General features: G+C 38.7%; 60 protein-coding genes, 1 tRNA gene, 1 pseudogene and 2 riboswitches. Of the genes and pseudogenes, 45 read left to right on the plus strand and 17 right to left on the minus strand.

All coding sequences use genetic code 11. The annotated features are described in order from the left end of the window. Window positions 1-105 precede the first annotated feature (105 nt). The gene (locus tag ABID56_RS11775) at window positions 106-1,197 is read right to left on the minus strand and encodes an SDR family oxidoreductase (protein ID WP_354221456.1); all 1,092 of its coding nucleotides are present in this window, start codon (window positions 1,195-1,197) and stop codon (window positions 106-108) included. 214 nt (window positions 1,198-1,411) lie between these two features. Here ABID56_RS11775 and ABID56_RS11780 point away from each other — a divergent pair, with 214 nt between their 5' ends. From ABID56_RS11780 to ABID56_RS11790, 3 genes are all read left to right on the plus strand, one after another. Then, entirely contained in the window at window positions 1,412-2,023 is a 612-nt protein-coding gene (locus ABID56_RS11780) for a superoxide dismutase (RefSeq protein ID WP_354221458.1), read from the plus strand. A 113-nt stretch (window positions 2,024-2,136) separates the two neighbouring features. Further along, window positions 2,137-3,354, plus strand: a complete 1,218-nt coding sequence (locus ABID56_RS11785) for an MFS transporter (RefSeq protein ID WP_354221460.1) — start codon at window positions 2,137-2,139, stop codon at window positions 3,352-3,354. 90 nt (window positions 3,355-3,444) lie between these two features. Then, complete coding sequence (locus tag ABID56_RS11790; protein ID WP_354221462.1) at window positions 3,445-5,571, plus strand: peptidoglycan D,D-transpeptidase FtsI family protein; 2,127 nt, start codon at window positions 3,445-3,447, stop codon at window positions 5,569-5,571. Between the two features lie 20 nt (window positions 5,572-5,591). Here ABID56_RS11790 and ABID56_RS11795 read toward each other — a convergent pair whose 3' ends face one another. Next, window positions 5,592-6,185: a 5-formyltetrahydrofolate cyclo-ligase gene (locus tag ABID56_RS11795; protein WP_354221464.1), complete on the minus strand. Its 594-nt coding sequence runs from the start codon at window positions 6,183-6,185 to the stop codon at window positions 5,592-5,594. 49 nt (window positions 6,186-6,234) lie between these two features. Further along, a complete protein-coding gene (gene rpmG, locus ABID56_RS11800; RefSeq protein ID WP_017185831.1) occupies window positions 6,235-6,384 on the minus strand; it encodes a 50S ribosomal protein L33 in 150 nt (49 codons plus the stop codon). A gap of 169 nt (window positions 6,385-6,553) precedes the next feature. Here rpmG and ABID56_RS11805 point away from each other — a divergent pair, with 169 nt between their 5' ends. From ABID56_RS11805 to ABID56_RS11835, 7 genes are all read left to right on the plus strand, one after another. Continuing rightward, complete coding sequence (locus tag ABID56_RS11805; RefSeq protein ID WP_354221467.1) at window positions 6,554-6,955, plus strand: hypothetical protein; 402 nt, start codon at window positions 6,554-6,556, stop codon at window positions 6,953-6,955. 27 nt (window positions 6,956-6,982) lie between these two features. Then, window positions 6,983-7,495, plus strand: a complete 513-nt coding sequence (locus ABID56_RS11810; protein WP_354221469.1) for a hypothetical protein — start codon at window positions 6,983-6,985, stop codon at window positions 7,493-7,495. A gap of 50 nt (window positions 7,496-7,545) precedes the next feature. Further along, the gene (locus ABID56_RS11815; protein ID WP_354221471.1) at window positions 7,546-9,060 is read left to right on the plus strand and encodes a rhomboid family intramembrane serine protease; all 1,515 of its coding nucleotides are present in this window, start codon (window positions 7,546-7,548) and stop codon (window positions 9,058-9,060) included. A 12-nt stretch (window positions 9,061-9,072) separates the two neighbouring features. Beyond that, window positions 9,073-9,261: a YqgQ family protein gene (locus ABID56_RS11820; protein ID WP_354221473.1), complete on the plus strand. Its 189-nt coding sequence runs from the start codon at window positions 9,073-9,075 to the stop codon at window positions 9,259-9,261. Between the two features lie 119 nt (window positions 9,262-9,380). After that, the gene (locus ABID56_RS11825) at window positions 9,381-11,276 is read left to right on the plus strand and encodes an LTA synthase family protein (RefSeq protein ID WP_354221475.1); all 1,896 of its coding nucleotides are present in this window, start codon (window positions 9,381-9,383) and stop codon (window positions 11,274-11,276) included. 210 nt (window positions 11,277-11,486) lie between these two features. Beyond that, window positions 11,487-12,188: an ABC transporter ATP-binding protein gene (locus tag ABID56_RS11830; protein WP_354221477.1), complete on the plus strand. Its 702-nt coding sequence runs from the start codon at window positions 11,487-11,489 to the stop codon at window positions 12,186-12,188. Between the two features lie 13 nt (window positions 12,189-12,201). Further along, window positions 12,202-12,993, plus strand: coding sequence for an ABC transporter permease (locus tag ABID56_RS11835; protein WP_354221479.1), 792 nt, complete (start codon window positions 12,202-12,204; stop codon window positions 12,991-12,993). Between the two features lie 24 nt (window positions 12,994-13,017). On the opposite strand, the gene ABID56_RS11840 is transcribed toward ABID56_RS11835, so the two are convergent. Continuing rightward, window positions 13,018-13,200, minus strand: coding sequence for a DUF2759 domain-containing protein (locus tag ABID56_RS11840; RefSeq protein WP_354221481.1), 183 nt, complete (start codon window positions 13,198-13,200; stop codon window positions 13,018-13,020). Window positions 13,201-13,352: 152 nt separating this feature from the next. Here ABID56_RS11840 and ABID56_RS11845 point away from each other — a divergent pair, with 152 nt between their 5' ends. Then, window positions 13,353-13,976, plus strand: coding sequence for an MBL fold metallo-hydrolase (locus ABID56_RS11845; RefSeq protein WP_354221483.1), 624 nt, complete (start codon window positions 13,353-13,355; stop codon window positions 13,974-13,976). Window positions 13,977-14,017: 41 nt separating this feature from the next. On the opposite strand, the gene ABID56_RS11850 is transcribed toward ABID56_RS11845, so the two are convergent. From ABID56_RS11850 to comGA, 9 genes are all read right to left on the minus strand, one after another. After that, on the minus strand, window positions 14,018-14,260 hold the full coding sequence (locus ABID56_RS11850) for a DUF2626 domain-containing protein (protein WP_354221485.1): 243 nt from the start codon (window positions 14,258-14,260) through the stop codon (window positions 14,018-14,020). An 86-nt stretch (window positions 14,261-14,346) separates the two neighbouring features. After that, window positions 14,347-14,418: transfer RNA gene (locus ABID56_RS11855), tRNA-Gln, on the minus strand. Between the two features lie 14 nt (window positions 14,419-14,432). After that, a complete protein-coding gene (locus ABID56_RS11860) occupies window positions 14,433-14,834 on the minus strand; it encodes a hypothetical protein (protein WP_354221487.1) in 402 nt (133 codons plus the stop codon). Continuing rightward, complete coding sequence (locus tag ABID56_RS11865; protein WP_354221489.1) at window positions 14,788-15,258, minus strand: competence type IV pilus minor pilin ComGF; 471 nt, start codon at window positions 15,256-15,258, stop codon at window positions 14,788-14,790. Before ABID56_RS11865 ends, ABID56_RS11860 begins: the two co-directional genes overlap by 47 nt. Then, a complete protein-coding gene (locus ABID56_RS11870) occupies window positions 15,209-15,553 on the minus strand; it encodes a hypothetical protein (RefSeq protein ID WP_354221491.1) in 345 nt (114 codons plus the stop codon). The genes ABID56_RS11865 and ABID56_RS11870 overlap by 50 nt, the downstream gene beginning before the upstream one ends. Further along, a complete protein-coding gene (comGD, locus tag ABID56_RS11875; protein WP_354221493.1) occupies window positions 15,537-15,989 on the minus strand; it encodes a competence type IV pilus minor pilin ComGD in 453 nt (150 codons plus the stop codon). Before comGD ends, ABID56_RS11870 begins: the two co-directional genes overlap by 17 nt. Continuing rightward, window positions 15,979-16,281 (minus strand): competence type IV pilus major pilin ComGC, encoded by a 303-nt coding sequence (gene comGC / locus ABID56_RS11880; RefSeq protein ID WP_377946613.1) that lies wholly within the window; start codon window positions 16,279-16,281, stop codon window positions 15,979-15,981. The genes comGD and comGC overlap by 11 nt, the downstream gene beginning before the upstream one ends. 11 nt (window positions 16,282-16,292) lie before the next feature. Beyond that, the gene (gene comGB / locus ABID56_RS11885; RefSeq protein ID WP_354221495.1) at window positions 16,293-17,336 is read right to left on the minus strand and encodes a competence type IV pilus assembly protein ComGB; all 1,044 of its coding nucleotides are present in this window, start codon (window positions 17,334-17,336) and stop codon (window positions 16,293-16,295) included. Further along, window positions 17,266-18,318, minus strand: a complete 1,053-nt coding sequence (comGA, locus tag ABID56_RS11890) for a competence type IV pilus ATPase ComGA (RefSeq protein WP_354221497.1) — start codon at window positions 18,316-18,318, stop codon at window positions 17,266-17,268. The genes comGB and comGA overlap by 71 nt, the downstream gene beginning before the upstream one ends. 35 nt (window positions 18,319-18,353) lie before the next feature. On the opposite strand from comGA, the gene ABID56_RS11895 reads away from it, so the two are divergent. Continuing rightward, window positions 18,354-18,854: a shikimate kinase gene (locus tag ABID56_RS11895; protein WP_354221499.1), complete on the plus strand. Its 501-nt coding sequence runs from the start codon at window positions 18,354-18,356 to the stop codon at window positions 18,852-18,854. A 143-nt stretch (window positions 18,855-18,997) separates the two neighbouring features. Here the strand turns inward: ABID56_RS11895 and ABID56_RS11900 are convergent, their stop codons facing one another. Both ABID56_RS11900 and ABID56_RS11905 read right to left on the minus strand, forming a co-directional pair. Continuing rightward, entirely contained in the window at window positions 18,998-19,804 is an 807-nt protein-coding gene (locus ABID56_RS11900) for a YqhG family protein (protein WP_354221501.1), read from the minus strand. Then, window positions 19,791-21,386 (minus strand): DEAD/DEAH box helicase, encoded by a 1,596-nt coding sequence (locus tag ABID56_RS11905; RefSeq protein WP_354221503.1) that lies wholly within the window; start codon window positions 21,384-21,386, stop codon window positions 19,791-19,793. Before ABID56_RS11905 ends, ABID56_RS11900 begins: the two co-directional genes overlap by 14 nt. A 147-nt stretch (window positions 21,387-21,533) precedes the next feature. Continuing rightward, window positions 21,534-21,627, plus strand: a riboswitch (glycine riboswitch). 3 nt (window positions 21,628-21,630) lie between these two features. Further along, window positions 21,631-21,716, plus strand: a riboswitch (glycine riboswitch). Between the two features lie 66 nt (window positions 21,717-21,782). On the opposite strand from ABID56_RS11905, the gene gcvT reads away from it, so the two are divergent. The 3 genes from gcvT to gcvPB are packed head-to-tail and all read left to right on the plus strand — an operon-like array spanning window position 21,783 to window position 25,710. Further along, window positions 21,783-22,886: a glycine cleavage system aminomethyltransferase GcvT gene (gene gcvT / locus ABID56_RS11910; RefSeq protein ID WP_354221505.1), complete on the plus strand. Its 1,104-nt coding sequence runs from the start codon at window positions 21,783-21,785 to the stop codon at window positions 22,884-22,886. A 12-nt stretch (window positions 22,887-22,898) separates the two neighbouring features. After that, window positions 22,899-24,248, plus strand: coding sequence for an aminomethyl-transferring glycine dehydrogenase subunit GcvPA (gene gcvPA, locus ABID56_RS11915; protein ID WP_354221507.1), 1,350 nt, complete (start codon window positions 22,899-22,901; stop codon window positions 24,246-24,248). Next, a complete protein-coding gene (gene gcvPB, locus ABID56_RS11920) occupies window positions 24,241-25,710 on the plus strand; it encodes an aminomethyl-transferring glycine dehydrogenase subunit GcvPB (RefSeq protein ID WP_354221509.1) in 1,470 nt (489 codons plus the stop codon). Before gcvPA ends, gcvPB begins: the two co-directional genes overlap by 8 nt. A gap of 47 nt (window positions 25,711-25,757) precedes the next feature. Here gcvPB and ABID56_RS11925 read toward each other — a convergent pair whose 3' ends face one another. Beyond that, window positions 25,758-26,150: a rhodanese-like domain-containing protein gene (locus ABID56_RS11925; RefSeq protein ID WP_354221573.1), complete on the minus strand. Its 393-nt coding sequence runs from the start codon at window positions 26,148-26,150 to the stop codon at window positions 25,758-25,760. 303 nt (window positions 26,151-26,453) lie between these two features. On the opposite strand from ABID56_RS11925, the pseudogene ABID56_RS11930 reads away from it, so the two are divergent. Together ABID56_RS11930 and ABID56_RS11935 are read left to right on the plus strand one after the other, a co-directional pair. Next, window positions 26,454-27,260 (plus strand): annotated as a pseudogene (locus ABID56_RS11930) (ribonucleotide reductase barrel domain-containing protein); the annotation flags it as partial. A gap of 404 nt (window positions 27,261-27,664) precedes the next feature. After that, the gene (locus ABID56_RS11935; protein WP_354221511.1) at window positions 27,665-30,562 is read left to right on the plus strand and encodes a ribonucleotide reductase barrel domain-containing protein; all 2,898 of its coding nucleotides are present in this window, start codon (window positions 27,665-27,667) and stop codon (window positions 30,560-30,562) included. 34 nt (window positions 30,563-30,596) lie between these two features. On the opposite strand, the gene ABID56_RS11940 is transcribed toward ABID56_RS11935, so the two are convergent. Further along, window positions 30,597-30,938 (minus strand): SA1362 family protein, encoded by a 342-nt coding sequence (locus ABID56_RS11940; protein ID WP_354221513.1) that lies wholly within the window; start codon window positions 30,936-30,938, stop codon window positions 30,597-30,599. A gap of 153 nt (window positions 30,939-31,091) precedes the next feature. Between ABID56_RS11940 and ABID56_RS11945 the strand changes: the two genes are divergently transcribed. The 28 genes from ABID56_RS11945 to ABID56_RS12080 all read left to right on the plus strand — a co-directional run bounded on the left by ABID56_RS11945 (window position 31,092) and on the right by ABID56_RS12080 (window position 54,342). Next, entirely contained in the window at window positions 31,092-31,556 is a 465-nt protein-coding gene (locus ABID56_RS11945; RefSeq protein ID WP_354221515.1) for a YqhR family membrane protein, read from the plus strand. Window positions 31,557-31,617: 61 nt separating this feature from the next. Continuing rightward, window positions 31,618-32,046: a type II 3-dehydroquinate dehydratase gene (gene aroQ / locus ABID56_RS11950; RefSeq protein ID WP_354221517.1), complete on the plus strand. Its 429-nt coding sequence runs from the start codon at window positions 31,618-31,620 to the stop codon at window positions 32,044-32,046. Window positions 32,047-32,063: 17 nt separating this feature from the next. Then, window positions 32,064-33,125, plus strand: coding sequence for a M24 family metallopeptidase (locus ABID56_RS11955; RefSeq protein ID WP_354221519.1), 1,062 nt, complete (start codon window positions 32,064-32,066; stop codon window positions 33,123-33,125). A gap of 22 nt (window positions 33,126-33,147) precedes the next feature. Next, window positions 33,148-33,705 (plus strand): elongation factor P, encoded by a 558-nt coding sequence (gene efp, locus ABID56_RS11960; protein WP_354221521.1) that lies wholly within the window; start codon window positions 33,148-33,150, stop codon window positions 33,703-33,705. A 147-nt stretch (window positions 33,706-33,852) separates the two neighbouring features. Beyond that, window positions 33,853-34,836 carry a stage III sporulation protein AA gene (gene spoIIIAA / locus ABID56_RS11965; protein WP_354221523.1) on the plus strand — a complete coding sequence of 328 codons (984 nt, stop codon included), beginning with the start codon at window positions 33,853-33,855 and terminating at the stop codon, window positions 34,834-34,836. Further along, window positions 34,781-35,293 (plus strand): stage III sporulation protein SpoIIIAB, encoded by a 513-nt coding sequence (gene spoIIIAB, locus ABID56_RS11970; protein ID WP_354221525.1) that lies wholly within the window; start codon window positions 34,781-34,783, stop codon window positions 35,291-35,293. The genes spoIIIAA and spoIIIAB overlap by 56 nt, the downstream gene beginning before the upstream one ends. A 10-nt stretch (window positions 35,294-35,303) precedes the next feature. Continuing rightward, complete coding sequence (gene spoIIIAC, locus ABID56_RS11975) at window positions 35,304-35,516, plus strand: stage III sporulation protein AC (RefSeq protein WP_354221527.1); 213 nt, start codon at window positions 35,304-35,306, stop codon at window positions 35,514-35,516. Window positions 35,517-35,525: 9 nt separating this feature from the next. Beyond that, on the plus strand, window positions 35,526-35,912 hold the full coding sequence (gene spoIIIAD, locus ABID56_RS11980; protein WP_354221529.1) for a stage III sporulation protein AD: 387 nt from the start codon (window positions 35,526-35,528) through the stop codon (window positions 35,910-35,912). A 19-nt stretch (window positions 35,913-35,931) separates the two neighbouring features. Further along, entirely contained in the window at window positions 35,932-37,116 is a 1,185-nt protein-coding gene (gene spoIIIAE, locus ABID56_RS11985) for a stage III sporulation protein AE (protein ID WP_354221531.1), read from the plus strand. Window positions 37,117-37,129: 13 nt separating this feature from the next. Next, window positions 37,130-37,735 carry a stage III sporulation protein AF gene (spoIIIAF, locus tag ABID56_RS11990; protein WP_354221533.1) on the plus strand — a complete coding sequence of 202 codons (606 nt, stop codon included), beginning with the start codon at window positions 37,130-37,132 and terminating at the stop codon, window positions 37,733-37,735. After that, a complete protein-coding gene (spoIIIAG, locus tag ABID56_RS11995) occupies window positions 37,732-38,352 on the plus strand; it encodes a stage III sporulation protein AG (protein WP_354221535.1) in 621 nt (206 codons plus the stop codon). The genes spoIIIAF and spoIIIAG overlap by 4 nt, the downstream gene beginning before the upstream one ends. 2 nt (window positions 38,353-38,354) lie before the next feature. Further along, window positions 38,355-38,957, plus strand: coding sequence for a SpoIIIAH-like family protein (locus ABID56_RS12000; protein WP_354221537.1), 603 nt, complete (start codon window positions 38,355-38,357; stop codon window positions 38,955-38,957). 161 nt (window positions 38,958-39,118) lie between these two features. Beyond that, entirely contained in the window at window positions 39,119-39,625 is a 507-nt protein-coding gene (gene accB, locus ABID56_RS12005) for an acetyl-CoA carboxylase biotin carboxyl carrier protein (protein WP_354221539.1), read from the plus strand. Between the two features lie 14 nt (window positions 39,626-39,639). Next, entirely contained in the window at window positions 39,640-40,998 is a 1,359-nt protein-coding gene (gene accC / locus ABID56_RS12010) for an acetyl-CoA carboxylase biotin carboxylase subunit (RefSeq protein ID WP_354221541.1), read from the plus strand. Between the two features lie 11 nt (window positions 40,999-41,009). Continuing rightward, the gene (locus ABID56_RS12015) at window positions 41,010-41,417 is read left to right on the plus strand and encodes an Asp23/Gls24 family envelope stress response protein (RefSeq protein ID WP_354221543.1); all 408 of its coding nucleotides are present in this window, start codon (window positions 41,010-41,012) and stop codon (window positions 41,415-41,417) included. Window positions 41,418-41,606: 189 nt separating this feature from the next. Next, on the plus strand, window positions 41,607-41,987 hold the full coding sequence (gene nusB, locus ABID56_RS12020; protein ID WP_354221545.1) for a transcription antitermination factor NusB: 381 nt from the start codon (window positions 41,607-41,609) through the stop codon (window positions 41,985-41,987). Between the two features lie 12 nt (window positions 41,988-41,999). Continuing rightward, window positions 42,000-42,860 (plus strand): bifunctional 5,10-methylenetetrahydrofolate dehydrogenase/5,10-methenyltetrahydrofolate cyclohydrolase, encoded by an 861-nt coding sequence (locus tag ABID56_RS12025; RefSeq protein WP_354221547.1) that lies wholly within the window; start codon window positions 42,000-42,002, stop codon window positions 42,858-42,860. 5 nt (window positions 42,861-42,865) lie between these two features. Continuing rightward, complete coding sequence (gene xseA / locus ABID56_RS12030) at window positions 42,866-44,245, plus strand: exodeoxyribonuclease VII large subunit (RefSeq protein WP_354221549.1); 1,380 nt, start codon at window positions 42,866-42,868, stop codon at window positions 44,243-44,245. Then, entirely contained in the window at window positions 44,217-44,453 is a 237-nt protein-coding gene (gene xseB, locus ABID56_RS12035) for an exodeoxyribonuclease VII small subunit (RefSeq protein WP_354221551.1), read from the plus strand. Before xseA ends, xseB begins: the two co-directional genes overlap by 29 nt. After that, window positions 44,450-45,322 (plus strand): polyprenyl synthetase family protein, encoded by an 873-nt coding sequence (locus tag ABID56_RS12040; RefSeq protein WP_354221553.1) that lies wholly within the window; start codon window positions 44,450-44,452, stop codon window positions 45,320-45,322. The genes xseB and ABID56_RS12040 overlap by 4 nt, the downstream gene beginning before the upstream one ends. Window positions 45,323-46,031: 709 nt before the next feature. Then, window positions 46,032-46,628: a hypothetical protein gene (locus ABID56_RS12045; protein WP_354221555.1), complete on the plus strand. Its 597-nt coding sequence runs from the start codon at window positions 46,032-46,034 to the stop codon at window positions 46,626-46,628. Window positions 46,629-46,696: 68 nt separating this feature from the next. After that, on the plus strand, window positions 46,697-48,589 hold the full coding sequence (gene dxs / locus ABID56_RS12050) for a 1-deoxy-D-xylulose-5-phosphate synthase (protein WP_354221557.1): 1,893 nt from the start codon (window positions 46,697-46,699) through the stop codon (window positions 48,587-48,589). 5 nt (window positions 48,590-48,594) lie between these two features. Further along, window positions 48,595-49,416: a TlyA family RNA methyltransferase gene (locus ABID56_RS12055; RefSeq protein ID WP_354221559.1), complete on the plus strand. Its 822-nt coding sequence runs from the start codon at window positions 48,595-48,597 to the stop codon at window positions 49,414-49,416. 22 nt (window positions 49,417-49,438) lie between these two features. Continuing rightward, window positions 49,439-49,888, plus strand: coding sequence for a transcriptional regulator AhrC/ArgR (gene ahrC / locus ABID56_RS12060; RefSeq protein ID WP_354221561.1), 450 nt, complete (start codon window positions 49,439-49,441; stop codon window positions 49,886-49,888). 17 nt (window positions 49,889-49,905) lie between these two features. Beyond that, window positions 49,906-51,627 (plus strand): DNA repair protein RecN, encoded by a 1,722-nt coding sequence (gene recN / locus ABID56_RS12065; RefSeq protein ID WP_354221563.1) that lies wholly within the window; start codon window positions 49,906-49,908, stop codon window positions 51,625-51,627. A gap of 168 nt (window positions 51,628-51,795) precedes the next feature. Then, entirely contained in the window at window positions 51,796-52,875 is a 1,080-nt protein-coding gene (gene spoIVB, locus ABID56_RS12070; RefSeq protein WP_354221565.1) for a SpoIVB peptidase, read from the plus strand. Between the two features lie 215 nt (window positions 52,876-53,090). After that, window positions 53,091-53,870, plus strand: a complete 780-nt coding sequence (gene spo0A, locus ABID56_RS12075; protein WP_354221567.1) for a sporulation transcription factor Spo0A — start codon at window positions 53,091-53,093, stop codon at window positions 53,868-53,870. 172 nt (window positions 53,871-54,042) lie between these two features. Then, window positions 54,043-54,342 (plus strand): site-specific integrase, encoded by a 300-nt coding sequence (locus ABID56_RS12080; protein ID WP_354221569.1) that lies wholly within the window; start codon window positions 54,043-54,045, stop codon window positions 54,340-54,342. Window positions 54,343-54,528 lie beyond the last annotated feature (186 nt).

A 54,528-nucleotide genomic window follows, 5' to 3' on the forward strand; every position in this document is an offset into this window, starting at 1 on the left:
CTTAATCAATCATAGACCAAGAAAATGTTTGAATTGGAAATCGACACACGAAGCTTTTCAAGAAGAACTGTTGCACTTAAATTGACAAACTGTCATGTCAATAAATTATTGGATTTGAACATGTTTTGTTGGGTCGTGTTGATGTCTCATATAATAATCAATCATATGAGGGAGGTACGTGCGAAAATCAGGGCACTGAATGTTGGTGTGTTTGAGTTCTTGTAAGGTATTTTGACAATCGAAATAGACATCATAGTTAAAATAATCAAGGGCTTCGCGTTCAATGCTTAACCACTGTCTTATAGGTTTAAGGCGTAAAGCGGTATAAGCGAGCGTAATTGGTAATCTTCCGCGTGGCTTTTTACCTAAAAATGCTTGGGCGAACATTGTATAAACCTCTTGAGCATGATAGGGTCTTGGATCCGTTAAGTGAAAAGTTTGACCAATAGCTCGGTTGCTATGAAGCAGGTGAAGGGATGCATTCACGATATAGTCAATCGGAACAAAGTTAGCCCTTGCATTACCATTACCGATGAATGGCAGGATTGGAGCATACTTAAATTTAGCTAAGCTATTGAGTAAAAAATATGGACCGTCGAATTTATCTGTTTCTCCTGTTAATGAATCGCCAACAACAATACCAGGACGCACAATGGTGGTTGGCACTCGTGATTTTAACTCCTCAACAAATACTTCAGCTTCGTACTTTGTTTGTTCATAATGATTTTTAAACATTGCATCATGATTTAATTCAGTTTCTTTTATAACGCCTTGTTGTTTCCCGGCCACAAAGGCTGTACTAAAATATAAATAGTGCGTAAGCTGGTCGCAATGTTCTGCTAATGTATTAACGTGTTTTGTGCCAAGAACATTCACTTGGAAAGCGAGGTCGTGAGGCACGGCTAAATCGTATATCGCAGCCAAATGGATTAAATGGGTCGTATCATGACATACTCGGTCATACGTTTCATGATCCCATGTTAGGTTTGGATCCGTTATATCCGTGTTTATGATGGTGATGCGAGGTGTGACAGCTAAATCGTCAGTGATCGACTTCAGTGTATGTTCTGCTTTATGTTTGGTATCTGGTAGGACACATAAGTAAATCTGTTCTACAGACGGCATTTGGCACAGTTCACGGACTAAAAAATTAGCTAAAAATCCTGGAAAACCTGTGATAGTGTATGTATTTCCCATATAAAACCCTCCCTATTGAATTCTATATTAGCATACTTTTCTGATTATTAAATTTAAATTCTGAATGTTTAAGACAAAATGTGATGTGGTATAAGATATGTGAAAGTTGATTAAAGCAAAAGGCTTGCAATATTTTATTGCGGTTGATAGTCTTTTACTTGAGTGGAAATTCTGAAAAAATATCCACCGTATTATGTTGAAGGAGGAATTAATGATGGCTAAATTTGAACTACCAGAGTTACCTTATGCATATGATGCATTGGAACCACACATTGACAAAGAAACGATGAACATTCACCACACGAAGCACCATAATACGTATGTTACGAAGTTGAATGCCGCACTTGAAGGGCATAGCGATCTTCAGGACAAATCACTTGAAGAACTTTTACAAAACTTAGATTCACTACCAAGTGACATTCAAACAGCTGTACGCAATAATGGTGGTGGGCATGCAAACCACTCACTATTTTGGACTGTTTTATCACCGAACGGCGGTGGGCAGCCAACTGGCGAATTAGCTGAGAAAATTAACGAAGCATTCGGTAGTTTCGATGATTTCAAAGACCAATTTAAAGCAGCGGCAACAGGTCGCTTTGGTTCAGGTTGGGCTTGGTTAGTCGTTAAAAATGGCAACCTTGAAATCACGTCTACTCCAAACCAAGATACACCAGTGATGGATGGTGTTACACCTATTTTAGGTATCGACGTTTGGGAACATGCTTATTATCTTAAATACCAAAACCGTCGTCCGGATTACATTGAAGCATTCTGGAACGTCGTGAACTGGGATGAAGTTAGTAAGCGTTACGAAGACGCTAAATAATAACTTTTTGAAGCTTGCATTCGATTTATAATCGAATGCAAGCTTTTTTATTGTTGAATTTGTATAAGCATCTGTTAGCTGTCAAAAATAAGTGACAGAAAAGAGGGAGTTAGATGCTTTTTTTTAATCAGTTGGATGAACGCGTAACTGAACATGAACGCCACAATTTACAGTTGTTATTATTGATTGGGTTTCTTTATACATTAGGGATCTTCTTGTCGAATATTTTCGTAAACATTTTTTTATGGAAACAGTCAGAAGATATCGAAGTTGTGGCTGTTTACAATTTATTAATTGCCATCACACAAACGGCTACATATTTATTATTTGGTAAATGGGCTAAACAAATTGATCGAGTACTCATTTTGCGAATAGGAATAGCGCTAATTAGTTTGTTCTTCATCTCAGTATTAGCATTTGGAGATCATGCGGCAACGTATAATTATGTGTTAGGGTTTTTGCTTGGCGCAGGGTATGGGTTCTTTTGGTTAGCTTACAATGTGTTAACGTTTGAAGTAACAGAACCTTACACTCGCGATTTTTTTAATAGCACATTAGGGATGTTGCAATCATTTAGCGGGATGATTGGTCCAATTACAGCTGGTGCTATTATTACGTTATTAGATGGATATAGTGGTTATTTAACGATTTTTTTCATTTCACTCTTATTGTTTGTATTAGCGATTGTCTTTAGCTTTTTTATGGAGAGGAGAGAAGTCAATGAACGGTATCGTTTACGCGTAGCGTTAGAGGAACGTCAACAAAATGACTCTTGGAGACAATTGTTATACGCTCATTTTTTCCAAGGTACGCGTGAAGGCGTCTTTTTATTTTTAGTCGGATTGATTGTCTTTATTGGAACAACAAGTGAGCTAACAGTCGGTATTTACAATTTTATTTATGCTTTAACGTCGCTAATTGCTTATCGTATTGTGGCAAAATATGTGACACCCTATAATCGTTTGCGTTTTATTACTGTTGGGGCTGTGACATTGTATTTGTCTGTTTTTTGGTTACTTCAATCCGATTTGCCATATGAATTTTATGTTTATGGCGCGATCATCGGGATTATGTTTCCGTTGTTTTACGCCCCGTTTATGTCGATTTCATATGATGTCATTGGTGAAGCTTATGATGTTAAAGAATACCGTATCGAGTACATTATTTTGCGGGAGATGTCTTTAAATCTTGGTCGGGCGATATCGCTTGTTATATTTCTTATCGGGCTTATGTTTTTACCGCAAACGACCTGGATGACGTATGCGATCGTATTATTTGGGACAGGGTATTTACTCGTTAATATGTTAGTGGTTCGAAGCTATTCGTCTTAATTGACAAAAATCTGTTGTATCTTTCTTCTTATCGGATGTATTAAATGATGCTATAATACAATTAACGACTAGAAGGGAGAGGAGTATAACGTGAAACAGAAACAAGGCAAATCACATTTACCCCTTCGACTTAATTTATTGTTTTTCTTCATCTTTTTGTTATTTTCGCTCCTAATTTTACAGTTAGGTGTTATTCAAATATTGTATGGACAAGACGCACAAGAAGAAATTAATCGAACGAATCAAGATATATCAGAAACCCCAGTGCCGCGTGGGCGAATGTTCGATCGGAATGGTGAACTTGTCGTCGATAATGAACCCGTATTAGCGATTACGTATACACCGCCGAAAAATGTGCAACCAGACGATAATTTAGAGCTGGCTCAGAACTTAATTGATTATATTTCGATGCCAGAAGAGGATATTGAATCCGTGACAGAACGTGATTTGAAAGATTACTTATTACTTGATGACCGTCAAACGTATTATGACCGATTGACTGAAGCAGAAAAGGATCTAGATGATGACGAGAAATATCAAGCTGTTTTGGATCATATTAATGAGAGTGACTTAGATAAGATCGGTGAAGAAGAGCTTGAAATAGTTGCGTTGTTTCGGAAATTAAATCGTGCAAGTGCCTTAACGCCGTATATTATTCAACGTGGTGAAGCTGTTACAAATGAAGAATATGCGATCATCGCCGAGCATGTCAATCAGTTCCCAGGTGTCAACGTCGCAACCGATTGGGAACGTCAGTATTTATATGATAACACGTTTAAAAGCTTTCTCGGCAGTATTGAAAAAGGCTTACCGAACGATCGGTTAGACTATTTCTTATCACATAATTATAAACGAAATGACCGAGTCGGTCGTAACGGTTTAGAAGAATACTATGAACTGCAATTGTCAGGGAAAAAAGAAATCCGAGAACACATCACGGATTCTAGTGGGAACGTCATCACGAGTGAAGTCGTCCGCGAAGGTGAACGCGGTAAAGATTTAGTATTATCTGTTGATATGGAATTACAACAACGACTTGATACGATTGTAGCTGAGGAATTACAAGAGGCAATTGAAGAAAACCCGTATGAAAATCGTTATATGGAGTCAGCCATGGCTGTTATGATGGACCCGAATACAGGGGAAGTCTTGGCTATGTCTGGTCAAGCATACGACCGAGAAGCAGAAGGTGATGAACCAAAGGTAAACGACGAGTCATTCCGAGCGATTTATAATGCGTACGTGCCCGGTTCTGTTGTTAAGGGAGCCACTGTATTAGCTGGCTTAGATTCAGGTGTTATTTCTCCAGGTGAAGTCATTAGAGACCGTACGATTCAATTGCCACCAGGAACTGCTAATGGTGATTTGTCCTTTAGTTCATGGTCAACGACGTTAGGTTCTTTAAATGATATTGGTGCTTTAAGAGAATCATCAAACGTTTATATGGGATTCATTGCGTTACGCATGAATGGTGAAATGCGGCACCGATATGATTTTAGAAATTCAGGTTTAGATGAAAGTCAGCAAGCCTACGCGGATCTTGAAAATTATTACAGTCAATTTGGTTTAGGTGTTGAAACAGGCGTTGATTTACCGTATGAATCGAGTGGTTATGAAGGTGTTAACGATTCACCAGGTACAGGTTTGCAGATGCAATATGCGATTGGGCAGTACCATTCGTACACGACATTGCAATTAGGGCAGTATGTATCGACGATTGCTAACGATGGTTACCGCCTAGCACCGTCGTTAGTAAAGCGACTGCATAGTGCTGGTGATACAGCTGGATTAGGCCCACTTTATGATGCGAAAGAACCTGAAGTATTGAACCGTATTGATATGAACAGTGAGTATATCGACCGTGTTCAAGAAGGTTTTCGCCAAGCATTTCAAGAGCCAGGTGGTACTGGTAGAAGTTACTTTGCCGATAAAGCGTATAACCCTGCAGGTAAGACAGGGACTGCAGAAACAAAGCTCTATGAAGATGGAAAAGAAATAGCTGATGTAAATAATTTAAATTTAGTTGGTTATGCTCCATATGACAATCCGGAAGTTGCGTTTGCAGTTATGGTGCCACATACTGGTCCAGATGCTGATCATTCGACGAACTTAGAGATTGGTGAGCGAGCGATGGATGCTTATTTTGAATTGAAAGAAGAAAGACAGTCGAGTGATGACGAATTAGAAGAGCAAATGGAATCACCATCGACTAACTAAAAAAGACTGCAGTCGACTTATTATTCATCGGTCGTCTGCAGCCTTTTTTTATAAGGTGTGAGTAAATCGCGATTTGTTATAATGTAATCGACTGGCTGGTCGTAGTCATCAGTCGGTAATGATGTGACCATTTGTTCTTTCATAGCAATACTGACAGTTGGGTTATCGACATGTTGTAAATAACGATCGTAATAGCCCCCACCATAGCCGATTCGATACCCTTGCTCATCATATAATAATCCTGGAACAAACAATAAATCAATTTGAGACGGAGCTATGTAGCGTACGTCTTCGGTTTTCGGTTCATACAAATCTAAATAGACATTTTCTAACTCTAATTTGTTTGTATACTCATAAAATTTCATGTCGTTGTTTTGATCGGGATAACATTTGGGAATAGCGACTTTCTTGCCTTCTTTCCATGCTTGCTCAATAATTTGGTGGGTATCTAATTCAATGCTTCGAGGAATGGTAATAGCGATTGTTTCAGCTTGTTTCCATAAATCAGTTGTATATAATATATCACAAATAGTGGTCAGCGCCTCTTGCTTGTCTTCTTGTGGAATATAGTTCAACAGCCGTTTGGCGAGTTGGCGAAAGGTTTGTTTGTACATCGGCTAAAACCCCTTTATATAAAGAAAAACAGCAGGTAACCCTACTGTTTTACTTCGTTTCACGGTGTAACGTATGACGTCCTAAACGTGGAGAGTATTTTTTCAACTCAAGACGATCTGGGTTCGTACGTTTATTTTTTGTAGAAATATAATTACGGTCACCTGTTTCCGTGCAAGCTAAAGTGATTTGTACACGCATGGTCTTTCCCTCCGTTTCTCATTCATTTTGACTTAATTATCATAACAAAATTGCATACAAGATTCAAGACAATATTCACGATAATATGGTCAATGAAAGCATTTCTCTTATCACAAAGAACATGATAAACTAATACCATGAAGCTATAAAAGTAAGGGTGACAAATCATATGGTTTATGTCTTAATCACATTATTAACTATTGGTATTAGCTTGTTCATTATGTCATTTTTTATGACCAATCGTTTTCGCGAATTAGAACAAGAGTTAGAACAACTATCGATGACGCATATTCAAGAACAGTACGTCATGAAAAATAAAATTAAAGTACTTGAAGAGGAATTGTTAACAGATACGTTAGATTTAAATGATGTAACATATTTATCAAAACAAACTACTGATTCATCACAGACACAAACCAAGTCAAAACGTGAACCTGCTATTGTATCTAATGTGAAACAATTGTATGAACAAGGGTATAGTTATGAAGAGATTGAAGCAAAAACAGGTTTAGCTCAAGATGATATCAAAATCATTATTCAACAAAAAGCGAATAATCAAGCTTTCGCTTAATGAACGAAGAAAGGACGCCAGAACGATATGAAACCAATCTTGATGTCATTTTCATTAGGTATATTGTTAGCGACTATTTTAATTGGCGCTGTTTATTGGATAGAAGCGGACCAAGTCGTCGAACAACCATCGGAAACAGATCAAACGGATGCAGTAAATGATGACGAGACGGACGATTCGATGACTGAAGAAGGTGCTCGTTCATTTTTGGAAGACAATGGATATGCCGTTATAACAGAAGATGATTATAACGATATATCTGAATTAGAAGCAGAAAATAGTGACTTGAAAGATCAAATCAATGAATTAGAAGAATCGGAACCAACTAGTCATGTGGAAGCGTTTGAATTAACAATTGAGTCTGGAATGGGGTTAGAGTCGGTAGCGTCACAACTGGCCTCAGAAAACATTATCGATAATGATACGCGTTTTAGAGAATACTTAATCGAAAACGGTTATAGTCGTTCGATTCAAATTGGCTCATACGTTTTAACATCAAACATGAGTTTACAGCAAATCGCAGATACGATTACAGATTAATTTGGCGATGAACGGGGAAAAGCACTATGTATATTCGAGAACGATATCGCATGCTAAAGTTAATTGACAGTTTATTAAATCATGATTATACGATCCGTTTCATTTCAGATGCACGCGACTTCATCGTGTTGGAGAAATATCACAAGAACATGAGTCATATAGTAGCTGTGTCTCATCAAATGTTTGACTGGAGCAATCATTTAGAACGCGATTATAATCATAAGCTGCAGTTTTTAAACCAAAATGCGCGATTGTTTCGTGGTAAGCAGAAAAGATATCACGTTGTTTATGTGTCAGATTTGGCTCCTGTTGATGATTGGGAACGATTGAAGTCTCATTCATCTGATGATGCAAAACCCAAGCTGTATTATTGGAATGAACATGATTTAACCGAGGAAATTGAACGACTAAAAGAACAATTAAGCTTGCCGACTTATCAATTAAATGAGTTATTAGACCATCAATTGAGCGAAGAAGAACTTGACCGACAAGTTGTCTATTTGGAACAAAAAATTATTAGTTATCATCAGGCTAAACAACGCGAATTTAATCGTGTTTTCTTTTTTGGTAAGACACGATTAACTTATATCTTAGTGCTTGTGAACGTGTTTGTTTTCGGATTACTTGAAATGAATGGTAGTAGTACAGATACGATGCACTTAATTGATTGGGGAGCAAAATACAATCCGGCTATTGCAAATGGTGAATGGTGGCGTATTGGTTCATCAATGTTTTTGCATATTGGGGCATTACATTTAATGATGAACATGTTAGCCCTTTATTTCTTAGGTGATGTCACCGAAAAAATATATGGCACGTACCGTTTTTTTATTATTTATAGTTTAGCTGGCTTATTTGGCGGTATTGCGAGTTTTGCTATGAATGATGCAGTAGCAGCCGGTGCATCTGGAGCGATTTTTGGATTATTTGGTGCTTTGCTCTTCTTCGGTATGAATTATCGGGAGTTATTTTTCAAAACGATAGGCACGAATTTATTGTTCATTGTCGGTTTAAATATTATGTTAGGGTTTACGGTGCCACAAATTGATAATGGTGCCCATTTAGGGGGGCTATTAGGAGGCTTTTTAGCTGCTCAAATCATACAACTTCCGTATAAACGTCAATGGTTCCGTGCGGCTTTAGCTAGTGTGTTGATGCTACTTTTAATAGTCAGTATGGCTTACTATGGGTATCAAGATGCTGATCAGCCAGAAAACCCACAAGCTTTGGCGTTATTGGCTCAAGATTATCTTGAACAAGAGAATTATGAGGATATGATCGACATGTTATCGACGAGCCTTGAGGATGATATTCAACATGAGTATATTTATTTTTACCGAGCCATTGGTTTTTTAGAAACCGAGCAGTTTCATGAAGCAGAAACGGATTTACAACAAGCCATTGATCTGAATCCACGATTAGCCGAAGCCCATTATAATTTAGGTGTACTGTATGCCGAAACTGATCGACAAGAAGAAGCGATTCAATCGATTGAACGTGCCTTGGATTTAAATCCAGATGAAGAACAGTTTCAGTCCTTTTATGACCAACTAAAAAACGAATGAAAGGTGAATAATTTGGAAAGTTTTATTGATGTGCAACAACTCTTGAAACAATTTGGTATTTTTGTCTATATTGGTCATCGAGAATCTGATATACTATTAATGGAAGAAGAAGTAAAAGAACTTTATCAAAACGGATTAGTTTCATTAGAAACTTACAAACAAGCTTTACTGATTTTGCGTTCTGAAAAAAGTTCATCTTAAGATGTAAGTGGTTTACAATATTGTTTAGGTGGGTAATTAATAATAAACATTTTGTAACATTATCTAAAATGATTCGTCTAATGAATTGAGTGTTTCAAGAGTGTGGAGGGAACTTAAGAATGGAAAACCTGAAACGAATACCTCTGTTTATGATCGCTGCCTTGTTAGTTGGAATTAAAACTTATATCGTTTATCGATTTTATTTCGACCTTTCGATTGAGACAGCTTTTCAAGAGATTATTTTATTTATAAATGCTTTAGCCGTTAGTTTCTTGATATTTACGATTACTATTTGGCTCAAACCGAATAAGCAAAAGTGGTTTATCATTATCACAACAGTCGTTATATCGTTGTTACTATTTGCTAATTTAATGTATTATCGTAATTTCACTGATTTCGTAACGATTCCGACATTATTTCAATTTAATAATGCCGGTGATTTAGGGACAAGTGTGACATCACTTGTGTACTTAACTGACATTTTCCTATTTACGGACTTGCTTCTAGTCGTTACGTTTATTAAAAAACAATTATTCCCGTTAACAGCTTTCTCTAAAGTGTTTAAAAAACGAATCGTTGCTGTGTCATTAACAGCGATTGCCCTTAATTTTACGTTAGCACAAATTGAAAGACCCATGTTATTTCAGCGTGGTTTTGACCGTGAGTATTTAGTGAAGAACGTAGGTTTACCAGTTTTTCATGCCTATGATGTCATCATGACAACGGCTACTCAATCGAAACGAATATTCGCTGATGGCAAGGAAATTAATGAAATAGATGACTATGTCAGTGAAAATGTGCGGGAAAATGAAGAAGAGGAAAAGATCGATTTATCAGGCGTCGCTGAAGATAAAAATATTATTTATATCGCGATGGAGTCGATGCAAGAATTTATTATTGATAAAAAAGTGAACGGAAAAGAAGTCACCCCATTTTTGAATGACTTTAAAGAAGATAGTTATTATTTTGACAATTATTATCACCAAACGGGGTTAGGTAAGACGTCTGACCATGAGTTTGTCCTGGATAACGGACTATATCCTTTATCAAACAGTGCAGCCTTTTTTACGCATGCTCAAAATGAGTATAACTCTGTCCAAAAAATTATAGATGAACAACTCGATTATTCGTCTTATTCGTTTCATGCTAATAACGGAAGCTTTTGGAATCGAAATGTGATGTATGAGAACCTTGGGTATGACAAGTTTTATGAGTTAGAATCGTACGATGTTGAAGAGGAAGATGTGATTGGTTGGGGACTAAATGATAAAGATTTCTTCACTCAGTCAATGGATTATGTTAAAGATCTAGAAGAACCTTATTATGCGAAATTTATTACATTAACGAATCATTTTCCATTCGATATACCTAAGGAAGAGGCGACGATTGATAAGTATGATTCGGATTCAAAAACATTAAACCAGTATATGCAAACAGCGCGCTATACTGATGAAGCCATTGAACAATTTATTGGTCAACTGAAAGATGAAGGAATCTACGAGGATTCTGTTATTATTATTTCTGGTGACCATTACGGTATAAGTTCATACCACAATGAATCAATGGCTCAATTTTTAGGGAAAGATGAAATTACACCATATGATGAAGTGAAACTGCAAAAAGTCCCTATGCTTATTCATGTCCCTGGAAAAGAAGGCGAGACCATTTCGACTTTATCAGGGCAAATTGATTTTAAGCCAACCTTATTAAACATGCTAGGTGTTGAGAATAATGAGGATATCATGTTTGGTAATGGCTTGTTCGCAGAAGATCGAAAAGATTTTATCGCATTTAGAGATGGACGCGTCGTCGGAAAAGATTATATTTATGCAGCAGGAAATTGCTACGACGATTCAAATGGCGAGATAGTCGATGAAGAAGCGTGTAGTGATATAAGAGAAAAAAGTGAGCAAGAATTAAATTATTCTGATGAGATTATATACGGAGATCTTTTCCGATTTTATGATTTTGAAGACGGCGAAATGATAGAGGAATTAAAAGAAGACGACGAATAAGTCGGAGTTTAGCGATGCTTTAATGCAACTCAAAAATGTTTCAAAAACAATTGTATTAGATAAATTATAGGTGGAGATGACCCGAGCGATTTTTTTAATTTTTGAAATCGCTTGGGTTTTGTTTTATATATTGTGTCGAGTTATGACATAAAGTTTAGTGACCAGTTTTTTAGGATAAGTTAAAAGTATTAGATATGAAGGAGGTTCATGATGACGCAATCGCTGTTTGAATTTCAACAAGTTAGTCGACTCGTTTTATCTGATGTTTCATTTTCAATTGAGCCTCGTGATCGTTTGATCATTTTTGGCCCTTCTGGTTCAGGGAAATCGACATTATTACACCTCTTCAACCGCATGGATGATCCTGAAACAGGCCATGTATTACTACAAGGTAAACCGATTGAAGATTACACGATTACATTATTACGTAAACGCGTAGGCCTTGTCATGCAACAGCCGTATTTATTTGATGGGACGGTGGAAGACAATCTGCGGTTTGGTCCAGATTTATTCGAAGAATGGCAATCTGATGAAGGGAAAAGGTTATTAGAGTTAGTTAATTTGCCTAAAGAATTTTTGACGAAACAAGTTGATGAATTATCAGGTGGAGAAAAACAGCGGGTTTCATTAGCTCGCACATTAGCTAATCAACCAGATGTACTACTGTTAGATGAGCCGACGAGTGCTTTAGATGAACGAAATATTGAAGCTGTAGAACAAGATTTGATTCATTTGATTGATCAACACCGTCTTACAGTCGTCATGGTCACACATAGTATTGAACAAGCTAGACGAATAGGGACAAAAGGTCTGTTTTTGGAAGACGGTCAGATTGCCGAAATCGGAAACATTGAGCAATTGTTAGACGATCCACAAAGTTCATCATTACAAACGTTTTTAGACAAGTCGTAGAAAGGAGAAGCCTATGGACCGTGATATTCCAACTTATTCCTTGTTATTGCTCATTGCATTTGTATTAATACCGTTATCGATATCATATTTTTATTCGTTAGGGCTCAAGAAAGACATTATTTGGTCCACAATACGTGGGACAGCACAATTATTTTTAATTGGACTTGTGTTAACATACTTGTTTGATTTACCACCGTTTATCGGTATACCAATTATGTTGTCTGTTATGATCACAGTTGCAACATTTCATGCACGTAAAAAAGGTAAAGAATTGCCGTATGTGACGTTGGCGTTATTTGCTGGTTTAGTAACGATTGAATTAGTCGTGTTATCAATGTGGTTAGGATTTGGCATGATATCTTTCACAGCTGAAGAAGTCATTCCGATGAGTGGGATGGTTATTGGTAATAGCATGGTGGCTATGGGGCTAGCGTTAGAACGACTCAAAAATGAATTCGAACAAAACCGTGGTCAACTATTGGCTGCATTATCACTAGGTGCCACGCCGAAACAAGCAGCTCATTTATCGATTAAAACAACGCTAAACGCTGCCTTAATGCCGAATATCGATCAATTAAAGACAATTGGACTCGTCCAATTGCCGGGAATGATGACAGGGTTAATTTTAGGTGGTGTCAGCCCTCTTGTAGCGATTAAATATCAGTTAGTCATTTCAATTAGTATTTTCTCATCCGTTTCGATTAGTGCGATTTTTATATCAATGATGATGTATCGTTTCTTTTTTAATGAACACATGCAATTGTTAAAGTTAGAAGATATTAAAAAATCGGCTAACGGGTCATAAATGGACCGCTGTTAGCCGATTGTTTTATGCTAAAAATAATTGACTGAAAATAGTCATAACTGAATACCAGCCAAATAATGCTAACGATGCACCTGCGAATAGAACCGCAAAAAAGTTGCGTCGTTTTAATTCACGTACGAGTGCAAAAGCGCTTAAGACTGCTACTACTAACATCATGATGCCAAATACAAATTCTCCGACTTCCATATTTGATCCTCCTTGAATGAAAAACAATCAATTTGTTATGATTACAATAATTCTGTGTATGCTCCGTAAAGACCTCATGTATATTTTATATAAAATCACGCACCATGTCGAGTGATTTCCCTAAAAATTACGCAAAAAAGGTGGAACGTTTTGTGAACATTAAAGCTCTTTCTTTAGGATTACTAGGAACAAACTGTTATATTCTCGATTTAGATGACCAAGCATTGATTGTGGATCCGGGTGGTGATAGTCATTTCATTATCGATTATCTTGAAACACAGTCATTAACCCCGATTGCGATCCTTTTAACTCATGCTCACTTTGATCATATTGGAGCTGTGGACGATATTTGCCAGTATTTTAACGTCCCTGTTTATATTCATGAACAAGAGGGGGATTGGCTGATCGATCCGTCTTTAAATGGGTCAGAATGGTTCCAACTAGGACAAATTGCTGCATCTAAGCCAGCTGATCATTATTTCGTTGAAGGTAGTCAGCAGATTGGTCCGTTTCGATTTGAAGTAATGCATACACCAGGTCATTCACCTGGAAGTGTGTCATTTTGGTTTGAGGATGACAGAACGATCATAGCAGGTGATACATTATTTCAACTCGGCATTGGTAGAACGGATTTACCATTTGGTGATCATGAAACGTTGATCAACGTCATCAAGTCTAAGTTATTCACCTTACCTGATGAGACAGTTGTTTATCCGGGTCACGGCCCTAAAACAACTATTGGCGTCGAAAAAGTCAACAATCCCTTTTTGACTTAAAAATAAAAAAGGTTCAACCCCGCGATGGAGTTGAGCCTTTTTTAGTGACCGAAACCAGGTTCTAATAGGAAGGTTGCATAGTACGTAAAACCTACCATGAATACTGTTAAATAACCACCAAAAATATACATATAAAGGCGTTCAGATAGGTTTAAGAAACCGACCCCTAGAAAGAAGATCGTTTGTGCTAAAAATAACATAGCCATATTAGTAAATTCACCTGTGTAGAATAACGCGGCGAAAATACCTGTCCAAAATGCTAAAACACGAAACATACGATCCATGTCTCTTCCTCCTTTGTACAGGAACTTGTCAGACATATTATATCCGATGTTCGCCATAATGTAAATGTTATTTTATTAAAAATAGACTGGGCCAGCTGGATTCGAACCAGCGCATGACGGTACCAAAAACCGTTGCCTTACCGCTTGGCTATGGCCCAATAACCATTCTTTATTATGACGAATCGTTATCTACATTATACACGATTTTAGTCATATGTTCATAATTAATTTCATTTTCAATCGTGACAATCATGTGAAGATCAATCAATGTGTCGTTAATGGCGACGTATTCGACTTCGACTTGACCTGTCTCGTAATTATAAGTTATTGATTGTGAATCAGTCCTAATAGTTGGCATATTATGCTTGAATTCATATAAGGTAGTCTGGATTAAATTTTGGATGGTTAATTGTTTTTGGCTCCAATCTAATTGTTCCGCTTGATAATGGACGTGAAGAAACCCAGCTGTTAAAACAGTTGAAATGATGACTAAATAAAGAAAAAAGTAGGGGAAGATAACCCCGTGATCATTCTTGATTGAAGGTAATAAGATCGTGTGTAAAAACTTGCTCAACGGTTTCACCTCGCCTTCGGAAAGAAATTTTGAAGGCGTGATCATCGACACGGTTGATTTGAAAATTCGATACATTAAACATCATGATGGAGTGACCATCATCGTTGGTCCTACGTCTAATTAAGTCTTGATACCGTTCAAAAGTAATCACACGACCATCAAAACGGGTGAAATGAATGGCTTCGGGTTCAATGTGAACGGATTGACTACGATTAAGTTCGAATGAGACAAAAAAATCAAATTGACGGTACTCTAATTGATTAGGGTTGTAGATAGAAGTTAAAGATGCAGCTGATTGAAGAATAGGGCTTGTCAGTGGTAATACCACAATTATAATCGTCAATGCGATTAAGGCGTGTATTAACGTGTAGCCGTTAGTGTTCGTTAACTGATTTCGTATAGTGACAATAGCGATCGGTTTCATTATTAAACGTCATCCATTCAATACAGATTAATGTTTGGTGGTCTTTTGGAGAAAGATTGATCGTATAGTGGTGGTCGTTGTATGTCGTGTCAATGAGTTTATCTTCAGTTATCGGTAATCGTTCTTCTAATTGTGATTGCATTAACAAATAAGCGTCGTGCTGTTTTTCAATATCTGATTGCCTTGCATGTAATTGAATCAAAAACGGTAATAGGATGGTGGTTATAACCATTAGGCATGATAACGCGAGTAAGGCATCAGTTAATATAAATCCGTTATTATTTTTCAGTAACATAATATCGCCCCTTTCCAAAAGGAAATGTGACGTTATATTGTTGACTATTGATTGTGATATGAAAACTGCCAGGATTAATAATCGAGCCAGTTGGTTTAAAGTGCAGTCGGTGATTAATCGGAGATGTATGAAAAGTCACGTCTTCGTTAAATGTACGGTTGATGATAGGTGGTTCAAATGGATTGTCGTAAACGATGTATCGATGGTCATCGGGGTAAAATAATAAGGTAGGATCTGTTTGGTTTAGGATAGAATATTGTTGTAAATAAAATATATCTTGCTCAAATGTTTCAAAAACATAGTCAGTTAAATTTTGTTGTTGAACCGATGACACAGCACTCATACTCATCGTTGATAAAACGATGATGATGCTTAATATGACTAGGGATTCAATTAATGTAAACCCTTTGTCATTAAATAAGTGACTACGGCGCAAGACTAACATCACCTTCAGCACTAATCGTTAATGTTTCATTGTTAGAACAAGTTGTTTGATCAATATAACCTTCTGTTTCTAACGTTTCAATTGTGTCGGGGTACTGACCTTGATCGAGTTTGTACAATTGTGCTTGAGATTGGACCAGTTCGATAAAGGCATCGCACCCTTTATCATCAACTAATTGATTGTGCTTAACGACGTTTGGAATCGTTAATAACAATAAAACTGAAATAATGAGCATCACAATTAACATTTCAATTAAGGTAAAGCCTTTTTCATTTCGTAACACATATATCACCTCTATAAATGATTGATCAGTTGGAACATAGGAAATAATGTTAAAACATAGACAATGACGATCATAATCGCTAATAAGCTATATAAAATAGGCTGTAATGTCATAATAAGTTTGCGTGTTCGTTCTTCTAATGAGGACAAGGCTATCGAAGCATACGCTTTCAAATCGTTATTTAATGACCCTTGTTGTAAACTGTGGTGTATGAGACGTTTGAAATCAGGTTCTATTAAAGGAATGTCTTGTGCTGATTGTGGCAACGTTTGACCTTGTTTTAATTGTTGAAGCATTAATTTAGCGTAATGACTAATAATACGTAAATCAGTTTGTTCACTCATGATTAATAAGCTCGATTTAACCGTTTTTCCGTTGTGTAAAATGGCTCCTAAGTGAAAGGCGAATTGAGCTGTTGTAGAGAGTTGAACAATACGTCTTATGAAAGGTGCTCGCTCGAGAACAGTTAGTTGTTGGTCGATTGGCAGTCGTCGGTATATGAGGATGCTAATGATCATCACGACAAAGAGAAGAGGAATACCTGCTACTATAATGGTTTGAAATATCGAAACAAAAAGGTTAAACCACACGTAGGACGACCCTTCACTAAAACTGTTAAGCGTCTCGTTATAAATGGGAAGCAAAAACAAACTCATACAAAAGAAGATAACGAGTGAAAAGGTTAGTAAAATGAGAGGGTATTTTGTAATGTCTTTTGCTTTCTTTTGAAAATCAAGTCGTAATTTAAGCATGTTATGACATTGAATAAGCTGTTCGGTCATGTGACCAGATTCCGATGAAAAGTATAAAAAAGCATTAATCATAGGATGAAAGTTCATATCCCGAAATGATTGGTCAATAGATTGCCCTTGTTGGAGTCGGTTCACTAGGTCCTCGGCTAAATCGCTAAACTTCGGATCATATAACATGAATTCTAATGATCGACGTAGTGTGAAATGGTGATTTAACAGTTTAGTTAATCGGTTAAGAAAATCGACTTGATCCTTGAGTGATATCGATGACTGTTGGGGATGAAGACGATTGAATAAGTTCATGCTTGACGCCCCTTCCTTGGATAACCTCAAACGATTGAAACCCGTTGATTTCTTTGTCTTGGTAGCCATTAATCGCCTGCTGTAGCTGGTTGCCTTCTAAAATTTCAGCGATAGCCGCTCTCGGTTGGCCGAATAATTGCTGCCCTTTATGAGATAGTGTGACGAGTTTTTGGGAGGCAATGCCGATTAATGTTTGTTTTAAATCTGTCTTAGAAATTCCCATATCTAATAATCGATCAATCGTGCCTGTAGCGTTTTTGGCGTGTACGGTTGTAAGGACTAAATGTCCTGTCAAAGCGGCACGAAATGCAAATGATGCAGTCGCTTGATCACGTATTTCACCGACTGTAATGACATCGGGATCATGTCGTAACGCGGCTTTTAATCCGACATCATAATCGAATCCGGCTTTTTCATTAACTTGAACTTGCAAAATTTGATCAACTTGTTTTTCGATCGGGTCTTCGAGCGAAATGGCTTGGTAACCGTACTGTTTAATCGCTTCTTGCATTAATGTGAACATCGTAGACGATTTACCACTACCTGTGGGTCCTGTGAACAAAATGATACCAGCTGGTTGTTTAATCCAATTCAGTAGTGTGTCTCGTTGTTCTGGAAATAAAAATAATTGATCTAATGACGGTGTATGGTAATTAGGTAATAGTCTAATCGCGAGGCTCTCTGTCTCATCTAAAGGTAATGTTGAAAGTCGAAGAAAATAAGCTTGTTGATTGACATGGTAGGATAATGTCCCATCTTGAGGTAGTCGATGTTCAGCTATATCCATTCCAGAAGAAAATTTGTAGTAACTGACTAATGTTTGATATTCTTTAGACGAGATTCGCTTATAAAACCAGCGATAGCCGTTAATTCGAAAATAAATGGGGACGTCCAATTCCTCTGGTGAGAAATGAATGTCTGTGGCGTGATGCTCAACAGCATGCTTTAAAATCGTTTCAGATAATTGATCAGGATAATCCATGACGATCCTCCTTTATAAGATATAGGTGGTTAATAATGAAACCAATAGCATTAATAGGATTTATGGGGTCAGGAAAAACAACAGTAGGACAAATGTTGGCGCAAGAAGTAAGTAAACCGTGTGTCGACCTTGATGAAGCTATTGAAACGAGGGAAGGGCGTCCAATAACAGACATATTTGCAACAGAAGGAGAAGATTATTTTCGTCAGTTAGAATATAACGTGTTACAAGAATTCGCACGAGAGGATGTCATCGTTGCGACTGGAGGTGGCATTGTTAAGGAAGAGGCAAATCGGAAGGTGTTAAGACATGATTTTCTTACGGTCTGGCTTCATATTAGCTATGAAACGGTAGCGAAGCGCTTAGAAGGAGATACCACGAGGCCTTTATGGCAACAGCCTGAACATGTGAAGCGGGCGTTATACGACAGTCGTTTATCGTTGTATGAAAGCTGTGCAGAAACAATCGTTGAAGTCGATCACAAGTCATTACCTACTCTTATTAAAGAAGTTAAACGATATATAACAGTTATATAATAGCTTCCCGTTGAAGTCAATACGACAGAAAACCCCTCATTATGTCGATAATGAGGGTAACAGCTTGATTTTGTTTTTTATGACAAATATGACAGTGTTAATTCGATTATTTTATATAAATACTTTTTTTAACCGTCATGTCATTAAACGTGAATTAATTGTTTTGTCGTTTGTTGTGTCGTGTAAAACATGCCTCCATTAATCCATTGAAGTGATATATTTGGATATAAGCGGTCGTAAATATGTTGTTCAGATTGTTTGATAAATGTTTGATCACTTTGCGTATCCTCTGACGATAATGTTTGTAGTAAGTTCATCTCACGGTTGTACAACGTGATGGATTGATTGATAAATGATTGTGATTGGTTTGTGATTCGATCATTTAATTGACTCGTCATTTTCTGTAATGCCGATTCTATAGAAATGATCGTAGGGATCTTGTAATGATAGGGCGGGATTATTGTTTTGAAATGATGGTCTTGCATCTCATCCATCCATGCAAAGCGCATCGTTCCATTGGTTAATAATATCCCGATGCTTATTTGTTCTTCGGCGATCCACGCGCCTTGGTATTGAATAAATCCATTCATCACAAACCAAGGGTCGAGTGCTTTAGTGTCTGACTCACTTTCAGCATGTTCGAATAATGTTGTAAATGCTCCTTCGCGTTGTACGATTTGAAACAGTTGGTGTAATCGCGGTGAGCCTAAATGGATTAATTCGCTTTGGCCGTCTTGATGCTTGTCAGAAAATGAAAACGCGACGGTCATCGGCTCGCCTTCAAACCCCATCGTATCAACATATTGCCAATAGAAAGGGCGATTCATTAATTGTTTATCAAGTGTTTCAGTCAACTGTACGGTCATAAAACCGTCTTCTTCATGTGTTATATGAGCGCCATGTTGATTGAAAAACTGACTAACGAACGGTTGAATATCAGCTTGTTTCATCTCGCACGCCTTCCTTTGCTTGTTCGTATTCTATAACAGACATCATATTTTGCAGTTTAATATTGGCTTCAGCCTTTGATGACGATTCTGCTAATATAGAGGTCATCTCTTCTTCAATTGTCGATAACCCGTAATGACTTAAAATTTGATCTAATTCCCCAATAACCCCTTCGAAGACATTCAATTTTTCATATAATACTTGCCAAATATAGTCTTCAATTGTATTAGCCATGATGAGGTAATAAATATAAATGTCGTGCTCTTGACCATAACGATGAATACGACCAATTCGTTGTTCAAGTCGCATCGGATTCCACGGTAGATCATAATGAATCATGTGGTGGCAATATTGAAGGTTAAGCCCTTCAGTTCCAGCATCTGTCGTGATCAGGACGTCACCGTGTTGTTCGAATAGTTGCAACATCCATTGTTTCTTACTCTTTTTAAAATCACCATTATACGGTATAGCACGGATCCCATTTTGTTGGCATAACCATTGTAAGTAAATTTGTGATGATTTATATTCTGTAAAGACAATGACAGGTTGGTTTATAGATTGTATGACCTCAATCGTTTTAAGTGCTTTGGCATGATGAGGCAATGTTTCGATTTTAGATAACAAAGGGTGATGGTCATCTTGTTTTTGTAATGAAACGTAGCATGCTTCTCGACTAGAACAAAATTCACGTTCGAGTGTTAACGTTGTTAATCGTTGGTTAGCATTCGTTGTTGATAGCTCTTCATAAACGTGTTGTTCATCTTCTGTGAATGAAATTTGTTCGGTTGAAATATGACGCTCACCCCATTGTGTAGTGATATCTTTTTTGCGTGTGCGAATCATCGATTGACGTACAATAGATTGAATATCCTTATCTTGATCATCATTCACTCGTTGTTTGAAAAGACGGCGGTCGCCTAATAATCCTGGGCGAACAATTGTCATCAAATGATATATATCATCTAAAGAGTTTTGAATTGGCGTCGCGGTCAAGAGTAAACAGTAGGTCGATTGTAGTTGTTTAACGAATTGATAATTTTTCGTTTTTGGATTTTTTAACCGATGGGCTTCATCCACAATAATGCAATCGAATGATTGACCTGTTAGTGCTGATGCATGGGGCTCTTTTTTAGCTAAATCAAGTGATGAAATAACAATGTCATAGGCATCCCATGGATAAGAGCGATGTTTCGTACGAGCTGGAATGTAAAATGTTTGATTAAGTTCTTGTTCCCACTGTGATAAAAGGGAGGGTGGCACGAGTATGAGAGCGCGCTTTACTAACCCTTTGACCATCAGTTCTTTTAAAATAACGCCCGCTTCGATTGTTTTGCCGAGTCCGACTTCATCGGCTAAAATGGCTCGACCGTGCATGTCGTGAATCACTTGATTCACCGCATCTTGTTGATGAGGCAGTAACTCTAATTGAGGTAAATATGCACCAGATATGAGCTGATTTCTGCTTGATAGAGAAAGTTGTCCTAATTGATAGGCTTGCTTAAAAGTATCCCAATCGCAGTTATGATCGTGTTTTACTTCGTTAAACCGATCCCATATAGGGGATGCGTCTACATATAATGTCATCTTAATCACCTAAACTTTTAGATAACGCTTACACGTTTTTTCTGATTGTGATATAATACAGTTGAGTTTTTATTCATATTTTTGGCACGATTTATTGAATTCGTTACATAGTGTTACTGTGCCCTAATAATTGAATATTATAAGCGAATGATTACAAGAGGAGAGCTCACGCTTGACGTGACGCCGACGGAGCAAATGCGAAACGTATGAATCTCTCAGGCACCCAGACTCTTGTAGGACGCACCTCTGGAGAGTGTTGATTGAATCAACCACCAACGATGTAAGCGTGCAGAACGTTGCATGACGAAACTTTCAGGTGAACGGACAGAGAGAATACCGACCTTTTTCGGTATTCTCTTTTTTTGGTTAATCACGAACATATAAGGGGGAATAATGATGGCTGATTTAAAGCGAACGCCTATTTTTCCAGAATACGAAAAATGGGGCGCCAAAACGGTCGATTTTGGCGGATGGGATCTGCCTGTACAATTTTCAGGAATTAAGGAAGAACACCACGCAACACGGGAAAAAGCAGGGTTATTTGATGTCTCTCATATGGGCGAAATTGAAGTAACAGGCGAATCGAGTGAAGCATTTTTACAGAAAATGGTCACAAACAACGTCACGAAACTAAACATCAATCAAGCGCAATATACAGCGATGTGTTATCCAGATGGTGGCACAGTTGATGACTTCTTAGTTTATAAACGTGATGACAATGATTATTTACTCGTTGTTAATGCTGCTAATACGGAAAAAGATTATGACTGGTTGAAAGAGCATCAAATAGATGGTGTTTCGATTGAAAATGTTTCTGATCAGTATGCACAGCTTGCTCTGCAAGGTCCATTAGCTGAATCGATCTTACAAAAGTTAACGGATGACGATTTAAGTGAGATTAAATTTTTCCGTTTTAAAGATGACGTATCCTTTACAGGTGTTAACCATACAGCTATAGTGTCACGCACGGGTTATACGGGTGAAGATGGTTTTGAAATTTATATTGACCAATCATCTGGTCGTGCATTATGGCAAGCAATTATGGAAGCTGGTGAACCTGAGGGGTTACAGCCGATAGGACTAGGCGCACGTGATACGCTCCGTTTTGAAGCGAACTTAGCATTGTACGGTCAGGAGTTATCCAAGGATATTACACCTGTTGAAGCGGGTATAGGATTCGCCGTCAAAGTGAAAACAGAAGATGATTTTATCGGAAAAGATGTTTTGGCTAAACAAAAACAAGATGGACCGGGTCGCCGTTTAGTTGGAGTGGAAATGTTAGATAAAGGCATCCCAAGACACGGTTATGATGTTTTAGTTGGCGATGAGGTGATTGGGTTTGTAACATCAGGCACACAATCGCCAACGTTAGATAAAAATGTCGGTTTGGCGTTAATTGATGTGAACCATGCAGAGGAAGGAAACGTCGTAAGCGTTCAAGTTCGAAAACGTCAACTAGAAGCGAAAATTGTACCAACTCCATTTTATAAAAGAGGATAAGAGGTGAGAAACATGCAACATCGTTATATTCCGATGACAGATGAAGACCGTCAAGCGATGCTTGATACAATTGGCGTTTCATCATCAAATGACTTGTTTGAAGATATTCCAGAAGCAGTTCGATTTACAGGTGAACTAAATGTGAAGCCTGCTAAATCTGAATATGACTTAATGAAAGAAATGACAGGACTGGCGGAACAAAATAGTCATTCGCAGTCCCATACCTCCTTTTTAGGAGCTGGCGTTTACCAACATTATATCCCGTCCATTGTTGATCACGTGATTTCACGTTCAGAGTTTTATACAGCTTATACGCCGTATCAACCTGAAATTTCGCAAGGTGAATTACAAGCGATTTTTGAATTCCAAACGATGATTTGTGAAATGACAGGTATGGAAGTAGCCAACTCGTCCATGTACGATGGCGGTACTGCGTTAGCTGAAGCGGTTAATTTAAGTGCAGGCCAAACGAAAAAGAAAAAAGTGATCGTATCAAAAGCGATTCACCCAGAATCATTAGATGTTATTTACACATATGCGAAAGGGTTTAACTTAGATATTGTGGAAATCGACCATCACAATGGTTTAACGGATTTAGACCAATTAAAATCCGAATTAGATGATGAGACGGCAAGTGTTGTCATGCAATATCCAAACTTTTTTGGTCAGATTGAGCCGTTAGCAGATATTCAAGAAATCGTTAACGATCAACCTAAGACAATGATGATTGTATCAAGTAATCCACTAGCATTAGGTTACTTAACGCCACCAGGGGAATTTGGTGCAGATATTGTCGTTGGAGATGCGCAAGTGTTTGGTATTCCAACGCAGTTCGGTGGTCCACATTGTGGTTATTTTGCGACAACGAAGAAATTAATGCGAAAAGTGCCGGGCCGTTTAGTCGGTCAAACAACTGATGAAGAAGGTCGTCGTGGCTTTGTTTTAACGCTTCAAGCGCGTGAACAACATATTCGTCGTGATAAAGCGACATCCAATATTTGTTCAAACCAAGCGCTTAATGCTTTAGCATCGTCCGTTGCAATGACCGCTTTAGGTAAACAAGGCGTTCGTGAAATGGCTGAGTTGAATATGAAGAAGGCGCGATATGCGAAAAAAGCATTTGAAAAAGCTGGATTCGAAACGTTATACGACGGATCCTTCTTTAATGAATTCATCGTCAAATTAGACCGCCCAGTTCATGAATTGAATGAAGCGTTGTTAGATGAAGGGTTCATTGGAGGTTATGATTTAGGAAGAGATAACGACCAATTAGCTAACCATATGTTAGTTGCTGTTACGGAGGTTCGTTCTAAAGAAGAAATTGATCAATTTGTTGCGAAAGTAGGTGAACTTAATGGCTAATGAACAAGATTTTCCGGTGATTTTTGAGTTGAGTAAAACAGGACGTAAAGGTTATCACTTACCTGAACTTGATGTGGACGATGTTGATTTGGCGGAAGAATTATCTGAGCAGTACGTTCGCCAGGAAAATCCTGATTTACCCGAAGTCAGTGAACTGCAAATCATGCGTCATTATACAGCGTTATCGACCCGCAACCATGGTGTAGATTCTGGTTTTTATCCACTAGGGTCATGTACGATGAAATATAATCCGAAAATAAACGAAGACGTCGCGCGTTTACCAGGATTAAGTTCTATTCATCCGTATCAACCTGAATCGTCTGTACAAGGCGCGCTTGCTTTAATGTATGATTTGCAAACGTCACTCAGCCATATTACAGGCATGGATTATGTGACATTACAATCAGCAGCTGGTGCGCAAGGTGAATGGACTGGGCTCATGATGATTCGTGCTTTTCATGAAGCGAACGGTGATTACAACCGTACGAAAGTTATCGTGCCCGATTCCGCGCATGGTACGAACCCAGCATCTGCAACTGTCGCTGGTTTTGAAGCGGTCACAGTTAAATCGAATGATCAAGGGTTAGTCGATTTGGACGATTTACGTCGCGTCGTCGATGAACAAACGGCAGCGTTAATGTTAACGAACCCGAACACACTCGGATTATTCGAAAAAGATATTATGGAAATGGCTGATATTGTCCACGGGGCTGGTGGTCGTTTGTATTATGATGGCGCGAACTTAAACGCGATCATGGGATACACACGTCCAGGCGACATGGGCTTTGATGTCGTTCACTTGAACTTGCACAAAACATTCACAGGTCCACACGGGGGCGGTGGTCCAGGATCAGGACCAGTTGGTGTTACGAATGAATTAGCCCCGTTTTTACCGAAACCGTTAGTGGCGAAGCAGGATGAACAATATTACTTTGACTATGATCGTCCGCAATCGATTGGGCGGATTAAGCCATATTACGGTAACTTCGGAATTAACGTCCGTGCGTATACGTATATTCGTTCCATGGGACCTGATGGCTTGAAACAGGTTAGTGAAAGCGCCGTACTAAACGCGAATTACATGATGCGCCGTTTAGGTGAAGAATTCGAGCTACCATATAATCAACATTGTAAGCACGAATTTGTTCTATCTGGTAAAAACCAAAAGAAAATGGGTGTTAGAACGCTAGATATGGCCAAACGCCTGCTTGATTTTGGATATCATCCACCAACAATTTATTTCCCACTTAATGTAGAGGAAGCGTTGATGGTTGAACCGACAGAAACGGAATCAAAAGAAACGTTAGATGAATTTATCGAGGCGATGAATCAAATATCGCAAGAAGCGAATGACGATCCAGAAACGGTACAAGAAGCCCCTCATACGACAGTCGTTAGTCGCATGGATGAAACGACAGCGGCACGTAAACCGATTCTCCGTTATTACCGAGAGGAATCATAATAAAACAGCCGAGCGCAATGCCGCTCGGCTGTTTTTAATAGGCTAATTTAATATCCTTTTTTCTTTTGTTTAATTTTACCTGTCCACTTACTGAAGCCGCCTTTAAGTTGATTAAGTCCTGTATACCCTTTTTTACGTAACACATTGGCTGCTCTAGTTGAACGTGAACCTCTCTGGCAATATAAATAAATGGGTTGGTCATCACGAATTTCACCAATTCGCTGTTTCAACTGTGATAAAGGAATATTTCGTGCACCTAAAATATGACCGCGTTCATATTCATTCGGTTCACGAACATCAATCAACTGAGCTTTACGATAGCCTTCTTTAAATTGTTCTTCAGTTAAATTTTTGACATGTTTCTGTTTTTGTACGTTTCGAAATACAAAGAATAAAATGATTACGGCTACCCCGATTAATATAGCGAATAAAACATCCATCATTGTTCCCCTCTTTCTCTTTTTCAGTCCCTTATATATTATAAAAGGCTTTCCGTTATGAAGCAAAGATTTTCTTTTAAGTTATCGGTGTGTAAGAATACCTATTTCTATGGCCTCATTATTTATAGTTATTCAATATTAGTCTTGACTTATTCGATTAATTGTGAATCTGATACTATATATAGACGAAATCGTCAAAATACAACACAATATATTGATTATTTAAGTTGGTTTTGTTAGTCTATGGTTAGGACGTTACCAAAAAGACGTAACGATTAGATTTTACGTGAAGGAGGTCATGAAATGCAAGGTGTAACGGATAAAGGGTTGCAAATTAATGTCGACCAATTAAATGAAGACATTAAGCAATTTCCTAATGTACATCCGGTCACATCGGATATGTCAACGACTCATAAAGGCGTATCCCGGCTTGTTATGTTAGACCGATATGCATTCAAGGACACGGAGAAGAGAACGATTCAAGAAGGAGACTTTGTCGTCTTAACAGTAAAAGACGATCCGAAGTTCCCTGCTCGTGGCACGGGGTTCATTCATGAGTTGAAAGGTGACCGTGCAATGGTACGGGTAGACGATGATTATTTACACGTATTAGACAACGAAGAAGCGAAAGAAACAGGCTTGATTGAGAAGTCATTAAGCGCTATTGATAAACCATTAGAAGTCTATTATGAACAAATTGCTTTACGTAATGCGACGGGCTTAGCAGAGGTTGAAACATCTGAAGAAAAACGACAAGAATGGTTCAATAAATTTTATCACGAATTATCTGAGTTAAATTTTATTCCGGCTGGACGTGTATTATACGGTGCAGGTTCCAACACAGACGTCACGTACTTTAATTGTTATGTGATGCCATTCGTTCAAGACTCAAGAGAAGGAATAAGTGATCACCGTAAACAAGTGATGGAAATTATGTCACGCGGTGGTGGTGTTGGGACGAATGGTTCGACGCTTCGTCCACGCAATGCACTAGCCCGCGGTGTGAACGGCAAATCATCTGGTTCCGTTTCGTGGTTAGATGATATTGCGAAATTGACACACCTTGTCGAGCAAGGCGGCTCGAGACGTGGTAAAATGTTGTGCCTCGTCTAAAAATAAATCTCGTGAATTGCTGGAAACCCCTAAAACCTATTACACGACAACGTAGCTGGTGACGGCAAGCGTGATCGTTCAAAAAGTAGTAGGATGCAACAATGGGCAATCAGCAGCGAAGCATCTTCAGAAATGAAGATGAACGTTCAACGACTATTGAAACTTCCTAAAGCACAAAATATGAGTATAATAAAAGTAATCACGTTAAAGAAGGTGATCTGATGTGTGCTAAGGAAGAAGTAAACCATAATGTACGGAGACGTCCTTATGGGGCGCGAGACAAGGGAGTAAAGAAATAAGTGTAAAATTCTCTTCCTTGAAGATATAGTCTGATCTTACATGAAAGTGTAAGAGGTGGGCAGAAATGACCTACCCCGCTAATTAATAGCGAGTAACAATTATTGGCACAAATGATCATGCTGAATGATTGGCATCCAGATGTGATTGAATTTATTATTTCCAAAATGCAAAACCCACGTATTTTAAGATACTTAATCGAGAACATAGATGACGAAACTATTCAGCAGCAAGCACAAGAAAAGTTAAGTTTTACACCATTATCAAATGATGAAATGCAATTGTATCAGGGAATCGTCAATTATAAGCATATAGAAGGTCACGGTGGTTTTACTGAGAGCAATATTCGTGATGCTGAGCAAAAGATTCGCGACGGTGGGACGTACAGCGTTCACAGTCCAGAATTCTTATCAGGTGCTAACATTTCGGTCTGTATTACAGATGAATTCATGAAAGCTGTTGAGAATGACGATGTTTATGAACTACGTTTTCCTGACGTCGCCAACTATACGGAAGAGGAAATGGCCTATTATAACGACCATTGGAACGACATTGGTGACGTACGTGAGTGGGAACGATTAGGTTTTGCGACGAGAGTTTATAAACAGATTCGCGCGAAAGAGCTGTGGAATCTCATCAACATTTGCGCTACGTATTCAGCAGAGCCTGGCATTTTCTTCATTGATAATGCGAATAATGAAACGAATGCAAGTGCATATGGTCAAAAAGTTGTTGCAACGAATCCTTGTTTCCATCCGAGCACTAGAATTTCAACAGAATATGGCCTCATGACGATTGAAGAACTTTATAAACAACAAGGATCACAGTCGTTTTACACAGCAACGGACAATCGTTTGAAAGAAGAGAAAAAAGTTGTTAACGGTCGTCAATATGAAATTCCAGGGGTAACAATGCGTCGAGCAACCGTATTCCCGACTGGGAAAAAAGAAACAAACGTGATAAACCTTCAAAATGGCATGACGTTAAATGTAACACCTGAACACCGTATCTATACGGATCAAGGTTGGAAAGAAGCACAACATTTAACAGAAGAAGATACAGTTTATATTCAATCAGGAGAAGGCCAATTTGCTAAGCGTGATGAATTATCACATAGCCACGCTCTATTTTTAGGTTGGTTAACTGGCGATGGTTGGTTAGCTAAAGATGGTAGAGCAGGGTTAACGTTTGGTAAAGATGATATGGATATTATTCCACAATTGATGGATGCAGGCGAGGACATTTCTGGCCTACGACCTAAAGTTCATGAAAGAGAAAATGAAACTTTCCAAATGATGTACAATCGTAGGGCTTTTACAGAGCTTCTCGAATCATTAGGCGTTAAGCGTGTACAAGCTTATGAGAAACGAGTGCCAGAAGCGATTTTCACAGCAACAAAAGAGAGTGTCGTGACGTACTTAAGAGCTTTATTTTCAGCTGATGGTACCGTTTATACAACCGATCCATCTCACCGTTCAGCACGTTTAACATCATCTTCTAAACAATTGCTAGAAGATGTACAACTCTTGTTATTAAACTTAGGTGTTCATGGAAAGGTATATGAACGACCGAAACGCAATCAGCAAAACTTCCACTATGTCACAGTTGATGGTGAAGAAAGAACATATGATAGTCGTCCTTTCTTTGAATTGATAATTTCAGGTCGAAACTTATCTGTGTTTAAAGAAGAAGTCGGGTTTTATTATCATACTAAAAAAGAAGAATTATTAGAGGAAGTGCCAGCTCAGCCACGTAAACGTGAATATTTCACAACGTCGGTGAAATCGATTGAACAAGGGGAGCTTGTTACTGTATATGATATCACTGAACCTGAAACACATTCTTTAATTGCCAATGGTGTCGTCGTTCACAATTGCGGAGAACAACCGCTTGCACCTTACAGCGTATGTAATTTAGCAGCTGTTAACTTAGCGGCGATTGCTGACCGTGATTTAAAACAACCTGATTTTGCTAAGTTGAAACAAACGGTTGAGACAGGCGTCCGTATGCAAGATAATGTTATCGATTCAACGCCTTACTTCTTAGATGAAAACCGTGAACAAGCACTCGGTGAGCGTCGTGTCGGCTTAGGTGTGATGGGTCTGCATGATTTACTCATCTATTGTGAAACGGCTTATGGTTCAGAAGAAGGCAATGAATTAGTCGATCAAATTTTTGAAACGATTGCGACGACGGCTTATCGAACATCAATAGAATTGGCTAAAGAAAAGGGAAGTTTCCCGTTCTTAATTGGTGAGACGAAGGAAGAAACGCAAACGCTTCGTGAACGTTTCATTCAAACAGGTTATATGCAAAAGATGCCAGATGATATTAAACAAGGTGTGTTAGATTACGGCATTCGTAATAGTCACTTATTAACCGTTGCGCCGACAGGGTCTACAGGTACGATGGTTGGCGTTTCGACTGGTTTAGAGCCTTATTTCTCCTTCACGTATTATCGAAGTGGACGTTTAGGTAAGTTTATTGAAGTGAAAGCAGATATTGCACAAGACTACTTCAAAGACAAACCAGAAGCGGATCAAGACCAACTACCTAATTGGTTTGTGACAGCGATGGATTTATCACCTGAAGCACATGCTGATACACAATGTGTCATACAACGTTGGGTAGATAGTTCGATATCGAAAACGGTGAATGCGCCGAAAGGTTACCGTGTCGACCAAGTTGAACAAGTCTATCAACGCCTTTATAACGGTGGTGCTAAAGGTGGGACAGTTTATGTAGATGGTAGTCGTGATTCCCAAGTACTGACGTTAAAAGCGGAGGAAAGCGATTATTCTGAGCAAACGGAATTATTCGAAGACGAAGATCAACAAAAAGTCGTTTTAATGGACACCGTGCAAGAATTAGACAAAACGAACGTCACTGTCGGCTCTGAAGTCGGTGACACATGTCCTGTCTGTAGACAAGGTCATATTGTAGACGTTGGTGGTTGTAACACATGTACCAATTGTGGTGCTCAATTAAAATGTGGTTTATAAAAAATAAGCATTAGGCAAAGATATTGCCTAATGCTTATTTTTTATTCCCTTTAATAACGGTTAGGTGCGACTGTCGGCGTTGTTTTTTAATCGGCGTTGGTTTGTTGATATGTTGGTTGTATCCCATGTTCTTATCGACATTGCCGTATTTTTTCTTCGACTGTTTAACAGCTTTACGATAAGCAGAGGACGTTTTTGACCCAAATCGAAATCGTTTCAACACAAAATAAAGAATACCACCAATGACAACGGCTAAGCCGATTGTCGTTAACATACTTTCAACAAAACTCAACGGATTTACGATCAACTGTCCTAATAAACCAATCACGGCTAACCCGATGATGATATATAACAATAGATAGCGTTTCGTTGGCATCGTCTATCCCTCACTTTACACGACTAGTAATTTGTTAATCTATTATAACACGATGCACATCAGTTTATACATGATGAGTCTTTAAAATGGTTGATGGTTGATGCATGAACCTGCTTAAAGGCGGTTAAACTGAAGATTAAGGAGGTTGTGCTAGTGAAACAGAAACGATCTGTGTTACGAAATAGTATCATAACAGGTTTTGTAGGTGGTGTGATCTTCAGTTTACTCAACTCATTTACATACGCGTTGAAGTTTACGGATGTGTCACATGCTTCTTTTATTGTGCGATCTTTTTTTCAAGGGTCTTGGACATCGACGTGGTGGATTGAAATCATAAATGCTTTTATGATCGGGTTATTAGCTGTTATTCCAGCTATCGTGTATTATCTCACTCTGAAACAGTTAAGAGGGATGATGCCAGGATTTTTATATGGTATTGTGTTATGGGGACTCATTTTTTGGCTGGCGAACCCATTGTTTGAAACTGTTCCTTCGTTGGGGTCGCTGAATTCTGAAACCATCGTAACGACGTTATGTCAATTCGTTTTATACGGTGTCTTTGTCGGTTACACCTTATCGTATGAATCTCACGATGAACGTATCGCAAGAAAAGTGTGACAAAACAAGGGCTAAGTATGATAAACTAAAGTTGGATATGGAATTAAAGGGGAATGATGTCATGCCAACATGGTTGTTACTAAATGGGCCTAATCTTAATATGTTGGGACAGCGTGATCGATCTCAGTATGGATCTGAAACATTACCTGAAATTGAAGCGATGGTTCAGTCAATTGCAGAGGCGAATGGGATAACACTAGCCAAGTGCCAATCTAATCATGAAGGTGTTTTGATCGACTGGCTACAACAAGGGCAACAGTATGACGGTATTATTTTTAATCCGGGTGGCTATAGTCATACAAGTATTGCGATTCGCGATGCGATTGCGTCTATTGATACACCTGTGATTGAAGTTCACTTATCGAACATACATAATCGAGAGTCATTCCGACATCATTCATATGTTTCAGCCGTTGCATCTGGACAAATTGTAGGGTTAGGTGCTTTAAGTTATAAACTAGCTGCGTACGCGCTATTAGAAAAAATGTAAAAAAGGGGAGAGTTGCAGTGGAAACATTAAATCGATTAAGAGATAAAATGCGAGAACAAGATTTGGATGGATTACTCATTACAAATGGTCAAAACCGCCGATATATGACAGGTTTTACTGGCACGGCAGGTGTTGTACTCGTATCGCTTGAACAAGCTGTCTTTATTACAGATTTCCGCTATACGATTCAGGCGAAAGAACAAGTTGTCGGATATGAACTAGTTGAACATTCTGGCCCTATCCACTCAGAAGTTGCAAATCAAGTGAAACAACTTGGCATCGATCGACTAGGGTTTGAAAAGAATGATGTTACATATCATACGTACGATGTTTACAACCAAGCATTAGAAGCTGAATTCGTACCTGTAGAAGGACTAGTGGAAAAGTTACGTCTCTACAAAACAGAATCTGAAATTCAGATTTTACGAGAAGCAGCTCAAATTGCAGATGCAGCATTTGATTATATTCAAACCATCATCAAACCAGGTGTTCGTGAAATCGATGTATCGAATGAACTCGAATTTTTCATGCGTAAACAAGGTGCTGTGTCGTCTTCATTTGACATTATTGTCGCATCAGGATATCGTGCCGCTCTTCCACATGGTGTTGCATCAGACAAAGAAATTCATTCAGGTGAACTAGTTACATTAGACTTTGGTGCCCTGTATAAAGGGTATTGTTCTGACATGACGCGGACAGTAGCAGTGGGTCCAATTAGTGATGAGTTGAAGTCGATCTACAATACAGTTTTAGAAGCGCAAAAACGTGGTATGGATGGATTGAAAGCAGGTATTACTGGAAAAGAAGCCGATGCGTTAACACGAGATTATATTAAAGAACAAGGCTATGGAGAATACTTCGGTCACTCAACTGGCCATGGTTTAGGAATGGATGTTCATGAGGCGCCTTCACTATCGTTCCGTAATGAAAACGCGCTTGAACCAGGCATGGTTGTCACTGTAGAGCCGGGTATTTATGTCCCGAATGTGGGTGGCTGTCGTATTGAAGATGATGCAGTCATCACTGAGAATGGTCATGAACGTTTAACATTCTCGACGAAAGAACTTATTACACTGTAATTGATACGAGGAGGATTTATATATGATTTCAGTAAACGATTTTAAGACAGGGTTAACAATCGAACTAGAAGGAAAGATATGGCAAGTAATTGAATTCCAACACGTCAAACCTGGTAAAGGTTCAGCCTTTGTCCGCTCTAAATTACGTAATTTAGAAAATGGTAACATTCAAGAAAAAACATTCCGCGCAGGTGAAAAAGTAAATAAAGCACACTTAGAACGTCGTCCAATGCAGTATTTGTATGAATCTGGTGAAAACCATACCTTTATGGATACAGAAACATTTGATCAAATTGAAATTCCTGGCGAAAATATGCAACGTGAGCTTAACTTCTTAACGGAAGGGACTCAAGTCCATGTTTTAATTTACGAAGGGGATACAATTGGCATTGAGTTACCGAATAACGTTGAACTAGAAGTGGTTGAAACTGAACCTGGTGTTAAAGGTGATACAGCTTCTGGTGGTACGAAACCTGCGACGCTTGAAACGGGTTATACTGTGCAAGTTCCGTTTTTCATTGATAAAGGTGAAAAACTCGTAATTAGCACTGGTGAAGGAAAATACGTTTCACGCGCTTAAGTATGATTAATCAACCAACCCGGCAGATTTTTTCTGTCGGGTTTTTTATGTTCTTCTCTAAATGACGCTCCTCATATTATTCACTCTATGTAACATATAACCTCCATACGGCTCATATAGTAGTGTTAAACGAAGGGAGGTTATTTGATGGATCGAGTGATTGCCTCATATTTACCGACTTCACTATATTCTTTAATGAGTAACCAATTTTCGCAAGAAGACTTAAACGATTTAGAGGAAATAAGGTTACGTGTTGGCCATCCTGCACAACTTATCTTCACTCAACGCCATTCGTTTGTTGACGGTTTTACATTTCAAGCGACGGATGCTGAGACCTTGTTAGCACGAATTAGCGATTTTTCCATTTATCGATTAGAAGAAGAATTAAAAAACGGCTATATTACAGTGCGAGGTGGTCACCGCATTGGTATTAGTGGACAAGTGACGGTCGAAGGAAGTAAAGTCCAAGCGATTACGCATGTCTCATCATTTAATATACGATTAGCATCTGAGCACCGTGGTGCAGCGCGGCAATTGTTACCCTATCTAGTTGATCGTCATGTACACAATACATTATTGATCGGCCCACCTAAAAGTGGAAAAACGACTGTATTACGCGATGCGATTCGATTGATTAGTGATGGGACAGATCAGATCAATCCCTCACGTGTATCACTCATCGATGAACGTTCGGAAATCGCCGCATCATTCCAAGGCATTCCTCAACATGATGTCGGACAAATGACGGATGTGATGAGTGATTGTCCTAAAGCGGATGGCATGATGATGATGGTCCGTTCAATGTCACCTGAAGTATTGGCTGTTGACGAAATCGGGCGACACGAGGATGTCGATAGTTTGATGGAAGCTGTGTATACAGGGGTGCAGCTGTTGTGCAGCGTTCACGGATTTTCACTAGCTGATATTGAAAAACGCCCACAGCTACGCCCGTTAATCGAACAAGCTGTGTTTGATCGTTATATCATCTTAAGTCATTCACCTAAGCCAGGCAGTATAAGTGCTGTTTATAATCGCAACCGCGAGCCAATAACAACAGCTTTAAGGGGACAAGCTTATGAAATGGATCGGAGCCCTTCTCATTCTGTTAACGTGCACATGGGTCGGACTTGATATTGCTAATTATTACAGAAAACGTCCGAGACAACTACGTGATCTGTTACAAGCATTACAAATCATGGAGGCTGAAATTGTTTATGCCAAACAGCCCATCCATTTGATTTTTCAATATATATCGACGCAACTACCGTATCCAGTCGGGTTCATTTTTCAAACATTAGCCGATAGATGTGACGAACCGCAACAATCATTAGATGCCTTATGGACAGAAGTCATTTGTCATCAATGGCATTTCACAGCCATGAAAGAAAAAGAACGCAATATTATGGTGCAATTCGGCCAGTCACTTGGACGTCACAATGTCGAGCAACAGCAAAAACAAATACAGCTCGCACGCGTTCATTTACAACACGAGTTAGAAGATGCGTTAGAAGAAGATAAACGCTTTTCCAATATGTACCGAATACTCGGGGTGTTATCAGGTTTGTTGTTTGTATTAATTCTGATTTGAAGGAGCATATATGATGTTCGACGTTTTATTATTGTTCCAAGTAGCAGGCATAGGCATTATTGTAGCGATGCTAAGCGCCTTGCTCAAACAAATGGGTAAAGACGATTTATCTCAATGGGTGACATTGATTGGTTTCATTATTGTACTCGTCATTGTGATTGATTATTTATCACAATTGTTCCAACAAATTCGTTCAGTCTTTTTATTCCAAATACTAATGTAGGGGTTTACCATGCCGTTTCTGCAAATCATGGTTGTGATTATTGTCGCAGCGATTCTCATTGTTGTCGTACGAGAACACCAACCATCTGTCAGCTTTCTATTAATGATCCTAACGGGAGTCATTATTTTTATATTTGTGTTAACGCAAATTAATCAGCTGGTGTTAGCGTTTCAAGAAATTACATCACGCGTTAACGTCAATTTATTGCATTTGGATACGGTTTTTAAAGTGATTGCTATTGCTTATATAACGGAGTTTGCTTCACACGTATTAAAAGATGCTCAATTACAATCATTAGCTGTGAAAGTTGAAATAATTGGGAAATTATTTATTCTACTGATGGCACTTCCGATTTTTATAGCTGTCATCGAAACATTATTGTCGTTTATGCCGTAATGATCAAAGGAGAAGGCTTATGAAAAAGACAATTGTGCTGATTCTGATTGTCATCATGAGCTTATTAACAACAAATGGTTATGCAGAGGAAAATGACGAGCAGGATGAACCGAATCAAGCGGAGTTAGAATCGGAGTTAGAAAGTTATTTTGATAGTCCAGATATTGAAAGACAGTGGCAACAACTGCTGACAGAGTACCGAGGGTATATGCCGATAGAATCGCAAAGTAGTTGGCGCGATATTGTAGATCAAGATTCAATATTGTCTTGGCGTGCATGGTTAGACGGTTTGATTATGTTTTTGGCTGATGAACTGTTAGCAAATGGCCAAACATTAGGTTTATTAATATTAATGACGTTATTAAGCGCTGTCTTAAACATTTTAGTCCAATCATTTGAATCGCAAACCGTTACAAAGGTCGGTCATGTCGTTGTTTTTGGGGTGTTAATCACAATTGCCATGACCGGTTTTCATGAAGCTGTTAGTTATACGACAGACACGATCGATACGATGCGTCATTTTATGGTGTCTTTATTGCCTTTGTTTTTAAGTATGATGGCAGCGTTTGGTCATGTGGCGACGGTCGCGTTTTTTAACCCGTTCATTTTGTTTTTTACGCAAGTGAGTGGACTGTTTGTTTCAAAAGTTATCGTACCGCTTATTTTTATATCAGCGGTTTTACATATAGCCAGTCATGTCAATGAAACGTACGATATGTCACGTTTAGCTCATCTCTTTAAACAAGGCGCTTTATGGTTGATGGGTGGGTTTCTGTCGTTGTTTTTAATGGTCATGTCAGTCCAAGGGGTGACAACGGCTGCATCGGATGGTGTTGCGATTAGAGCTGCTAAGTTTGTGACGAGTAACTTCATCCCGGTTATCGGCCGAATGTTGTCAGATGCGACAGATACCGTTTTATCCGCATCACTCCTCGTAAAGAATGCGATAGGTGTTGCAGGGCTCGTAGTGTTAGCGATTATGATTATCTTCCCTGTCATTAAAGTCCTCGTCTTGGGCCTTGTCTTTCGGTTAGCAGCTGCTATTTTACAACCTGTTGCTGATGGTCCAATCGTTAATATGGTTGATTTGATGGGGAAGCATATTCTGTATTTATTATTAGCATTATTAATGGTTGCGATTATGTTTTTCTTTTCAATTGTCATGCTCATCATCATAGGTAACACATCGTTAATGGTTCGTTAATGGAGGATTTAAAGTGGATTATGTAACGGGTTGGATCACGCAGCTTATCATCTTTATTTTTTTAGCAACATTATTGACCTTATTGATTCCGAAAACGTCGCATGAGTCAGTCATTCGCGTCGTTTTTGGCATGATCATATTACTACTGTTTTTGAACCCGATAACGACATTATTACGCATTAATCCTGAAGACTTAACAGACGATATCGATTTGTCCCTTTCATTAGTCGATCGTGAAGCAATTGAAAATGAAATTGAATCCAAAAAAAGAGAAATACAAGCCTCATCTGATGCATATATATTAGAACAGCTAACACAAGAGCTAAAAATGTCAGTTGAAGAGGAGTTGGTCAAGCAATATGATGTTGAAATCCAGGATGTGAATGTATCATGGCAAAACCTTTCTCAAGCAGACCATGTTAGTGACATGGTTGAACATGCCACGTTTGTATTGAGTCAAAACGAACCAGATCATCATCAAGTTGAAAAAGTAGATATTATGGCTGAAGAATCGAATGACGAACCAGACGATGACGCAATAAAAACGACAATAGCATCCTTTTTATCAATACCGTTAGACAATATCACACTGGAATGGGAGGGGGAACGTTCGATGTGAATTTTCTAGAACGATTGAAATTAAAAACAGATACAGATCGTCCGACAAAGCGGTCATACGTCATGTTAATTGGTTTGATTGGCTTGTTGTTGTTAATTGTGTCAAATGTATTTTCAAATGATTCTAGTGGGCCAACACCACCTAGTCAAGAAGAGGCGTGGACAAGCGATAAACAAAGTGAACAATCAGGCGATACAGATGATCAGAAAATCAAATCTCTCCAGGATGATATACGAACGAATCTTGAACAAGCGTTAGAAAGTGTCGCAGGCGTCCATGAAGTTGAAGTTAGCTTACAACTCGATTCATCAGCTATCCATGTTTATGAGAAAAATGAGACGACAACTTACCAATATACAGACGAAGAAGACCAAAACGGTGGTATACGCGAAGTAGAAGATGAATCGATAGATGAACAAACTGTGCTCATGAGGGAGAACAACCGAGAAGAACCGTTACTAGTTCAGACGAAAACACCACCGATCCGCGGTGTTTTAATTGTGGCAAAAGGGGTTGATCAAATTCATATTAAAGAAAGGGTGATTGATTCAGTGTCACGATTATTAGATGTCTCAACCCATCGAATAGCTGTTATGCCAAAAGGTGAGGAGGAATGATGATGGTATTACGAAAACAAACAGTATGGTTAATTACAATGTTGAGTTTATTGATTGTGTTGAGTGTGTATTATTTAATGTCGCCAGGTAGTGAAGAAGTGGCATTAATCCCTGATGAAGATGAAGAAAGACAAGAGATTATTGATGGTGAAGATGGATCGGAAGGTGGTCAAGATTCTGAGACAGAGGGGCAAACAAGCTCTACTTCGACAGATGGACTAGATGTTGATGTTAGTGTTGATGAGTTAACACCTCATGAACTATTTACGACGATTCGACTAGAAAAACAAGATACACGTAGCGAGTTAAAAGAGCAATTATCGTCTATTGTTGCTTCAAGTACAGCGACGACAGCTGAAAAAAATGAGGCGATGGAAGAAATGTATGCACTACAAACAGTGGCTCAAAAAGAAACGATTCTTGAAGAGATGATCATTCAGGAAAAAGGTTATCAAGATGTATTAGTTCGAACAGATGACGATGTGGTTCAAATTCGAGTGATAGCAGAAGAATTGTCATCAACAGATGCTAACCATATCATGCAGTTAGCTCGTGATGAGTTTGCTGACTTAGAACCACGGGTACGTTTACAAGATGATGCCTAATTCAACCTCCATATCCAAAAAGGGTATGGAGGTTTTAAAATTTATTTCTAGTAAAATTGAAATAATCTCAATATTAAGTTGAAGGTTGCTTTCAATTTATCGTACAATGTTGTTAGGAATTATTAGTACCTGTTATTAAATTTAAAGGAGTGCTAATCGAAATGCTAAAAGTACAAGAAATACGAGAGTTAATTAAATTAGTAGATGAATCATCAGTTTCAGAATTTACATACGAAACGGATGACGGTAAGATCTCAATGAGTAAACAACAAGGTGAAGTTGTACAGATGGCTGCACCTCAACCAGCAGTCACGCCTCAGCCAGTTGCTGAGCCAAAGGTGGAAGCGCAACCAGCAGATCCACAACCAGAACCACAACCAGCTGCTGAACCGAAAGAGGAAGCAGCACAAACGGGGGCAGTCGATTATGACACAGAGATTGTCTCACCAATGGTTGGAACATTTTATGAAGCACCATCTCCAGATGATGATGTGTACGTTCAAGTTGGTGATCACGTTGAGGAAAATTCTGTCGTATGTATCGTAGAAGCGATGAAATTATTTAACGAGATCGAGGCAGAAACAAAAGGTGAAATCGTCGAAATTCTTGTCGATGACGGTGAGTTAGTTGAATACGGACAACCACTATTCCGAGTGAAACAGAAGTAAAGGAGGGATTGTCCGTGATTAATAAAGTATTAGTAGCAAACCGTGGTGAAATTGCTGTTCGTATTATTCGAGCTTGTAAGGAATTGGGTATTGAAACAGTTGCTATTTTCTCTGAAGCTGACCGCGAATCGTTACACGTTCAAATTGCAGATGAAGCCTATTGTGTAGGTCCGATTTTGAGTAAAGATTCGTACTTGAATAAAACGAATATTATGAGTGTCGCCAAATTAACAAATTGTGATGCGATCCATCCAGGTTATGGTTTCTTATCAGAAAACGCTGATTTCGCAGAGCTCTGTGAGGAATGTAATGTGACATTTATTGGCCCTAGTGCGGACGCGATCTCTCGTATGGGGACGAAGGATGTTGCAAGAGAAACGATGCGTGAAGCGGGCGTTCCGATTGTTCCTGGTTCTGATGGGATCATAGAGAACGAAGATGAAGGTCGTCGAGTCGCAGAGGAAATCGGTTATCCAGTCATCATTAAAGCAACGGCTGGCGGTGGCGGAAAAGGAATCCGTGTCGCGCGTGATGAAGATGAATTAGTCCAAGGTATTCGCGTGACCCAAAATGAAGCAGAAACGGCGTTTGGTAATCCCGGCGTTTATTTAGAAAAATTCATTGAAGACTTTCGTCACGTTGAAATTCAAGTGCTAGCTGATAAACACGGCAATACGGTTCATTTAGGTGAACGTGATTGCACGGTGCAACGTCGCTTGCAGAAATTAATCGAAGAAACACCATCGCCAGCAATCGATGAAACGATTCGCACTAAAATGGGAGATGCTGCTGTAAAAGCTGCTGAAGCTGTTGATTATGTTGGTGCCGGGACAATCGAATTTATCTTTGACCAAAAAGATTCCAGCTTTTATTTCATGGAAATGAATACTCGAATCCAAGTCGAGCATCCTGTAACTGAAATGGTGACAGGTATTGATTTAATAAAACAACAGTTACGCGTTGCAAATGGTGAACCGTTACAATTTGGACAATCGGATATCCAGTTTAATGGATGGTCGATTGAATGTCGTATTAATGCGGAAAACCCGAGTAAAGATTTTATGCCATCAGCCGGAAAAGTCGCGATGTATTTACCACCTGGTGGATATGGTGTTCGTGTTGATTCAGCCGCTTATAGTGGTTGGAACATTCCACCGTATTATGACTCGATGATTGCGAAATTAATTGTTCACGCTGATACGCGAGAGGAAGCGATGGACAAAATGAATCGATCGCTTGATGAATTCATTATTGAAGGCATTCATTCAACGATTCCGTTTCATAAACGTATGATGAATCATAGCGTGTTTCGAGGTGGCGATTTTAACACGAAGTTCCTTGACACGTATCAAGTCATGAAAGATGACGAATAGAGGTGACGATCATGGAAGACAATCATTTATTAAATGTGAGCGAAGACCAATCGTTAGGTCGTGTGGAAATCGCTCCAGAAGTTATTGAAGTCATAGCTGGTATTGCCGCAAATGAAGTGAACGGCGTTGCCAATATGCGCGGCAATATTGCATCCAATGTCACTGAGAGACTCGGTAAGAAAAAACAACACGGTAAAGGTGTTAAAGTGGAGTTGACAGAAGAGGGCATTGAAATTGATGTTTACACTGTATTGGATTATGGCGTTTCGATTCCGAAAACGACTGAAAAAATACAAGAAAACATTCAATCAACCCTTAAAAACATGACAGCTTTAGAAATTTTAGAGATTAACGTTCATGTTGTCGGCATTCAAATTGAAGAAAAGACAGACGATGTCAAAGAAGAAACAAAAGCATAGAGCCCTTCATTAAACCCCAGCCATCACGTCAAGGACTGATGTGTGCGCTGGGGTTTAGTGTGTCATAAAAGATATATCACATAATTATCGGAGTTCGATGATAAACTTTTTATTTCTTAATCAATTCGTGGTAAACTGACAAATGTGAATTACTAGTATAAACCGAACGTAAGAAGGAGTTAACATATCATGAGTCGAAAGCATAGTCGCGAAAAAGCGTTTCAAATATTATTTCAAATTGATATTAATCAAGACGTGAAAGAAGAAAATTTAATGAAAGTGATGGATGAAGACGTGACTCCATTTGCAACGCAGCTCGTTAAAGGAGTTATTGATCATAAAGAAGAAATTGACGCCGCTATTGATCAACATTTAGAACATTGGAGTTTTTCAAGAATCGGGGCTGTTGAAAAGGCGCTACTACGTATTGCTGTTTATGAAATGAGATACGTTGAAGAAACGCCGTATAAAGTCGCCGTAAATGAAGCGGTTGAATTAGCTAAACGTTTTCACGATGATCAATCAGGTAAATTCGTCAACGGCGTATTATCTAAACTGACGGAACAATAGAAGGTGATAGCAATGGATACAACAATAATGTACGGACTACCAGCTGCCAATCATATTCGCAATGAATTGCAACAAACTGTAACAGAGTTAAAAGATCAACGAATCACACCTAAGATATCTGTTGTCATTATCGGAGATCACCCAGCGTCGCAAACGTACGTGCGTATTAAGAAAAAAGCAGCCGAAAAAATCGGTATGGAAGCCGATATCATTCAACGCGAGTCAACGATTACACAAGACGAACTACTTCGTATCATAGATCATTTAAATCATGATCCCAACACACACGGCATTCTCGTCCAACTTCCATTACCAGAACAAATTAATGATCATGCTATATTGGAGCGAATTTCACCCGAGAAAGACGTTGATGGTTTTCACCCTATCAATATGGGGCGTTTAGCTGTCGGTGAAGATGCCTTTTACCCATGTACGCCTTTTGGCATTATGAAATTGCTCGATTTTTACGGAATTGATGTTGCACGTCAACATGTTGTGATCGTTGGTCGTAGCCATATTGTTGGAAAACCTGTTGGGCAAATGATGTTAAATCAAGATGCGACTGTTACATATTGTCATTCAAAAACAGAAGATCTGTCGTATTATACATCGCAAGCTGACATTTTAATTGTCGCCGTTGGTCGTGCACATTTAATTGGTCAACAAGACGTGAAAAAAGGCGCGGTTGTAGTCGATGTCGGTAATTCATTCCAACCATCTGGTGAGGTGTTAGGCGATGTTAATTTTGATGATTTACAGCAACACGCCAGTTTTATAACGCCAGTTCCTAAAGGTGTCGGTCCTATGACGATTACGATGTTACTTTATAATACGGTTAAAGCAGCGAAACGTTTAATGAATGAAGGGGATTGAACGGTATGGAACAGCCTAAATATTTGACTGTCACAGCATTAACCAAATATATCAAAAAGAAATTCGATATAGACCGCCACTTAAGACAAGTGTTAGTGCAAGGTGAAATATCCAACTTTAAACACCATTCAAGAGGGCATATGTATTTTACCGTAAAAGATGATCAAGCGAGGATATCTGCAGTCATGTTTGCCTCTCACAATCAGTCTTTAACGTTTAAACCTGAAGATGGTATGAAAGTGTTGCTTCAAGGGGACATCAGTGTTTATGAAAGGTCAGGACAATACCAATTGTACGTTCACAAAATGGAACCTGATGGCCTCGGGGCATTGTATAAAGCTTATGAACAGTTAAAAGAAAAATTATCTGCTGAAGGATTGTTTGATGATGAACATAAAAAAACTATCCCGCAATATCCGAATAAAATCGGTGTCATCACATCACAAACAGGTGCAGCTGTTAGAGATATATTAACAACGATTAATCGCCGGTATCCTCAAGCGAGACGAATTGTATTCCCTGTTTCTGTACAAGGTGAACAGGCAGGGCAATCAGTTGCTAACCCTATTCACGCTGCAAACGAAATCGGTGATTTTGATACGTTAATTGTCGGAAGAGGTGGCGGATCAATTGAAGAATTGTGGGCATTTAATGAGGAAGTTGTGGCACGTGCTATTGACGCATCTCGTATTCCGGTCATTTCTGCAGTCGGTCATGAAACAGATTTTACTATAAGTGATTTTGTTGCAGATTTGCGTGCCCCTACTCCAACAGCTGCAGCAGAATTAGCTGTTCCATCTCAAGACCAATTATTTCAGCACCTAAAAGTGACACACCAACGTTTTCAGCAATTAATGACTTATAAAATCAACGGTCAGCGAGATCGTTTAGATCGACTGAAAAATGCCTACGCCTTTAAGTATCCCGTTCATTTAACACAGCAGAAAGAACAAGACTTAGATAAAGCCATCAATCAATTAAATCGTAATATGAAACAACTTGTTTATAATCAAACTCAGCAACTAGCAAAACAGCAAGAACGGCTCTATGCTAATTCACCACAACAACTTGTTAAAGAACGTAATCAATCATTAACAACACGGCAAACACAATTAAAGCATGCCATGACGTCTAATTATCAACATCACTTGCATCGACTAGATCGTGTCGTTGATAAATTAAATGTTTTAAGTCCACTCAATACCATGAAACGTGGATATGCTATTCCATATAATCAAAGCCAAGATATCGTACGCTCTGTTGACGATGTCTCAGCTGGCGAATCACTTGATGTGACACTAGCTGACGGATTATTATACTGTCAAATTAATACGATTGAGGAAAGGGATGAAGATGATGGAGGAGAAAACGGAATTAACGTTTGAACAAGCTATGGAACGGTTAGATAAAATTGTGGAACAGTTAGAACAAGGTGATGTTCCGCTAGAAAAAGCCATTCAATATTACAAAGACGGCATGGAATTAACGAAAGTATGTCATGATAAGTTGAAGAATGTTGAAAATGAAATGGCTGAGATTATGAATCAAAATGGTGATACTACTACCTTTACTGTGGAGGACGAATCAGAGTGACAATCGATATTGAGACAAAAAGACACAATCTAGATAAGTGGTTATATGATCGATTAACTAGCATGACATTACCAAACGATTTTGAAAATGCTGTTCAATATGCTGTGAAAGCTGGTGGTAAGCGATTACGACCAATATTATTACATTCGGCATTTAACGCTTTTTCAAACGATGACGACAAAATTATTGACGTGATGCTAGCCCTAGAACTCATTCATACGTATTCGTTAATTCATGATGATTTACCGGCGATGGATGATGATGATCTCCGACGTGGCATGCCAACTATACATAAAGAATATGATGAGGCGACAGCTATATTAGTTGGGGATGGGTTTTTAACGTATGCGTTCCAAATTATCTCTAATAGTCCGCATTTAGCTGCAGAAGAAAAAGTCTACGTCACCCAACAGTTGAGTCAAGCTAGTGGTTTCGATGGAATGATACAAGGACAGTACCTTGATCTAAAGGCTGAAAATCAAACTGTATCTTTAGATGAATTAGAGACAATCCATCGCTTTAAAACTGGTGCTTTAATACGAGCCGCAGTGAAAATAGGGGCGTATTTAGGTGGCGCTGTTCCCCCACAAATTGAATCTCTAGATCGGTACGCTAGTTATTTAGGTTTGATTTTTCAAGTACAAGACGACATATTAGATGTCACAGGTGATGAAGAAGCGTTAGGAAAACCTGTCGGTAGTGATGAATCGCTCCAAAAAAGTACCTACCCAAGTTTATTAGGGTTAGAAGGGGCGCAGAAATGGCGTGACGAATGCATGAATAAAGCGACAAAAGCGCTTCAAGAAGCGAATGTAAACCATGATGAACTACAGGCGTTTATTCAATTATTTGGGCGCCGTAATCACTAGGGTTTAAGAATTGTGAGTTATATAGCAATGTGATAAAATATAATTAACTAGAGGGATGGTGCAGTATTCTAGTCGGTCCTCCGCTTCTGAAGGCGGGCCTAAAAATCCGCCAAAGGGCATATCGATGAAGTTCCTGGTGTTGGCTTGAGGCGCCCAGCCTTGGGTCGATGCTGGGAGTTAAGGTTGTAGGGCGATCCGCAATGGCATGTGGGCGTTGACCCTACTTCCGTGGAGGCCCATATTTGTGTCTCGTGATCATGGTTACGAGGGATGAAGTGGGGTATGAACCTGCATGATAGCGAGGAATTCGTTATCTGCAGCGTAGCCTGCCTTGAGTGGTGTCTAGGGGATTACAACCATAATATGTTCTATCGTGTGGCCAGCGATTTAGAGCATTTCGAAACGTTGTATGAAATAGGGACTGCAAAAGAGGCTAGGAAGCGGTCAAAGGCTGCCGAGGAAAACTCCTAGACTGTTCCATTAGACATTTAAAAGGGATTATAGTGCGTACTAAGTGGTAATCCAGTTTGGCCTATGGAAACGTGGCTGAGACCGTTTTAAAGGGGAACCGCCGTAGTGGCAACACACGGTAACGGTCTGGGAAAACCTACTGGACCTAAGTCGCAATTTTTACCTTTTAAATGACCATCCCTTCTATACATAATGTAGAAGAACATGTAAGTAACACAATAGACTAAGAGGTCAAGCGATGATTAAAATATTAAGAGATTCAATAAAGTTTTCAATTGGAATTGCCGTTATCACGTTTGTGTTAGCGGCCATTTTTTCACTTGTATCACAAGGTATATTAGGCGGTGTTAGTTGGACAGTTGGTTTTGTCATCGTGGTAGTCATTGTATTAATCGGTGTATCAGCTGACATGCTAGGGATTGCGGCAACAGCAGCAAGTGAAGTGCCATTTCATTCTATGGCTTCCGAACGAGTATATGGTGCGAAAAATGCTATTCGTATTGTTAGGAACGCCGATAAGTTTGCCACATTTTGTAACGATGTGATTGGTGATATTGCAGGTGTTATTAGTGGTACAGCTTCAACATTAGTCGTCATTCAACTTGCGACAGCTATATCCAATGGTGATACAAATAATATACAATTTGTAATTGGTATTATTTTCACAAGTTTCGTTGCAGCTTTAACTGTAGGCGGTAAAGCTTTAGGTAAATCATTTGCTGTACGAATGTCGACAAATTTAGTGCTTTTTGCAGGGAAATTGACGGCGTTTATTGAAGATACATTACATATACGGATTTTACCGGCTAAAAATAATAAAGATAAAAACCGTTAGTACATAATAATTGTAACCGTTTTAGTCTAACTAAAACAGAAAATCATAACAAAGGTGTGTGATCCGCTGTGGATCTTCAAAACATTCATCATCCATCGCAAATAAAAGGGTTATCGACTGAGCAATTAGAACATTTAAGTGAAGACATTCGTTCATTTCTAATAGAGAATTTATCGATTACAGGTGGTCATTTAGGGCCGAATTTAGGTGTCGTGGAATTAACATTGGTACTCCACCAAATGTTTGATAGTCCTAAAGATAAATTTCTGTGGGATGTCGGTCACCAAACCTACGTTCATAAAATGCTAACAGGTCGAATGGATCAATTTAATACGTTAAGACAATATCAAGGTCTATGCGGCTTCCCTAAACGTAACGAGAGCGAACATGATATTTGGGAAACCGGCCATAGCTCAACATCACTATCAGCAGCCATGGGGATGGCGATTGCTCGTGATGTCAAAGAAGAAGACCATCATGTTGTCCCAATTATTGGTGATGGCGCTTTAACAGGTGGTATGGCGTTAGAGGCATTAAACCATATTGGTCATGAACAAAAAAATATGATTGTTATTTTAAATGATAATGAAATGTCAATTGCGCCAAATGTTGGTGCGATGCATAATATGTTAGCTCGCCTCCGTAGTGGCCAGCGCTACAATTGGGTGAAAGACGAATTAGAATTCTTGTTGAAGAAAATACCATCTGTTGGCGGACGAATTGCAAACACAGCTGAGCGGATTAAAGACAGCATGAAATATTTAGTTGTACCGGGTATGTTCTTTGAAGAACTTGGCTTTACGTATTATGGTCCTGTTGATGGTCATAATTTTGATGATTTATTTAAATCAATCGATTATGCGAAAAAGACGGACGGTCCAATAATTATTCATGTCCTGACAACGAAAGGGAAAGGGTACCACCCAGCAGAAAATGATACAGTTGGAACGTGGCACGGTGTTGGCCCATATAAAATTGAATCCGGTGAATCGATGAAGAAAGGGTCCTCAGGTAAAGCGTGGAGTAAAGTGATCAGCGATACATTAATTGATTTAGCTAAACATGATCGTCGTATTGTAGCTGTAACACCTGCTATGACAGTCGGCTCTAAACTTGAAGACTTCCGAAAGGCTTATCCTGATCGTTTGTTTGATGTCGGCATTGCTGAACAACATGCTACGACCGTATCGGGTGGTCTTGCCACTCAAGGTATGAAGCCGTTTTTATCTATTTACTCAACGTTCTTACAAAGAGGGTTTGACCAAGTGGTACACGATGTTTGTCGTCAGAACTTGAACGTTATTTTCGGGATTGACCGTGCTGGATTAGTCGGAGCTGACGGTGAAACGCACCAAGGTGTCTTCGATATATCATTTTTACGCGATTTACCAAACATGAAAATCATGATGCCTAAAGATGCAGAAGAAGGGCAGAACATGGTTTATACAGCTGTTAACTATGATGATGGCCCTATGGCTGTCCGTTACCCACGAGGTAATGCGAGTGATGAACCGGTATTAGGTCATTATGATCTGATTCCAATGGGTCAGTGGGATGTGTTAAAAGAGGGCGATGATTTAGTTGTCTTAACATTTGGCACGATGATTCCACGTGCTTTAGAAGCAGCTGAAGCGTTAGAGCAAGACGGCGTATCCGTTCGTGTCGTGAACGCTCGTTTTATTAAACCGTTAGATCATGATATGATGCATCAAATTGCGAAAGAAAAATTACCCATCCTAACGATTGAAGAACATGCCTTACAAGGCGGATTTGGCAGTGCCATCTTAGAATTTTTCGAAACTGAAAAATTACCGTTCCCATATATTTCGCGTATGGGTATTCCAGACCGTTTTATCGAACACGGCGGTGTGAACGACTTATTAGAAGAAGTCGGTCTTACAGTTGAAGCGATTACGCAAGAAATTAAAGACATTGTACCAACACAAAAGAAAAGAGCTTAAGAAACATGGGAAAAGTACGTTTAGATACACTATTAGTTGAACAAGGCTATTTTGAATCTCGGGAAAAAGCCAAACGATCGATTATGGCGGGGCTCGTTTACACGGATCATGAGTTATTAGACAAACCTGGCGTTAAGGTGGATGCAGCGATTAATCTTTATGTGAAAGGCAAGGCTGTTCCTTACGTTAGCCGTGGTGGTTTAAAGCTTGAAAAAGCGATTAAACGCTTTGAATTAGATCTTACCGACCAAATTATCGTAGATATTGGGTCATCGACAGGTGGATTTACCGACTGTGCATTACAACATGGTGCAAAGGCAAGTTACGCTATTGACGTTGGTTATAACCAATTAGATTGGTCACTACGACAAGATGACCGCGTACATGTTATGGAACGCACGAATTTTCGTTACGTGACACCTGACGATTTTAACGATGGTTTACCGACGATGGCTGTTACAGACGTGTCATTTATTTCACTCAAGCTTATCTTTCCTGTCGTTAAAACCATCGTCCAATCCGGTTCCGATATTGTCGCGTTAATTAAACCACAATTTGAAGCTGGTCGAGATGCTGTCGGGAAGAAGGGCATTGTACGTGATAAACAAACACATCATGATGTCGTCGAAACAGTTCTTGACTTCATTTATCAAGAAGGGTTCTCAATTGAAAACTTAGATTACTCACCGATAACTGGTGGCGATGGTAACATTGAATTTTTATTACATGCCAAATGGTTTCAGGACCATCAATTTAAAAAGGTCGATTCATCGATCATTAATGACATAGTTCAAGAAGCACACCAAGACTTTAACAATCGAACATAAGAAAAGTTGGTGAACGGAAACAGTGAAAAAAACGCAACGCTTACTCAAGATTCGAGATTTAATTTATAAATATGATATTGAAACACAAGATGAACTCGTCCAAACGTTTCAGGATCTAGGATATGATGTGACACAAGCTACGATTTCGCGCGATATTAAAGAACTGCAGCTCGTTAAAGTACCGACACGAACGGGTGGCTATAAATACAGCTTGCCAGGCGATACAAAAGTGAATCCGACTGAAAAATTGCAACGAACACTAATTGAAAGCTTTGTATCCATTGATCGAGCGGATCATTTCATTGTGCTTAAAACAGTGCCAGGAAATGCACAAGCTGTCGGTGTCTTAATTGATCAATTAGACTGGGAAGACATTATGGGCAGCATTTGTGGTGATGATACGTGCTTAATTATTTGCCGCACACCAGAGCATAGTGAGGCAGTTTACGATGAATTTATGACAATGCTTTAGAATATGAGGTGGCGATTGTGTTAGCACAAATTACGATTAAAGATTTTGCCATTATTGATGAAGTGTCGCTTACTTTTAATGATGGGTTAACCGTTTTAACAGGTGAAACTGGAGCGGGAAAATCGATTATCATTGATGCGATTCAACTATTGGCTGGAGCACGTGCTTCTGTTGACTACGTTAGGCATCAAGCTGATCAAGCAGTTATTGAGGGCTTGTTTTTTATAGATAATCATACGCATTTAGCTCAACAAGTGATGGATGAATTTGATTTACCGACAGACGAAGATGAAGGTAGCATTGTGATAGAGCGACGTATTACGTCTAAGGGAAAAAGTATTTGTAAAGTTAACGGGAAGCTCATTACGTTAGCTGTCTTAAAAGAACTTGGTCGGCATTTGATCGATATCCATAGTCAACATGAAACCCAATCGTTGATGAATCCCGATAGCCACATTTCATTACTCGATCAATTTGACCCCGAACGAATTGAAGAAACGAAAGCGCATTATAAAGAGTTGTATGACCATATGCAATCTCTCCGTCGTAAATACGATGAACTGGCGCATAATGAACAAGAAGTTGCGCAAAAAATTGATTTATTAACATTTCAATGGCAAGAACTGAACGACGCTCAATTGCAACCCCATGAGGATGAAACATTAGAAGAAGAGCGTCGACATTTAATGAATTATGAACGTATTTTCGATGGGCTAAATTCAGCATACGAAGCCTTATCGGGTGAAAGCCATGCATTAGACTTTTTAGGCCATGCAATGACTGCACTTGAGTCATTAGAAGATGTCGATGATGAGTTTGCTCAGTTGTCCAAACAACTCAAAACCAATTATTACTCATTAGAAGAATTGTCATTTGATTTACGTAATCGAGTGGACGAATTAGAATTTCAACCTAACCGCTTGGATGAAATAGAAACACGCTTGTTTGAATTGAATCGATTGAAGCGAAAATATGGCTTAGAAGTTGACGGCTTGATGAAACGAATGGCTGAAATGGAAGAAGAGCTAGAACAGTTAGAAAATAAAGATACACATTTGCAATCATTAGAACGTGATATTAAAGAGGCACAGAAAGATGCTGTGACTGAAGCTGATCATTTACATAAGTTGCGCCTTGATATTGCTAAAGAGTTATCTCAAGCTATTCAAGCTGAGTTAAAAGATCTGTATTTAGAAAAAGCCCAATTTGACGTCTCCTTTACGACACAATTAGGCGAGGTTGAATGGCGAGATCAAAACATTAAATTGTTGAAACAAGGATTAGACCTCGTTCAGTTTCTCATTACGACGAACCCAGGGGAACCGTTAAAACCACTTCATAAAGTAGCGTCAGGCGGCGAAATTTCTAGAATTATGTTAGCGATTAAGAGCATTTTATCACAACACCAAGGCATTACGAGTGTAATTTTTGATGAAGTGGACACAGGTGTTAGCGGTCGCGTTGCTCAAGCAATAGCACAAAAAATACACCGTATATCGGATCAATCGCAAGTTCTTTGCATAACACATTTGCCACAAGTTGCCGCTATAGCCGATCATCATTATGTTATTGAAAAAGATGTATCATCATCAGGCTTTACGACATCTTCTGTCCAACGGTTGAGTGACCAAGAAGCGATTGATGAAGTCGGCCGAATGATTTCAGGCGGAGAACTAACTGAAACGACGACTCAACATGCTGAAGAATTAATAAAACAAGCTGAATCGATGAAAAGCTAGGCAATGCCTAGCTTTTTTGTTTTGTTTAAGCGATATACTGACATAATTAGGTGTAAACAAGGAAATGTTAAACTATATTGTCTTTACTTTTCCCGTTTAAAAAGTATTTAATCGGCTCAAATTAACATTAACGCTTAAATTTTAATTGAAATGAGGAGTGACATAATATTGAGCCGTTCACGCATTGCATTACACATCATTCTCCTTGTTTCATTTGTTCTTCCATTTACACTGCCCCAACCAGTGTTAGCCCAATCATTACAACCTGTTGAAGAAGTGATTCCAGGTGGCCAATCGTTAGGCATTAAGTTACATTCTTCAGGTGTGCTTGTAGCCGGATTTAGTGATGTGTCATCTTCTGAAGATCAGTCACCAGCACAAGAAGCTGGAATCGAAACAGGGGATATTATTCTTCAGTTAAATGGTCATAAAATTGACGATATGCAGTCGTTTAAAACGATCATGACACAGTATGAAAAACAAGCTGATCCAATACAATTGTTAATTAAACGAAAGGAACAGATTTTTCCGATTGAAGTAACCCCAGTTCAAGACCAAAATCAAGACATTTACAAATTAGGATTGTATATTAGAGATGCGACAGAAGGAATAGGGACGTTAACGTTTTATGATCCTGTAAGTAAACGATATGCAGCATTAGGGCATGTTATAGCTGATCAACAGTCGAAAAAGCCACTTGATATCTTTGATGGTCATATTGTGCTCTCGGACGTGACGTCGATTAATAAAGGTGAAAGTGGTTCGCCGGGTGAAAAACGCGCCCGCATTCCGAAAAAACGACCTGGCATAGGCACGATTCAAAAAAATTCGGATTACGGTATTTATGGCGAAATTAAATCTGATGAGTTTTTAAAAGATGAACAGTTCGACGCTATACCGATTGCGAGAGCTAGTGACGTTAAAGAAGGAAAAGCGCAAATGTTAACCGTCATTAACGGTCAAAAGGTTGAACGCTTTGATGTTGAAATTGTGAGCAGTGTCCCATCTAAAAATCCTGAGACGAAAGGGATGGTTATTCAAGTGACAGACGATGAGTTACTTGAAGCATCTGGTGGTATCGTGCAAGGGATGAGCGGGAGCCCTATTATACAAGATGGGCGTATTGTTGGCGCAGTCACTCATGTCTTCTTAAATGATCCGACGAGTGGTTATGGTGTCCATTTAGAATGGATGTTAGAAGAAGCAGGCCTTACCATTCAAGAATCAGAACAACAACAGGCTAGCTAATAAGGTAACCCAATGCGGTTGACACGCGTTGGGTTTTTCTTTATAGAGATTAAAAATTATGTCGAAACCATTAGTTAATTGTCGAATTATGGATTTAAAGTTATTAAATATGAAAAAATCTCAAGAATTTCACTTTTAAAAAAGGAAAATAAGTCTAACTGTCGAATGGAATATATGAGGAAGATATAAAGTGAAAATTTATAGGAGGGAATATGATGGAAAAAATCAAAGTCGCAATCGCGGACGATAATCGAGATCTTGTCCACATGTTGGAGGAGCATTTTGACGAGGTGATGGAAACAGAGGTAGTTGGGACAGCTTATAATGGCAATGAATGCTTGGATGTTGTGGCAGAAAAGGAGCCTGATGTTTTAATTTTAGACATCATCATGCCACATATGGATGGTTTAGCTGTTATGGAGAAACTGCGCGAATTGTCGCTGAACAAAGTACCTAAAGTCATTATGTTAACAGCCTTTGGCCACGAATCCGTGACGAAAAAGGCTGTTGAGTTAGGGGCTACATATTATATGTTAAAGCCTTTTGATCTCGACATGCTTAAGGATCAAGTTTTAAATATTGCTGGATCTAAACCATACACACCATTCAAACCTGCTACAAATGAAACACAACCACAACAATTTGACCTTGACTCAAATATTACATCGATTATTCATGAAGTTGGCGTTCCTGCTCATATTAAGGGATATTTATATTTACGCGAAGCCATTGGCATGGTTTATCATGATATCGAATTGCTTGGGTCGATTACGAAAGTATTGTATCCAGACATTGCGAAAAAATATAATACGACCGCATCCCGAGTAGAAAGAGCGATCCGCCACGCGATTGAAGTCGCATGGAATAGAGGCAATATTGATTCATTGTCAGCTATTTTCGGCTATACGGTAAGCATGACGAAAGCCAAACCAACTAATTCAGAGTTCATTGCGATGATTGCAGACAAGTTGCGTTTAGAGAATAAAGTGGGATAAGCTGATATGATAGCATCTCACACGATGAGGAAACAAATGGAAAATAAAAATAAATACCGACTAATATCAAGAATAAGGGTTATAAACCAACTAATATAATCTTTATTTGATTAGAATTTTATGCCTTCTTTTATTGGTGTGTTCCAAAAATAAAAGGAGGCTTTTTACATTTATGAAACGATTATTGTTAAGTTTGGATCATTTTATGCTGCAATGTGATGCTAAAAATTTGAGTCCAAAAACACTCAAGAGTTATGATCAATCACTAAAATTATTTCTACATTATGTACATCATGAACATGAGATCAATGAAGTGGATAAAATAAAAACTTTTCACATTAGAAGTTATATTAAGTACCTGAAAGAACGAGGTAAATACAACACCATTACTTCTAATGAAAAGTATTTAGAAAAAACTTATCAAGATAGAAGGCAAGACATTGGAGAGAGTGTAAAAAATGATAATGTGTAAATTAATAGAAAGGAGGGTAGTTAATTAGTACTAAAAATTATAATAATGAGAGGGGATAATTATGAAAAAAGCATTAATTATTGTATCAACTTGTATTTTGCAAGAGAAAAATACATAGTTTTGCAATCAAAAATACATAAGATTGCCAGCCCTTTTTCGCTATTCTTGATTAGATAGTGCGTGCTT

The sequence above is a fragment of the Alkalibacillus flavidus genome, from assembly GCF_040545925.1.
Lineage (GTDB): Bacteria > Bacillota > Bacilli > Bacillales > Alkalibacillaceae > Alkalibacillus > Alkalibacillus flavidus.

What these genes read in the sequence shown, in the direction of transcription:
- ABID56_RS11775 (WP_354221456.1), bottom strand. Translation starts at nt 1,197, where the DNA reads ATGGGAAATACATACACTATCACAGGTTTTCCAGGATTTTTAGCTAAT.
- ABID56_RS11780 (WP_354221458.1), top strand. Translation starts at nt 1,412, where the DNA reads ATGGCTAAATTTGAACTACCAGAGTTACCTTATGCATATGATGCATTG.
- ABID56_RS11785 (WP_354221460.1), top strand. Translation starts at nt 2,137, where the DNA reads ATGCTTTTTTTTAATCAGTTGGATGAACGCGTAACTGAACATGAACGC.
- ABID56_RS11795 (WP_354221464.1), bottom strand. Translation starts at nt 6,185, where the DNA reads ATGTACAAACAAACCTTTCGCCAACTCGCCAAACGGCTGTTGAACTAT.
- rpmG (WP_017185831.1), bottom strand. Translation starts at nt 6,384, where the DNA reads ATGCGTGTACAAATCACTTTAGCTTGCACGGAAACAGGTGACCGTAAT.
- ABID56_RS11805 (WP_354221467.1), top strand. Translation starts at nt 6,554, where the DNA reads ATGGTTTATGTCTTAATCACATTATTAACTATTGGTATTAGCTTGTTC.
- ABID56_RS11810 (WP_354221469.1), top strand. Translation starts at nt 6,983, where the DNA reads ATGAAACCAATCTTGATGTCATTTTCATTAGGTATATTGTTAGCGACT.
- ABID56_RS11815 (WP_354221471.1), top strand. Translation starts at nt 7,546, where the DNA reads ATGCTAAAGTTAATTGACAGTTTATTAAATCATGATTATACGATCCGT.
- ABID56_RS11825 (WP_354221475.1), top strand. Translation starts at nt 9,381, where the DNA reads ATGGAAAACCTGAAACGAATACCTCTGTTTATGATCGCTGCCTTGTTA.
- ABID56_RS11830 (WP_354221477.1), top strand. Translation starts at nt 11,487, where the DNA reads ATGACGCAATCGCTGTTTGAATTTCAACAAGTTAGTCGACTCGTTTTA.
- ABID56_RS11835 (WP_354221479.1), top strand. Translation starts at nt 12,202, where the DNA reads ATGGACCGTGATATTCCAACTTATTCCTTGTTATTGCTCATTGCATTT.
- ABID56_RS11840 (WP_354221481.1), bottom strand. Translation starts at nt 13,200, where the DNA reads ATGGAAGTCGGAGAATTTGTATTTGGCATCATGATGTTAGTAGTAGCA.
- ABID56_RS11850 (WP_354221485.1), bottom strand. Translation starts at nt 14,260, where the DNA reads ATGGATCGTATGTTTCGTGTTTTAGCATTTTGGACAGGTATTTTCGCC.
- ABID56_RS11865 (WP_354221489.1), bottom strand. Translation starts at nt 15,258, where the DNA reads ATGAAACCGATCGCTATTGTCACTATACGAAATCAGTTAACGAACACT.
- ABID56_RS11870 (WP_354221491.1), bottom strand. Translation starts at nt 15,553, where the DNA reads ATGTTACTGAAAAATAATAACGGATTTATATTAACTGATGCCTTACTC.
- comGB (WP_354221495.1), bottom strand. Translation starts at nt 17,336, where the DNA reads ATGAACTTATTCAATCGTCTTCATCCCCAACAGTCATCGATATCACTC.
- comGA (WP_354221497.1), bottom strand. Translation starts at nt 18,318, where the DNA reads ATGGATTATCCTGATCAATTATCTGAAACGATTTTAAAGCATGCTGTT.
- ABID56_RS11895 (WP_354221499.1), top strand. Translation starts at nt 18,354, where the DNA reads ATGAAACCAATAGCATTAATAGGATTTATGGGGTCAGGAAAAACAACA.
- ABID56_RS11900 (WP_354221501.1), bottom strand. Translation starts at nt 19,804, where the DNA reads ATGAAACAAGCTGATATTCAACCGTTCGTTAGTCAGTTTTTCAATCAA.
- ABID56_RS11905 (WP_354221503.1), bottom strand. Translation starts at nt 21,386, where the DNA reads ATGACATTATATGTAGACGCATCCCCTATATGGGATCGGTTTAACGAA.
- gcvT (WP_354221505.1), top strand. Translation starts at nt 21,783, where the DNA reads ATGGCTGATTTAAAGCGAACGCCTATTTTTCCAGAATACGAAAAATGG.
- gcvPA (WP_354221507.1), top strand. Translation starts at nt 22,899, where the DNA reads ATGCAACATCGTTATATTCCGATGACAGATGAAGACCGTCAAGCGATG.
- gcvPB (WP_354221509.1), top strand. Translation starts at nt 24,241, where the DNA reads ATGGCTAATGAACAAGATTTTCCGGTGATTTTTGAGTTGAGTAAAACA.
- ABID56_RS11925 (WP_354221573.1), bottom strand. Translation starts at nt 26,150, where the DNA reads ATGGATGTTTTATTCGCTATATTAATCGGGGTAGCCGTAATCATTTTA.
- ABID56_RS11940 (WP_354221513.1), bottom strand. Translation starts at nt 30,938, where the DNA reads ATGCCAACGAAACGCTATCTATTGTTATATATCATCATCGGGTTAGCC.
- aroQ (WP_354221517.1), top strand. Translation starts at nt 31,618, where the DNA reads ATGCCAACATGGTTGTTACTAAATGGGCCTAATCTTAATATGTTGGGA.
- efp (WP_354221521.1), top strand. Translation starts at nt 33,148, where the DNA reads ATGATTTCAGTAAACGATTTTAAGACAGGGTTAACAATCGAACTAGAA.
- spoIIIAA (WP_354221523.1), top strand. Translation starts at nt 33,853, where the DNA reads ATGGATCGAGTGATTGCCTCATATTTACCGACTTCACTATATTCTTTA.
- spoIIIAB (WP_354221525.1), top strand. Translation starts at nt 34,781, where the DNA reads ATGAAATGGATCGGAGCCCTTCTCATTCTGTTAACGTGCACATGGGTC.
- spoIIIAC (WP_354221527.1), top strand. Translation starts at nt 35,304, where the DNA reads ATGATGTTCGACGTTTTATTATTGTTCCAAGTAGCAGGCATAGGCATT.
- spoIIIAD (WP_354221529.1), top strand. Translation starts at nt 35,526, where the DNA reads ATGCCGTTTCTGCAAATCATGGTTGTGATTATTGTCGCAGCGATTCTC.
- spoIIIAE (WP_354221531.1), top strand. Translation starts at nt 35,932, where the DNA reads ATGAAAAAGACAATTGTGCTGATTCTGATTGTCATCATGAGCTTATTA.
- ABID56_RS12000 (WP_354221537.1), top strand. Translation starts at nt 38,355, where the DNA reads ATGGTATTACGAAAACAAACAGTATGGTTAATTACAATGTTGAGTTTA.
- accB (WP_354221539.1), top strand. Translation starts at nt 39,119, where the DNA reads ATGCTAAAAGTACAAGAAATACGAGAGTTAATTAAATTAGTAGATGAA.
- ABID56_RS12015 (WP_354221543.1), top strand. Translation starts at nt 41,010, where the DNA reads ATGGAAGACAATCATTTATTAAATGTGAGCGAAGACCAATCGTTAGGT.
- nusB (WP_354221545.1), top strand. Translation starts at nt 41,607, where the DNA reads ATGAGTCGAAAGCATAGTCGCGAAAAAGCGTTTCAAATATTATTTCAA.
- ABID56_RS12025 (WP_354221547.1), top strand. Translation starts at nt 42,000, where the DNA reads ATGGATACAACAATAATGTACGGACTACCAGCTGCCAATCATATTCGC.
- xseA (WP_354221549.1), top strand. Translation starts at nt 42,866, where the DNA reads ATGGAACAGCCTAAATATTTGACTGTCACAGCATTAACCAAATATATC.
- xseB (WP_354221551.1), top strand. Translation starts at nt 44,217, where the DNA reads ATGGAGGAGAAAACGGAATTAACGTTTGAACAAGCTATGGAACGGTTA.
- ABID56_RS12045 (WP_354221555.1), top strand. Translation starts at nt 46,032, where the DNA reads ATGATTAAAATATTAAGAGATTCAATAAAGTTTTCAATTGGAATTGCC.
- ABID56_RS12055 (WP_354221559.1), top strand. Translation starts at nt 48,595, where the DNA reads ATGGGAAAAGTACGTTTAGATACACTATTAGTTGAACAAGGCTATTTT.
- spo0A (WP_354221567.1), top strand. Translation starts at nt 53,091, where the DNA reads ATGGAAAAAATCAAAGTCGCAATCGCGGACGATAATCGAGATCTTGTC.
- ABID56_RS12080 (WP_354221569.1), top strand. Translation starts at nt 54,043, where the DNA reads ATGAAACGATTATTGTTAAGTTTGGATCATTTTATGCTGCAATGTGAT.